General features: G+C 72.0%; 48 protein-coding genes and 1 pseudogene (1 of these 49 cut by a window edge). 22 read left to right on the top strand and 27 right to left on the bottom strand.

Annotated elements, in window-relative coordinates; translation table 11 throughout:
* Window positions 1-72: 72 nt before the first annotated feature.
* Window positions 73-900 carry a TIGR02452 family protein gene (locus ACFY6U_RS24615; protein WP_390041457.1) on the bottom strand — a complete coding sequence of 276 codons (828 nt, stop codon included), beginning with the start codon at window positions 898-900 and terminating at the stop codon, window positions 73-75.
* Between the two features lie 300 nt (window positions 901-1,200).
* On the opposite strand from ACFY6U_RS24615, the gene egtA reads away from it, so the two are divergent.
* From egtA to egtD, 4 genes are read left to right on the top strand one after another with little or no spacing between them, the layout of a single operon-like run.
* Window positions 1,201-2,529, top strand: coding sequence for an ergothioneine biosynthesis glutamate--cysteine ligase EgtA (gene egtA, locus ACFY6U_RS24610; RefSeq protein WP_390041455.1), 1,329 nt, complete (start codon window positions 1,201-1,203; stop codon window positions 2,527-2,529).
* Complete coding sequence (gene egtB, locus ACFY6U_RS24605) at window positions 2,526-3,851, top strand: ergothioneine biosynthesis protein EgtB (protein WP_390041453.1); 1,326 nt, start codon at window positions 2,526-2,528, stop codon at window positions 3,849-3,851. Before egtA ends, egtB begins: the two co-directional genes overlap by 4 nt.
* The gene (gene egtC, locus ACFY6U_RS24600; protein ID WP_351500279.1) at window positions 3,851-4,642 is read left to right on the top strand and encodes an ergothioneine biosynthesis protein EgtC; all 792 of its coding nucleotides are present in this window, start codon (window positions 3,851-3,853) and stop codon (window positions 4,640-4,642) included. Before egtB ends, egtC begins: the two co-directional genes overlap by 1 nt.
* Window positions 4,639-5,601, top strand: a complete 963-nt coding sequence (gene egtD, locus ACFY6U_RS24595) for an L-histidine N(alpha)-methyltransferase (protein WP_390041451.1) — start codon at window positions 4,639-4,641, stop codon at window positions 5,599-5,601. The genes egtC and egtD overlap by 4 nt, the downstream gene beginning before the upstream one ends.
* A gap of 128 nt (window positions 5,602-5,729) precedes the next feature.
* On the opposite strand, the gene ACFY6U_RS24590 is transcribed toward egtD, so the two are convergent.
* On the bottom strand, window positions 5,730-6,992 hold the full coding sequence (locus ACFY6U_RS24590; protein WP_390041449.1) for an extracellular solute-binding protein: 1,263 nt from the start codon (window positions 6,990-6,992) through the stop codon (window positions 5,730-5,732).
* Between the two features lie 195 nt (window positions 6,993-7,187).
* On the opposite strand from ACFY6U_RS24590, the gene ACFY6U_RS24585 reads away from it, so the two are divergent.
* Window positions 7,188-7,403: a dodecin gene (locus ACFY6U_RS24585; RefSeq protein ID WP_293996087.1), complete on the top strand. Its 216-nt coding sequence runs from the start codon at window positions 7,188-7,190 to the stop codon at window positions 7,401-7,403.
* A 10-nt stretch (window positions 7,404-7,413) separates the two neighbouring features.
* On the opposite strand, the pseudogene ACFY6U_RS24580 reads toward ACFY6U_RS24585, so the two are convergent.
* Window positions 7,414-7,903 (bottom strand): annotated as a pseudogene (locus ACFY6U_RS24580) (hypothetical protein).
* Window positions 7,904-7,981: 78 nt separating this feature from the next.
* On the opposite strand from ACFY6U_RS24580, the gene ACFY6U_RS24575 reads away from it, so the two are divergent.
* Entirely contained in the window at window positions 7,982-8,980 is a 999-nt protein-coding gene (locus tag ACFY6U_RS24575; protein WP_390041447.1) for an LLM class flavin-dependent oxidoreductase, read from the top strand.
* 31 nt (window positions 8,981-9,011) lie between these two features.
* Here the strand turns inward: ACFY6U_RS24575 and ACFY6U_RS24570 are convergent, their stop codons facing one another.
* Window positions 9,012-11,483: an ATP-dependent Clp protease ATP-binding subunit gene (locus ACFY6U_RS24570; RefSeq protein ID WP_390041445.1), complete on the bottom strand. Its 2,472-nt coding sequence runs from the start codon at window positions 11,481-11,483 to the stop codon at window positions 9,012-9,014.
* 214 nt (window positions 11,484-11,697) lie between these two features.
* On the opposite strand from ACFY6U_RS24570, the gene ACFY6U_RS24565 reads away from it, so the two are divergent.
* The 3 genes from ACFY6U_RS24565 (at window position 11,698) to ACFY6U_RS24555 (ending at window position 15,735) form a co-directional block, all read left to right on the top strand.
* Window positions 11,698-11,889: an antitoxin gene (locus tag ACFY6U_RS24565; RefSeq protein WP_390041443.1), complete on the top strand. Its 192-nt coding sequence runs from the start codon at window positions 11,698-11,700 to the stop codon at window positions 11,887-11,889.
* A gap of 71 nt (window positions 11,890-11,960) precedes the next feature.
* Entirely contained in the window at window positions 11,961-14,297 is a 2,337-nt protein-coding gene (locus ACFY6U_RS24560; RefSeq protein ID WP_390041441.1) for an ATP-binding cassette domain-containing protein, read from the top strand.
* A gap of 43 nt (window positions 14,298-14,340) precedes the next feature.
* Complete coding sequence (locus tag ACFY6U_RS24555) at window positions 14,341-15,735, top strand: DUF3500 domain-containing protein (protein WP_390041439.1); 1,395 nt, start codon at window positions 14,341-14,343, stop codon at window positions 15,733-15,735.
* Here the strand turns inward: ACFY6U_RS24555 and ACFY6U_RS24550 are convergent.
* The 5 genes from ACFY6U_RS24550 to ACFY6U_RS24530 form a co-directional block, all read right to left on the bottom strand.
* Complete coding sequence (locus ACFY6U_RS24550; protein ID WP_390041437.1) at window positions 15,690-16,553, bottom strand: lysophospholipid acyltransferase family protein; 864 nt, start codon at window positions 16,551-16,553, stop codon at window positions 15,690-15,692. The two genes, ACFY6U_RS24555 and ACFY6U_RS24550, sit on opposite strands and share 46 nt — an antisense overlap.
* Window positions 16,553-17,326 carry a GNAT family N-acetyltransferase gene (locus ACFY6U_RS24545; RefSeq protein ID WP_390041435.1) on the bottom strand — a complete coding sequence of 258 codons (774 nt, stop codon included), beginning with the start codon at window positions 17,324-17,326 and terminating at the stop codon, window positions 16,553-16,555. The genes ACFY6U_RS24550 and ACFY6U_RS24545 overlap by 1 nt, the downstream gene beginning before the upstream one ends.
* A gap of 369 nt (window positions 17,327-17,695) precedes the next feature.
* The gene (locus ACFY6U_RS24540; protein ID WP_390041433.1) at window positions 17,696-18,445 is read right to left on the bottom strand and encodes a succinate dehydrogenase/fumarate reductase iron-sulfur subunit; all 750 of its coding nucleotides are present in this window, start codon (window positions 18,443-18,445) and stop codon (window positions 17,696-17,698) included.
* Window positions 18,442-20,391, bottom strand: a complete 1,950-nt coding sequence (locus ACFY6U_RS24535) for a fumarate reductase/succinate dehydrogenase flavoprotein subunit (protein WP_390041431.1) — start codon at window positions 20,389-20,391, stop codon at window positions 18,442-18,444. Before ACFY6U_RS24535 ends, ACFY6U_RS24540 begins: the two co-directional genes overlap by 4 nt.
* A 2-nt stretch (window positions 20,392-20,393) precedes the next feature.
* Window positions 20,394-21,065: a succinate dehydrogenase gene (locus tag ACFY6U_RS24530; protein ID WP_390041771.1), complete on the bottom strand. Its 672-nt coding sequence runs from the start codon at window positions 21,063-21,065 to the stop codon at window positions 20,394-20,396.
* Window positions 21,066-21,184: 119 nt separating this feature from the next.
* Here ACFY6U_RS24530 and ACFY6U_RS24525 point away from each other — a divergent pair, with 119 nt between their 5' ends.
* Window positions 21,185-22,069: a LysR family transcriptional regulator gene (locus tag ACFY6U_RS24525; RefSeq protein ID WP_390041429.1), complete on the top strand. Its 885-nt coding sequence runs from the start codon at window positions 21,185-21,187 to the stop codon at window positions 22,067-22,069.
* Window positions 22,070-22,162: 93 nt separating this feature from the next.
* Here the strand turns inward: ACFY6U_RS24525 and ACFY6U_RS24520 are convergent, their stop codons facing one another.
* The 3 genes from ACFY6U_RS24520 to ACFY6U_RS24510 form a co-directional block, all read right to left on the bottom strand.
* A complete protein-coding gene (locus ACFY6U_RS24520; protein ID WP_390041427.1) occupies window positions 22,163-24,307 on the bottom strand; it encodes a putative bifunctional diguanylate cyclase/phosphodiesterase in 2,145 nt (714 codons plus the stop codon).
* Window positions 24,304-25,116 (bottom strand): SAM-dependent methyltransferase, encoded by an 813-nt coding sequence (locus tag ACFY6U_RS24515; protein ID WP_351502003.1) that lies wholly within the window; start codon window positions 25,114-25,116, stop codon window positions 24,304-24,306. The genes ACFY6U_RS24520 and ACFY6U_RS24515 overlap by 4 nt, the downstream gene beginning before the upstream one ends.
* A 325-nt stretch (window positions 25,117-25,441) precedes the next feature.
* A complete protein-coding gene (locus ACFY6U_RS24510; protein ID WP_390041425.1) occupies window positions 25,442-26,407 on the bottom strand; it encodes an SCO0930 family lipoprotein in 966 nt (321 codons plus the stop codon).
* A 733-nt stretch (window positions 26,408-27,140) separates the two neighbouring features.
* On the opposite strand from ACFY6U_RS24510, the gene ACFY6U_RS24505 reads away from it, so the two are divergent.
* The 3 genes from ACFY6U_RS24505 to ACFY6U_RS24495 all read left to right on the top strand — a co-directional run bounded on the left by ACFY6U_RS24505 (window position 27,141) and on the right by ACFY6U_RS24495 (window position 28,982).
* Window positions 27,141-27,269, top strand: coding sequence for a hypothetical protein (locus tag ACFY6U_RS24505; protein WP_351715123.1), 129 nt, complete (start codon window positions 27,141-27,143; stop codon window positions 27,267-27,269).
* A gap of 31 nt (window positions 27,270-27,300) precedes the next feature.
* Window positions 27,301-28,065, top strand: coding sequence for a DUF4239 domain-containing protein (locus ACFY6U_RS24500; RefSeq protein WP_390041423.1), 765 nt, complete (start codon window positions 27,301-27,303; stop codon window positions 28,063-28,065).
* A gap of 191 nt (window positions 28,066-28,256) precedes the next feature.
* Complete coding sequence (locus ACFY6U_RS24495; RefSeq protein WP_390041421.1) at window positions 28,257-28,982, top strand: hypothetical protein; 726 nt, start codon at window positions 28,257-28,259, stop codon at window positions 28,980-28,982.
* A 65-nt stretch (window positions 28,983-29,047) separates the two neighbouring features.
* On the opposite strand, the gene ACFY6U_RS24490 is transcribed toward ACFY6U_RS24495, so the two are convergent.
* Window positions 29,048-29,875 (bottom strand): hypothetical protein, encoded by an 828-nt coding sequence (locus tag ACFY6U_RS24490; RefSeq protein ID WP_390041420.1) that lies wholly within the window; start codon window positions 29,873-29,875, stop codon window positions 29,048-29,050.
* Between the two features lie 335 nt (window positions 29,876-30,210).
* Here ACFY6U_RS24490 and ACFY6U_RS24485 point away from each other — a divergent pair, with 335 nt between their 5' ends.
* On the top strand, window positions 30,211-30,885 hold the full coding sequence (locus tag ACFY6U_RS24485) for a class F sortase (RefSeq protein WP_351501991.1): 675 nt from the start codon (window positions 30,211-30,213) through the stop codon (window positions 30,883-30,885).
* 28 nt (window positions 30,886-30,913) lie between these two features.
* Here the strand turns inward: ACFY6U_RS24485 and ACFY6U_RS24480 are convergent, their stop codons facing one another.
* Together ACFY6U_RS24480 and lysX are read right to left on the bottom strand one after the other, a co-directional pair.
* The gene (locus tag ACFY6U_RS24480; RefSeq protein WP_390041418.1) at window positions 30,914-31,747 is read right to left on the bottom strand and encodes a polysaccharide deacetylase family protein; all 834 of its coding nucleotides are present in this window, start codon (window positions 31,745-31,747) and stop codon (window positions 30,914-30,916) included.
* A gap of 116 nt (window positions 31,748-31,863) precedes the next feature.
* The gene (gene lysX / locus ACFY6U_RS24475) at window positions 31,864-35,136 is read right to left on the bottom strand and encodes a bifunctional lysylphosphatidylglycerol synthetase/lysine--tRNA ligase LysX (protein ID WP_390041416.1); all 3,273 of its coding nucleotides are present in this window, start codon (window positions 35,134-35,136) and stop codon (window positions 31,864-31,866) included.
* A gap of 273 nt (window positions 35,137-35,409) precedes the next feature.
* On the opposite strand from lysX, the gene ACFY6U_RS24470 reads away from it, so the two are divergent.
* On the top strand, window positions 35,410-35,865 hold the full coding sequence (locus tag ACFY6U_RS24470) for a universal stress protein (RefSeq protein WP_390041414.1): 456 nt from the start codon (window positions 35,410-35,412) through the stop codon (window positions 35,863-35,865).
* Here the strand turns inward: ACFY6U_RS24470 and ACFY6U_RS24465 are convergent.
* The gene (locus tag ACFY6U_RS24465) at window positions 35,801-37,048 is read right to left on the bottom strand and encodes an MFS transporter (RefSeq protein WP_390041412.1); all 1,248 of its coding nucleotides are present in this window, start codon (window positions 37,046-37,048) and stop codon (window positions 35,801-35,803) included. The two genes, ACFY6U_RS24470 and ACFY6U_RS24465, sit on opposite strands and share 65 nt — an antisense overlap.
* A gap of 102 nt (window positions 37,049-37,150) precedes the next feature.
* Between ACFY6U_RS24465 and ACFY6U_RS24460 the strand changes: the two genes are divergently transcribed.
* Window positions 37,151-38,101 (top strand): LysR family transcriptional regulator, encoded by a 951-nt coding sequence (locus ACFY6U_RS24460; protein WP_390041410.1) that lies wholly within the window; start codon window positions 37,151-37,153, stop codon window positions 38,099-38,101.
* 60 nt (window positions 38,102-38,161) lie between these two features.
* A complete protein-coding gene (locus tag ACFY6U_RS24455) occupies window positions 38,162-39,574 on the top strand; it encodes an amino acid permease (protein ID WP_390041408.1) in 1,413 nt (470 codons plus the stop codon).
* Here ACFY6U_RS24455 and ACFY6U_RS24450 read toward each other — a convergent pair.
* Entirely contained in the window at window positions 39,571-40,386 is an 816-nt protein-coding gene (locus ACFY6U_RS24450) for an alpha/beta fold hydrolase (protein WP_390041406.1), read from the bottom strand. The two genes, ACFY6U_RS24455 and ACFY6U_RS24450, sit on opposite strands and share 4 nt — an antisense overlap.
* 98 nt (window positions 40,387-40,484) lie before the next feature.
* On the opposite strand from ACFY6U_RS24450, the gene ACFY6U_RS24445 reads away from it, so the two are divergent.
* Complete coding sequence (locus ACFY6U_RS24445) at window positions 40,485-40,958, top strand: MarR family transcriptional regulator (protein ID WP_351493759.1); 474 nt, start codon at window positions 40,485-40,487, stop codon at window positions 40,956-40,958.
* A gap of 6 nt (window positions 40,959-40,964) precedes the next feature.
* On the opposite strand, the gene ACFY6U_RS24440 is transcribed toward ACFY6U_RS24445, so the two are convergent.
* On the bottom strand, window positions 40,965-42,113 hold the full coding sequence (locus ACFY6U_RS24440) for a CapA family protein (RefSeq protein WP_390041404.1): 1,149 nt from the start codon (window positions 42,111-42,113) through the stop codon (window positions 40,965-40,967).
* Between the two features lie 221 nt (window positions 42,114-42,334).
* Here ACFY6U_RS24440 and ACFY6U_RS24435 point away from each other — a divergent pair, with 221 nt between their 5' ends.
* From ACFY6U_RS24435 to ACFY6U_RS24425, 3 genes are all read left to right on the top strand, one after another.
* Window positions 42,335-42,883 (top strand): sigma-70 family RNA polymerase sigma factor, encoded by a 549-nt coding sequence (locus ACFY6U_RS24435; protein ID WP_390041402.1) that lies wholly within the window; start codon window positions 42,335-42,337, stop codon window positions 42,881-42,883.
* A gap of 144 nt (window positions 42,884-43,027) precedes the next feature.
* The gene (locus ACFY6U_RS24430; RefSeq protein WP_390041400.1) at window positions 43,028-43,543 is read left to right on the top strand and encodes a hypothetical protein; all 516 of its coding nucleotides are present in this window, start codon (window positions 43,028-43,030) and stop codon (window positions 43,541-43,543) included.
* A gap of 149 nt (window positions 43,544-43,692) precedes the next feature.
* Window positions 43,693-44,349 (top strand): zf-HC2 domain-containing protein, encoded by a 657-nt coding sequence (locus ACFY6U_RS24425; protein WP_390041398.1) that lies wholly within the window; start codon window positions 43,693-43,695, stop codon window positions 44,347-44,349.
* Window positions 44,350-44,356: 7 nt separating this feature from the next.
* On the opposite strand, the gene ACFY6U_RS24420 is transcribed toward ACFY6U_RS24425, so the two are convergent.
* Window positions 44,357-45,220 carry an Fpg/Nei family DNA glycosylase gene (locus tag ACFY6U_RS24420; protein WP_390041396.1) on the bottom strand — a complete coding sequence of 288 codons (864 nt, stop codon included), beginning with the start codon at window positions 45,218-45,220 and terminating at the stop codon, window positions 44,357-44,359.
* Between the two features lie 157 nt (window positions 45,221-45,377).
* Entirely contained in the window at window positions 45,378-47,477 is a 2,100-nt protein-coding gene (locus ACFY6U_RS24415) for a SpoIIE family protein phosphatase (protein ID WP_390041394.1), read from the bottom strand.
* Window positions 47,478-47,634: 157 nt separating this feature from the next.
* On the opposite strand from ACFY6U_RS24415, the gene ACFY6U_RS24410 reads away from it, so the two are divergent.
* A complete protein-coding gene (locus ACFY6U_RS24410) occupies window positions 47,635-49,056 on the top strand; it encodes a lipase maturation factor family protein (RefSeq protein WP_390041392.1) in 1,422 nt (473 codons plus the stop codon).
* Here ACFY6U_RS24410 and ACFY6U_RS24405 read toward each other — a convergent pair.
* The 7 genes in view from ACFY6U_RS24405 to ACFY6U_RS24375 are tightly spaced (at most 41 nt apart) and all read right to left on the bottom strand, a layout consistent with a single transcriptional unit that may run on beyond the window.
* The gene (locus tag ACFY6U_RS24405; RefSeq protein WP_390041390.1) at window positions 49,044-49,874 is read right to left on the bottom strand and encodes an amidohydrolase family protein; all 831 of its coding nucleotides are present in this window, start codon (window positions 49,872-49,874) and stop codon (window positions 49,044-49,046) included. The genes ACFY6U_RS24410 and ACFY6U_RS24405 overlap by 13 nt on opposite strands.
* Entirely contained in the window at window positions 49,871-50,185 is a 315-nt protein-coding gene (locus tag ACFY6U_RS24400) for an L-rhamnose mutarotase (RefSeq protein ID WP_351493777.1), read from the bottom strand. Before ACFY6U_RS24400 ends, ACFY6U_RS24405 begins: the two co-directional genes overlap by 4 nt.
* Window positions 50,182-51,168, bottom strand: coding sequence for an aldo/keto reductase (locus ACFY6U_RS24395; protein WP_390041388.1), 987 nt, complete (start codon window positions 51,166-51,168; stop codon window positions 50,182-50,184). The genes ACFY6U_RS24400 and ACFY6U_RS24395 overlap by 4 nt, the downstream gene beginning before the upstream one ends.
* Window positions 51,165-51,920 (bottom strand): SDR family NAD(P)-dependent oxidoreductase, encoded by a 756-nt coding sequence (locus ACFY6U_RS24390; protein WP_390041387.1) that lies wholly within the window; start codon window positions 51,918-51,920, stop codon window positions 51,165-51,167. The genes ACFY6U_RS24395 and ACFY6U_RS24390 overlap by 4 nt, the downstream gene beginning before the upstream one ends.
* Window positions 51,917-53,257, bottom strand: coding sequence for an L-fuconate dehydratase (locus ACFY6U_RS24385; RefSeq protein ID WP_390041385.1), 1,341 nt, complete (start codon window positions 53,255-53,257; stop codon window positions 51,917-51,919). The genes ACFY6U_RS24390 and ACFY6U_RS24385 overlap by 4 nt, the downstream gene beginning before the upstream one ends.
* 41 nt (window positions 53,258-53,298) lie before the next feature.
* Window positions 53,299-54,324 carry an ABC transporter permease gene (locus tag ACFY6U_RS24380; RefSeq protein ID WP_390041383.1) on the bottom strand — a complete coding sequence of 342 codons (1,026 nt, stop codon included), beginning with the start codon at window positions 54,322-54,324 and terminating at the stop codon, window positions 53,299-53,301.
* Window positions 54,317-55,583, bottom strand: partial view of a sugar ABC transporter ATP-binding protein gene (locus tag ACFY6U_RS24375; protein WP_390041381.1) — the 3' portion only. The gene runs 248 nt beyond the window's last position; only the last 1,267 of its 1,515 coding nucleotides appear in the window; its start codon lies off the right edge, out of view; it ends in the stop codon at window positions 54,317-54,319. Before ACFY6U_RS24375 ends, ACFY6U_RS24380 begins: the two co-directional genes overlap by 8 nt.

The raw sequence follows: 55,583 nt of genomic DNA, 5'->3' as shown, positions 1-55,583 counted from the left end.
CCAGCCTTCGGCCGGAGGTACCCCCAGCGCCCCTACGGGGCGCGGGACCGCAGCCGACTTCACCAGATCCGCTCAGACCCCAGCGGTCCGGAACGCCTCGGCGAAGGCACCCCGGACCACGGATCCCGGCGTGCGGTCCAGGACCCCGAACACCACGTGTGCGAAGGTCCCGGCGAACCGTCCGCCGGGGCCCAGCAGCCCCCGGAAGGCGCCCGCGACCTGTGCGGGGTCGTTCTGGAAGACCCCGCAGCCCCAGGCGCCGAGTACCAGTCGCCGGTAGCCGTGCGCGGCGGCCACCTCCAGCACCCGTCCGGCCCGTACGGCGAGGGCCCCCGGCAGTTCGCCGGTCCGCTCCGGAGCCGTACGGCGGATCACACCCGCGTTGGGGGCGGCGGCCGTGAGGAAGCCCGCCCGGTAGGGCTCGGCAAGCAGCGCGCCACGGTCGTCGCGGAAGACCGGGACGGCCGGGGAGTGGATCACGCGGTCCGTGTAGAAGGGGTCGCGGTGCGCGCGGTGGTGGTCGTAGTACGCGGCGGCCTCGCGGACGCACGTGTACAGCGCGGAGGCGCGGCACAGGGCCTCCTCCTGCGCCTGGGCGCCGTTGAGGTAGCCGCCGCCCGGATTGCGGGCCGAGGCGAAGTTGAGCACGGCCACCGGGCTGTCGGCGAGGCGGCGGGCGGCCTCCAGGCTGCTCTCGCCGGTGACCTCCAGGACGGCGTCCGATGCGGTCGGGAGGGGATCCGGGACCGGCACCGGTTCCGGGCCGTACAGCCGCGTCCCCGCCCGTGCGGCCGCGATGTCGGCGGCCAGCAGGACCTGACGGCCGTCGGGCGCGCGGTAGCTCCCCGCCGCCACGATCTCTTCGGTCTGCCGTGCGATGCCGCGCAGGCGCGCGCTCATGGCGCCACCCCCGTGGACGCCATGGCAGCGGCCCGCGCGGCCTCCCCCGTCGTGCTCATGCACGCATCCTGGGTGATCCTGGTGGTGCCGTGCAACGGAGTTTCCCTGGCCCGAAACGGCCGGAAACACGAAAGGAAGCAGTAACAAAGCGGCAGGGAAGCAGAGGTTACCGATCTAGAACGTCCCGATAGGTGCCCTTGTGCGAATCGAGGTGAAGGTCTTGGGTGGGACGGACGATGCCGCCCCGGGCGTATCCACGGCCGGGACGGTGGCATGGTGGAATCTCAGGAGGATCCCGACATGTCCGACTCGATATCCGACAGCGGTGACTGTACCGACGGGTCGGTGAAAACCGACTTCTCGGACGACCGCACGGCTGTCACCGAAGCCGAGGTGGAGGCCCTGGTCAAGGGCATCTGCTTCAAGACCGGCCCGCCCCGCACGCTCGGGGTCGAAGTGGAATGGCTGGTCCACGAGCTGCGCGGGCCGCAGCTCCCGGTGACATCCGAACGACTCGAAGCGGCCTACGCCGCACTGCGCACGGTGCCCCTGGGCTCGGCGCTCACCGTCGAACCCGGCGGCCAGCTGGAGCTCAGCTCGCCGCCCGCCGCCTCCCTCACGGAGTGCGTCGGCACCGTCTCCGCCGACCTGGACACCGTCCGCAAGGTCCTCGCCGAACAGGACCTCGGACTCGTGGGCGTCGGTCACGATCCCTGGCACACCCCCCGCCGCTTCCTGCGCGAGCCGCGCTACGACGCGATGGAGACGTGCCTGGACCGCACCGGCACCGCAGGGCGTCACATGATGTGCGCCTCGGCGTCCGTCCAGGTCTGCCTGGACGCCGGCCACGAGGAGCCCGGTCCGCTCGGGTACACCAGGCGCTGGTGGCTCGCCCACCAGCTCGGCCCGGTGCTGGTGGCCGCGTTCGCGAACTCCCCGCTGGTCGGGCACCGGCCCACCGGCTGGCTCTCCACCCGCCAGCTGCTGTGGATGGAGATCGGCGCGGGCCGCGCGGGCGGGCCCCCGCTGGACGGCGACCCGCGCACCGCCTGGGCCCGGCACGTCCTCGACGCACCGGTGATGTGCCTGCGGCGGGAGACGGGCCCCTGGGAGGTTCCCGAGGAACTGACCTTCCGGGCCTGGACCCGGTCCGGGACGCCCACCGGCGCGGATCTCGCGTACCACCTCACCACGCTGTTCCCGCCGGTCAGGCCGCGCGGTCATCTGGAGCTGCGGATGATCGACGCGCAGCCCGGCGACGACGGGTGGATCGTGCCGCTGGCGGTGACGGCGGCACTGTTCGAGGACCCGGAGGCCGCCGAGACCGCGTACCGGACGGTGAAACCGCTCGCCGAGCGGGCGGGGCCGCGGCCCGCCCCCAACAACCCGCTGTGGATCGACGCGGCCCGCACCGGGCTCCGCGACCCGGAGCTGCACGAGGCCGCCGTCGCCTGTTTCGCGGCGGCGCTGGAGGCCCTGCCGAGGATCGGCGCGAGCTCCGGGGTCATGGACGCGGTGGCGGCGTACCAGGACCGGTACGTGCTGCGGGGCCGCTGCCCGGCCGACGACCTGCTGGACCGACTGCGCGGCACGGCCGGTCGCGCCCAGGGGAAGGACATCAGCGCATGACCGAGACCGACGTCGACATCGATATCGAGACCCTGCGGGTGCGGGCACTGAAGTCCCTGACCACGGCCCGCGACCGCACCACGCTGCTGACCAGCTGCGTGGAGGGGCCCGACCTCACCGCCCAGCACTCCCCGCTGATGTCCCCGCTGGTCTGGGACCTCGCGCACATCGGCAACCAGGAGGAGCTCTGGCTGCTGCGCAACGTCGGCGGCCGGGAGGCGATGCGCCCGGAGATCGACAGCCTCTACGACGCCTTCGAACATCCGCGGTCCGAGCGGCCCTCGCTGCCGCTGCTGGCGCCCGCCGAGGCCCGGCAGTACGCGGCGGAGGTGCGCGGCCGGGCCCTGGACCTGCTGGAGGGCGCGGCGTTCAGCGGCACCCGGCTGACCGAGGCGGGCTTCGCCTTCGGGATGATCGCGCAGCACGAACAGCAGCACGACGAGACGATGCTGATCACCCATCAGCTCCGCACGGGCCCCCAGGCCCTGACCGCCCCGGACCCGGCTCCGGCGCCGCCGTTCACCGGCCCGGCCGAAGTCCTGGTCCCCGGCGGCCCGTTCACGATGGGCACCTCCACCGAGCCCTGGGCGCTGGACAACGAACGCCCCGCGCACCGGCGGGAGGTGGCGCCCTACTGGATCGACACCACCCCGGTGACCAACGGCCGGTACCTGGCGTTCATCGAGGACGGCGGCTACGAGGACGAGCGCTGGTGGACGCCCGAAGGCTGGGCGCACATCCGGCAGCACTCCATCTCCGCGCCGCAGTTCTGGCACCGGGAGGGCGGCCAGTGGCTGCGGCGCCGGTTCGGGGTCACGGAGGTCGTGCCGCCCGAGGAGCCGGTGCTGCACGTGTGCTGGTACGAGGCGGACGCCTACGCCCGCTGGGCCGGGCGCCGGCTGCCCACCGAGGCCGAGTGGGAGAAGGCCGCCCGGCACCACCCGGGCGAGAACCGGTCCCGGCGCTACCCGTGGGGCGACGCCGACCCGGCGCCGCACCACGCCAATCTCGGCCAGCGCCATCTGCGTCCGGCCCCGGCCGGCAGCTACCCGGAGGGCGAGTCCCCGCTCGGTGTACGGCAGTTGATCGGTGACGTGTGGGAGTGGACGTCCAGTGACTTCCTCCCCTATCCCGGCTTCAGCGCCTTCCCGTACAAGGAGTACTCGGAGGTGTTCTTCGGCCCCGAGTACAAGGTGCTGCGCGGCGGTTCGTTCGCCGTGGACCAGGTGGCCTGCCGGGGGACGTTCCGCAACTGGGACTACCCGATCCGGCGGCAGATCTTCTCCGGTTTCCGCACCGCGCGTTCGGCGGAGGCTGCCTGATGTGCCGTCACCTGGCCTGCCTCGGACCCGAGGAGCCGCTCGGCCGGCTCCTCGTGGAGCCCGAGCACTCCCTCTACCGGCAGTCGTGGGCACCCCGGCGGCAGCGGTACGGGACGGTCAACGCGGACGGCTTCGGGGTGGGCTGGTACGCCCCGGACGATCCGCAGCCGGCCCGCTACCGGCGGGCCGGGCCGATCTGGGCCGACCAGTCCTTCGCCGACCTGGCCCGGGTCGTGCGCACCGGCGCGCTGCTGGCCGCCGTCCGGGACGCCACCCTGGCGGGCGCGGACGCGGAGGCCGCGGCGGCGCCGTTCGCGGCGGGCCGCTGGCTGTTCAGCCACAACGGGGCGGTCCCCGGCTGGCCGCAGTCGCTGGCGCCGCTCGTCCCGCTGCTGCCCCCGGCCGACCTGCTGTCGATGGAGGCCCGCACCGACTCGGCGTTCGTCTGGGCGCTGGCCCTGCACCGGCTGCGGTCCGGTACGGAGCCGGGCCCGGCCCTTGCCGAAACGGTTCAGCAGGTGGCCGAGGCGGCGCCCGCGGCCCGGCTCAACCTCCTCCTCACCGACGGCGAGACCATCACCGCCACCGCGTGGGGCGACAGTCTCCACTACCTCGCGGAACCCGGCCTGCGCACCGTCGTCGCCTCCGAGCCGTACGACGACGACCCGCGCTGGCAGGAGGTCCCCGACCGCACGCTGCTCACCGCGAGCCGCGCGGGCGTCGTCCTCACGCCCGTCGACAACCCGGTCGAGGACCTGGCATCGGTACCACCTAAGGAGCCTTGTACGTGAGTCCCTTCCGTGTCACCCGCACCCTTCCCGAGGACGCGACGGACGCCGCGCTGCGCGCCGATGTCCTGACCGGCCTCACCGCCACGCCCAAGACGCTGCCGCCGAAGTGGTTCTACGACGCCCGGGGCAGCGAACTGTTCGACCAGATCACCGAGTTGCCCGAGTACTACCCGACCCGGGCCGAGCGGGAGATCCTGCGCGCCCGGTCCGGCGAGATCGCCGCCGCGAGCGGTGCCCGCACCCTGGTGGAGCTGGGCTCGGGCTCCTCCGAGAAGACCCGCCTGCTCATCGACGCGCTCACCGGCCTCGAGGTGTACGTCCCGGTCGACGTCAGCGAGAGTGCGCTCACGCAGGCCGGCGAGGCGCTCGGCACGGAGCGGCCGGGGCTGTCCGTGCACGCCCTGATCGCCGACTTCACCGGCCGGCTGGAGCTGCCCGAGACGCCGGGGCCCCGGCTGCTGGTGTTCCTCGGCGGCACGATCGGCAACCTGCTGCCCGCCGAGCGGGCGGTGTTCCTGGCCTCGGTGCGCCGGCGGCTCGCGCCCGGCGACGCGCTGCTGCTCGGCACCGACCTGGTCAAGGACGAGGGGGTGCTGGTCCGGGCGTACGACGACGCGGCCGGGGTGACGGCCGAGTTCAACAAGAACGTCCTCGCCGTCGTCGACCGGGAGCTGGACGCCGACTTCGACCCGGACGCGTTCGACCACGTCGCCCTGTGGGACGCGCGGAACGAGTGGATCGAGATGCGGCTGCGCTCCCGGGTGGCGCAGACCGTGAAGGTGCCCGCGCTCGATCTGGCCGTGGACTTCGCGGCGGGCGAGGAGCTGCGCACCGAGGTGTCGGCGAAGTTCCGGCGGGACGGCGTCACCGCCGAGCTGGCCGGTGCGGGGCTGGAGCTGACGCATTGGTGGACCGACGCGCAGGAGCGCTTCGCGCTGTCGCTGAGCGTGGCTCGCTGAGCGGTCCGCCCTGGCTCCGCTGGAAGTGCCGCGCCATGTCGTCGGTCGTCTGCGGCGCCGTCGTGGCTGGTCGCGCCCACGCGGCGGTGGCCGCACATGCAATGCGGCCCCGCGCCCCTTCGGGGCGCTCAGCCGAAGTCCGGTGCGAGTAGTTCGGTGATGCGTCGGGAGGCGCGGCGGGCCTCGGTCGCGGGGTCCGCCCCGTCGAGCACCTTGGTCATGTAGCCCTTGATCGGGTTGTCGGCCTCCACCGCGGGCCAGTCCGGGGTGTGGGGGGTCGCTCGCCCCCGTGCGGCACCCGCCGCCATGGCGGCGACCCCCTCCTCCCCGGCCACCGCGCCCGCCAGCGTGGTCTTGTTGGGCACGTAGTTCATGGTGCGGGCCAGGTCGGTGTCCCACTTGGCGCCGGTCAGCGCACCGACGACGGCCGTCGCGTCGTAGGGCCGGTCGGTGTTCTGCGGTACGACGAGGTCCGAGCCGCCGGTGAAGACGGCACCGGGGTGGGCCGCGGTGAGCCCCGGCACCGGGAAGTAGCCGATCTCGTCCTTCAGTTCGGGATTCTCCTGCGCGATGGACTGGGCGAGGCCGGGTACCGCGACGATCTGCGCGACCTGTCCGCCCGCGAACACCTGGGCCTGGGGCGGGTGTTCCTCGTCGGCGTCGACGGGCCCCCTGCCGAGGGCCTGGAGTCGCCGGTAGAAGTCCATCCCGCGCAGCGCGGCCGGGCTGTCGAGGGTGCCCTTCCACTCGGCGTCCGTCTCCCGGGCGAGGTCTCCGCCCTCGTCCCAGATGAACCCGGAGAGGGTGTACCAGTCCTGTCCGGCGAGGTAGATCCCCTGGTCGCCACCCGAGTTGAGCTTCTCGGTGTCGGCCAGCCACTGCTCGCGGGTCTTCGGCGGCGAGGTGATCCCCGCCTTCCGGAACAGGTCCTTGCGGTAGATGACGACCCGGTTGGCGGCGTACCAGGGAATGCCGTACTGGCGGGAGTCGTCCGAGCCGGGCTCGGCGAGGCCGGGCAGCCAGTGCTCCTTGCCCCAGTCGCGCATCGACTCCAGGGTGAGGTCGGTGAGCCGGCCGTCCTCGACGTACTCCGGGACCTGGGTGTTGCCGACCTCGATGACATCGGGCGCGTCGTCGGAATCGCTCTTCAGCGCGGCCTGCACCTTGTCCACGATGCCGGTCCAGTCCTGGATGCGGATGTCCAGGCGGATGTCCTTGTGGGTGCGCTCGAAGTCGGCGGTGAACCGGTGCAGGAAGTCCGCCGAGGCGCTGTTCCGCATCAGCCAGACCGTGACCGTGTGGCGCCCACCCCCTTCGCCCGGCAGGACTCCACAGGCGCTCAGCAGGGCGGCGGACACACAGGCGAGGGCGAGCGGGCGGCGATGTCTCACGGGGGTTCCTGTTCTGTCTGGCGGACAGGCGAAGAGGCCCGACGTGGGGGAACGAGCACCGGGGCTCGTACGGGTGTACGGGATTTTGGTATGGACCAATACGGAGGGTCAAGGGCTGTAGGCATTTCGGAACCGACGCCTCGCGCTCCGCTTCCGGATGCGGCACCGTGGAGTGACGACGAGAGGAGCTTCCCGATGACGAACCACACCTACCGGGTCACCGAGATCGTCGGCACCTCGCACGAGGGCATCGACCAGGCCATCCGCAACGGTGTCGCACGCGCCAACCAGACCCTGCGCAACCTGGACTGGTTCGAGGTCACGCAGGTCAGGGGCCAGATCGAGAACGGTCAGATCGAGCACTACCAGGTGGGCCTGAAGGTGGGCTTCCGCATCGACGAAGAGGGCTGACGCCGTACCGTCAGGTCCGCCCCTCCCCCTCCTGGGCCTGTTCCAGCGCGGCCGGGCGATCGGCCCAGCGGGCCCTTACGACGGTGAACCCGGCCCGTTCGGCGGCGTCGCACACCGGCTCGTCGTCATCGACCAGGAAGCGGACCGAACGCCCTTCCGCGAGCCGGCGCAGGATCTCCAGCTTGGGGTGCCGGGCGGGCCTGCGGTCGGCGTTGCGCCGCATGTGCACGCGCCCCTCCGGCAGCCCGTGGGCGGCGAGCCAGTCGAGCGTGTCACGCCGGCAGCTCGGGGCGCCCGATGAGATAGACGATCTCGCACTCCTCGGCGCTCGCCACGGCCAGCGCGATCCCCTCGGCGATCGGCGGGTCGTGCGGCGCGGCCGCGAAGAACGCGTCCCAGTCCCGGGGCCTGCTCTCCAGGAACCGCTGCCGGTGCGCGGTGTCGGCACGGGTGTTGTCGATGTCGAACACGGCGATCGGACGGCTGCTGCTCTCTGTCACGCGGCAACCCTGGAACGCGACTCGCCCGGCGGTTCGGCCCGGTGGGAATCCCGTGGCCGCGCGGCTGTTGAACCCTGTGTGAACGCAGCCATCGCCCGGACCCGGTTCTCCGTCCTCGACCGCTCCCGCACCCGGGAGGGGCACGCGCCCGGTGAGGCGCTGCGGGACACGGTGGCGCTGGCGCGGGAGGTGGAGGCGCTCGGGTACCACCGCTTCTGGGTGTCGGAGCACCACGGGGTGCCCGGGGTCGCCGGATCGGCACCGACCGTGCTGGCCGCCGCCGTGGCCGCCGCGACCCGGACCATCCGGGTCGGGACCGGCGGCGTCATGCTGCCCAACCACCAGCCGCTGGTCGTGGCCGAGCAGTTCGGCGTGCTGGAGTCGCTCCACCCGGGGCGGATCGACATGGGGCTCGGCCGGTCGGTGGGCTTCACCGACGGCGTGCGCAAAGCGCTGGGACGCGGCAAGGGCGACGCCGAGGACTTCGCGGCGCAGCTCGGCGAGCTGCTCGGCTGGTTCGAGGGGACCTCGCCGACCGGGGTGCGGGCCCGCCCGGCGGAGGGGCTGCGCGTGCCGCCGTTCGTGCTGGCGATGGGCGAGGGCGCGGACATCGCGGCCCGGGCCGGGCTGCCCATGGTCATCGGCGACCTCCGGGGCCGCGAGAAGATGCGGCGCGGGATCGACCGCTACCGCGACCGCTTCCGGCCCTCCCCGTGGGCGGCCGAGCCGTACGTCGTGATCTCCGGAACGGTCGCCGTCGCCGACACCCCCGAGGCGGCACACCGGCTGCTCGTCCCGGAGGCCTGGTCGATGGCGTACTCCCGCACCCACGGCGCGTTCCCGCCGCTGCCCCCGGCCGAGGCCGTCGAGGCCCGGACGATGACCGCGAAGGAACGCGGCTTCTACGAGTCCGGGCTCACCGGGCACATCGCCGGCACCGAGGACCGGGTCGCCCACGAGCTGGAGACGGTCCTGAAGGAAACCGGTGCCGACGAGGTGCTGGTCACCACGAGTACGTACGACCGCGCGGCACTGCTGGACTCGTACCGGCGGCTGGCCGGGATCGTCGCCTCCTGACCGGACCGGTCGGAACGTGGGCCCGGACCGGTCAGACCGTGGCCGGCTTGTCGGAGCGGATCACGATCTCGCCGTTCGCCGCGTCCACCACCGCCCGCTCGCCCGCCACGAGTTGGCCGGAGAGCAGCAGGTCGGCGAGGCGGTCGTCGACCTCGCGCTGGATGGTGCGGCGCAGCGGACGGGCGCCGAAGTCCGGCTCGTGGCCGAGGTTGGCGAGCAACACGGCCGCCGCGTCGGTGACTTCGAGGGTGACGTCCTGGGCGCGCAGCCGGCTCCGGGTGTGCTCCAGGAGCAGGTCGACGATCTCGCGCAGCTGGGTGCGGTCCAGGCCGCGGAAGACGATGATCTCGTCGATGCGGTTGAGGAACTCCGGACGGAAGTGCTGCTGGAGGGCCGGCATGACCGCCTCGCGGACCTTGCTGTAGTCCTCCGTGCCGGCGGCCAGGATGCGGTCGGCGCCGATGTTCGACGTCATGATGACGACGGTGTTCTTGAAGTCGACGGTTCGTCCTTGGGCGTCGGTGAGGCGGCCGTCGTCGAGGAGCTGGAGCAGGGTGTTGAAGACGTCCGGGTGCGCCTTCTCCACCTCGTCGAGGAGCAGCACGGCGTACGGCTGCCTGCGCACCGCCTCGGTGAGCTGGCCGGCCTCTTCGTGCCCGACGTATCCGGGCGGGGCGCCGACCAGCCGGGAGACCGTGTGGCGCTCCTGGAACTCGCTCATGTCGAGGCGGATCATGCGGGTCTCGTCGCCGAAGAGGGCGGCGGCCAGGACGCGGGCCAGTTCGGTCTTGCCGACGCCGGTCGGACCGAGGAAGAGGAAGCTGCCGACGGGGCGGTGGGGGTCGCTCATGCCGGCACGGGCGCGGCGGACCGCGCGGGCGACGGCGGTGATCGCCTCGTCCTGGCCGACGACCCGCTCGTGGAGGTGCTCCTCCAGCTTCATCAGCCGCTCCCGCTCCTCCTCGGTGAGCTGGGCGACCGGGATGCCGGTGGTGCGGGAGACGACCTCGGCGATGTCCTCGGCGGTGACCTTGGGCGCGTGTTCCTCGGCGGTGCCGGCCTGTTCCAGCTCGGCCTCGGTCGCCTTGATGCGGTCGCGGAGCTCCTTGGCCCGCTCGTACTCCTCGTCGGCGACGGCCTGGTCCTTCTCCCGGTTAAGGGCGGCGACCCGGTCCTCGATGTCCCGGGTGTCTGTGGGCGGGGTCTTGGAGCGCAGCCGTACCCGGGCCGCCGCCTGGTCCATCAGGTCGATGGCCTTGTCGGGCAGGAACCGGGAGGTGATGTACCGGTCGGACAGCTCTGCCGCCGCGACCACCGCCTCGTCGGTGATGCGGACCTGGTGGTGGGCCTCGTAGCGGTCGCGCAGGCCGCGCAGGATCTCGATGGTGTCGTCGACGGTGGGCTCGCCGACCAGGATGGGCGCGAACCGGCGTTCCAGGGCCGCGTCCTTCTCGATGTGCTTGCGGTACTCGTCGACGGTGGTCGCGCCGATGAGGTGCAGTTCACCGCGGGCGAGGGCGGGTTTGAGGATGTTGCCCGCGTCGAGGGATCCCTCCCCGCCGCCGCCCGCACCGACGACCGTGTGCAGCTCGTCCAGGAACAGCACGAGTTCGTTGCCGTGCTCGCGGACCTCGTCGAGCAGCTTCTTCAGCCGCTCCTCGAACTCGCCCCGGTACTTGGTGCCGGCCACCATCCCGGCCAGGTCCAGGGAGACCAGCCGCTTGCCCTCAAGGGTCTTGGGCACGTCCCCGGCGACGATCCGCTGCGCGATGCCCTCCACGATGGCGGTCTTGCCGACCCCCGGGTCACCGATCAGGACCGGGTTGTTCTTGCTGCGCCGGGAGAGCACCTCGATGGTCTGCTCGACCTCCTCGTCCCGCCCGATCACCGGGTCCAGGCGCCCGGCCCGGGCGTCCTCGGTGAGGTCACGGCCGTACTCGTCGATGGTCGGCGTGGTGCTGGGCTTCCTGCGCTCCGCCGCGCCCTCGGCCGGCATCCTGGTCGGCTCCCAGCCGCTGTCGCCGAGCGCCCGCCCGGCCGCCGACTCCGGGTTCGCGGCGAGTGCGCGCAGCAGGTGCTCGGGGCCGATGTAGGAGGCGCCCTCGGCGCGGGAGATCTGGTAGGCGTCGAGGAGGGCGCGTTTCGCGGCCGGGGTGAGGGCGGTGGGCTCGGTCCTCTCACCGCCGCCGTGCCCAGCGGTGAGCCGCTCCCGTAGCTGGTCGGGGTCGGCGCCCGCCTCGGTGAGCAGCCGCCGGGTGGAGTCGTGGGCGGTGGCGGCGGCCAGCAGATGCCGGGCGTCCAGTTCCTCGCTGCCCTCGACGGCCGCGAGGTCGCGGGCCTGCGCGACCAGTTCCCGGGCCCGTTCGGACAGCAGGCTGCCGATGTCGACGCGCTGCGGCCGGCGGGGCTGGGCACCCGCCCCCGAGCCGCCGAAGAAGCGGGACATCAGCTCGTCGAACTCCTCGAAGGGACTGCGTCCGAATCCGAAACCGGAAGTGCTCATGGGGCCGGGCCTTTCTGCGGACGGCTGTGCGGGGCGGCGCCGCGGGGCGGCTGCGCGAGAGCCTCTCCGGAAGGCTCTGCGATCGGCGGCAATCCGCGTCTTCCAAGCTCGCACAGGCGCGCCGGGCCCGCACGGGGACGGCCGCCGAGATGCGGACGGCGCCCGGGCCGGTGACGCTGGGGGTTGGAACCCGCAACCAGCGAGGAGGGCTGCCATGTCCATGCTGGACAAGCTCAAGGGGATGCTCAAGGGCCACGAGGACCAGGCCAAACAGGGCGTCCAAAAGGGCGGCGACATGATCGACCAGCGGACCGGGAACAAGTACCAGTCCCAGGTCGACATGGGCCAGAAGCAGGCCGACGACTACATCGAGCGGGAGCGGAGGCAGGGCGACCCTCCGCAGTAGAGAGCTGCCCGGGCTAGGATCGCGGGGTTTGTCCCTGCCCCGCGAGCCGCCCGTCACGGAGTGTCCGTCCGATGCACAGCCCCCACGACCCGTACGTCCGCGTGCGTGGCGCCCGTGAGCACAACCTCAAGGGCGTCGACGTGGACATCCCCCGGGACGTGCTGGCCGTCTTCACGGGCGTGTCCGGCTCGGGGAAGTCGTCCCTGGCGTTCGGCACGATCTACGCCGAGGCCCAGCGGCGCTACTTCGAGTCGGTCGCGCCGTACGCGCGCCGGCTGATCCACCAGGTCGGGGCGCCGAAGGTCGCCGGGATCAGCGGGCTGCCGCCGGCGGTCTCGCTGCAGCAGCGCCGCTCGGCCCCCACCTCCCGCTCCTCGGTCGGCACGGTCACCAACCTCTCCAACTCCCTGCGCATGCTGTTCTCGCGCGCCGGGGACTGTCCGCCGGGCGCCGAACGGCTCGATTCCGACGCGTTCTCCCCCAACACGGCGGCGGGCGCCTGCCCCGAGTGCCACGGACTGGGCCGGGTGCACCGGACGACCGAGGCGTCGCTCGTCCCCGACCCGTCGCTGTCCATCCGCGAGGGCGCGATCGCCGCCTGGCCGGGCGCCTGGCAGGGCAAGAACCTGCGGGACATCCTGGACGCGCTCGGCCACGACGTCGACCGGCCGTGGCGCGAACTGCCCGCCGAGCAGCGCGAGTGGATCCTCTTCACCGACGAGCAGCCGGTGGTCACCGTGCACCCGGTCCGGGACGCCGACCGCATCCAACGCCCGTACCAGGGCACGTACATGAGCGCCCGCCGGTACGTGCTGAAGACCTTCTCCGATTCCAAGAGCCCGACGCTGCGGGCGAGGGCGGAGCGGTTCCTGACCAGTGCGCCCTGTCCGGTGTGCGGCGGCAGCAGGCTGCGGCCGGAGGCCCTCGCCGTGACCTTCGCAGGCCGTACGATCGCGGACCTCGTCGCGCTGCCGCTGACGGAGCTGTCCCAGCTCCTCGGCGAGCAGGGCGGGTCGGAGACCGTGCGGGTCCTCACCGCGGACCTCACCTCCCGCATCGCCCCCGTCGTCGAGCTGGGCCTCGGCTATCTCAGCCTCGACCGGGCCACGCCCACCCTCTCCGCGGGCGAGCTCCAACGCCTGCGCCTGGCCACCCAGTTGCGCTCCGGGCTCTTCGGTGTCGTCTACGTCCTGGACGAGCCGTCGGCCGGGCTGCACCCGGCGGACACCGAGGCGCTGCTGGCGGTGCTGGAGCGGCTGAAGGCGGCCGGGAACTCGGTGTTCGTGGTGGAGCACCACCTCGACGTGGTGCGCGGCGCCGACTGGCTGGTGGACGTGGGTCCTCGGGCCGGCGAGCACGGCGGCGAGGTGCTGCACAGCGGACCGGTGGCGGAGCTGGCCGGGGTCGCGGAGTCTGCCACCGCCCGCTACCTGTTCGCGCGGGATCCCGTCCCGCCACGCCGGCCGCGGCCCGCCCAGGACTGGCTGACGGTCGGCCCGGTGACCCGGCACAACCTGCGCGCGGTCACCGCCGAGTTCCCGCTCGGTGTCCTCACCGCCGTCACCGGGGTGTCCGGCTCCGGCAAGTCGACGCTGATCGGCGAGATCACCGAGGAGCCGGCCGAGGTCGGCCGCCTGGTCTCCGTCGACCAGAAGCCGATCGGCCGCACCCCGCGGTCCAACCTGGCCACCTACACCGGCCTGTTCGACGTCGTACGGAAGGTGTTCGCGGGGACCGAGAAGGCACGGGAAAGTGGTTACGGCGTCGGGCGGTTCTCCTTCAACGTGGCCGGGGGCCGCTGCGAGACCTGTCAGGGCGAGGGGTTCGTCAGTGTGGAGCTGCTGTTCCTGCCGAGCACCTACGCGCCGTGCCCGGACTGCGACGGGGCGCGCTACAACCCCCCGACGCTCGAAGTGACGTACCGGGGGCGGAACATCGCCGAGGTGCTGGACCTGACCGTGGCGGGCGCGGCGGAGTTCTTCGCGGACACCCCCGCCGTCGCGCGCAGCCTGGCCACACTGCTCGACGTGGGCCTCGGCTATCTGCGACTCGGGCAGCCCGCAACGGAGTTGTCCGGCGGCGAGGCCCAGCGCATCAAGCTGGCCGGTGAGTTGCAGCACGGGCGGCGCGGCCACACGCTCTATCTGCTCGACGAGCCGACGACGGGACTGCATCCGGCCGATGTCGAGGTGCTGATGCGGCAGTTGCACGGGCTGGTCGACGCCGGGCACACGGTCGTGGTGGTCGAGCACGACATGACGGTGGTGGCGGACGCCGACTGGGTGATCGACCTGGGGCCGGGCGGCGGGGACCGGGGCGGGCGGATCGTCGCGGCGGGCCCGCCGGCCGAGGTCGCCCGGGCCGGGGGCAGCGTCACCGCGCCCTATCTGTCCCGTTGCCTGCCCTGAGGGTCTTCAGGAACGCTTCAGGTTGCCCCGGAACCTTGGGCGCATGCACGGACACCACCCCCGCACCCCCGAAGCCGAGCGCAGCCGCCGCTGGTTCATGAACAAGGCGCTGCTCGCCGGCGGTGTCGCCGCGCTGGCGACCATGACCGGCTGCTCCGACGGCTCGTCGAACGCGTCGAGTTCGCCCTCCGGAGGCCCGAACGGCGGCATGCCCTCGGGCGGCCCCGGCGGCATGGGCCCCGGCCAGACCGAGGTCAAGTACAAGGACTTCACGGGCCTCACCACGGACGGCAGGACCGTCGACGACCTGTACTCGATCCACTCCACCGGCGTCTCCACGGACAAGGTCGTCAAGGCTGCGCAGGCGTTCCTGGACGGTCTCAGCGCGAAGGAGCGCACGTCCTGCACCTTCGATGTGGCCGACGACGAGTGGCTGGCCTGGAGCAACGTCGACGGCTACGAGCGCAAGGGTGTCCGGATGGGCGACATCACGGACAGGAAGCGGGAGCTGGGCTACGCACTGCTCGGGGCCGCGCTGTCCGCGAAGGGTCTCACCCAGACCCGCAACATCATGAAGCTCAACCAGTTCCTCGGCGACTACAACGGCGGCAACCGGGAGACCCTCACCAAGGGCGCCTACTTCTTCACCTTCATGGGCACCCCGTCGACCGGCAAGCCGTGGGGCTTCCAGTTCGAGGGCCACCATGTCGCCATCAACTACTTCGTCCTCGGCGACCAGGTCGTGATGACGCCGACCTTCATGGGCTCCGAGCCGACCTCGGCCACCTACAAGGGCGAGAAGATCACCCTCTTCAAGCCGGAGACCAGGGCCGGTCTGGCCCTGCTGCGCTCCCTCACCTCGGGGCAGCGCGCCAAGGTGATCGACTCCAAGGTGAGCAAGTCCGGCACGGACATGAAGGCGGGCGCCGGCTCCGACAACCTCAAGCTCGCCTACCAGGGCCTGCCCGGCTACGAGCTCACCTCGGCACAGCAGGACAAGCTCCTCGACCTGGTCCGGGTGTACGTCGGCTACATGGACCACGGGCACGCGGGGGTGAAGATGAAGGAGGTCGAGAAGTACCTGGACAAGACCTACTTCTACTGGCTGGGCGAGACCAAGGACACCTCGGCCTTCTACTACCGGGTGCACAGCCCGGTCGTGCTCATCGAGTACGACGCCCAGTCCCCGCTCGCCTACGGCACGAAGACCGGCACCGGCGGCGGCCGGCCCTCAGGACAGCCCTCGGGCCGGCCCACCGGCCAGATGACCGGCCGGCCCACCGGCGGTATGCCCTCCGGCGGGCCGGGCGGCGGCGGTGGCATGGGCGGCCCGAACGGCACGCCGACGCAGCAGCACATCCACACCGTCATCCGCACGCCCAACGGCGGCGACTACGGTGTCGACCTGCTCAGGCTCCACTTGGAGACCGACCACTGAGAGGCCCGCTCGGGGCTCACCAGAGCCGCGTGCGTCCAGGCCGGCTCGTGGGTCACCGGCTGGGCGGCGCGGGCGAGGGTACGACGGTCCGGGTGGCTGCCGGCCGCTATCAGCGGCCGTACGTCCACCTCGGCCACCAGGCCGCGGGTCGACACCACTCGCCAGAGGGAGGCCAGCAGCGTGTCCGCGCCGACATAGGCGGGCACGGTGCTGGCCGCTCCCGCTTCCAGCCGGTAGTGCAGCCGCACCGGCTGCACGGGCGCGCCGGCGTCCAGCGCGGCCTGGAAGACGGCCCGCCGGAACCGCCCCTGGGCCCGGCCGCACCAGGTGCTGCCCTCCGGGAAGGCGACCACCGCGGCGCCCTCCCGCAGCGCCCCCGCTATCCGGCCGACCGTGTCCGGCAAAGCGCGCAGCCGGTCCCGGTCGATGAACAGCGCCCCGGCCCCGGCCACGAGGGCGCCGGCCACCGGCCATTCGCGGATCTCCTTCTTGGCGAGCATCCGCGCCGGCCGCACGGCGGCCAGCAGCGGGATGTCCATCCAGGAGATGTGGTTGGCGACGAGCAGCACCCCGCCGGTGCCCGGAGCGCTCCCGGTGATCCGGACCTGGACCCCGGCCGCCCGGACGAGCGTCCGGGAGAACCGCCGCACCCACTCGGTGGGTATCCGCCCGCCGAGCGGCAGCAGCGCTATGGCCACGAGCATCAGAGTCACGACCGCGGCGAACCGCAGCACGGCCCGCGGCAGGGTCGTGAGGGATCCCGCACGCTCCACGCACGCGCCCGGGGTGCAGGGCGCGCTGGGCAGCCAGACGCTCATCAGGCCGGGACGAGCGAGAGGAAGTGCCGCAGATAGCGCGCGTTGACGCGGCGCATCGACAGCAGCACGTACATGTCGGCGACCCCGAAGTCCGGGTCGTGCGCGGGCTCCCCGCACACCCAGGCGCCGAGGCGGAGGTAACCGCGCAGCAGGGCGGGCAGCTCGGTACGGCCTTCGGGGGCCGGCACGCCGGGAACCCAGGGGTTCAGCGGCCGCACCCGGAACTCCTCCGGCGCGAGGTGCTTGGCCTGGACCTTGTCCCAGGTGGCGGCGGCGAGGGCGCCGCCGTCGGCGAGCGGGACGGAGCAGCAGCCGGCCAGCCACTCGTGGCCGCGGTCGACCATGTACCGGGCTATGCCGGCCCAGATCAGGCCGATGACGGCACCGTCGCGGTGGGCGGGGTGCACGCAGGAGCGGCCGACCTCGACCAGGCCGGAGCGGATGGGGGCGAGCGTGCTCAGGTCGAACTCGCCCTCGGAGTACAGGCGGCCGGCGACCGCGGCGCGCTCCGGTGGCAGCAGCCGGTAGGTGCCGACGACCTCGCCGGTGAGGGCCTCGCGGATGAGGAGGTGGTCGCAGTACGCGTCGAAGGCGTCCACGTCCAGTCCCGGCTCCGGCCCGTCGAGCCGGGCGCCCATCTCTCCGGCGAACACCTGGTAGCGCAGCCGCTGTGCGGCCCGGACGTCGTCCTCGTCAAGGGCGAGCTGCACCAGGTAGCCGGAATCCCCGGCTGGGGCGGCGAGAGCGGGGGGTGAGGCGGGCATGGCGGTCATGGAGGTCTCCTGCGCCGAGCGGAAGCTGAGGAAATCTGCACCTGCTTTCTTCCGTGGCAGGCTGGACTCGGCGTGACATGTGCGGGACCCGTGGATGTGCGACTGCTGAATGCCGGGGGTCGGACCGTTTCCGGTCACTCACAGACGCCCGAGAGTAACCCTGCCGTGATCAAACGGCCGTAAAGAACGCGAGACGGGGCCGGAGAGCACCAACCCCGACCCCGCCCGTCCGCACCTCTCGGCGAACGTCTTTCACTTGTCAGCGCCCCGCACACCAGCGCCCCGTCAGGGGCGCGGGGCTGCATGTGCTATGCGACTGCCGCCGCGTGGGCGCGACCAGCCCCCACGGCGCCGCACCCCGCAACGGCGCTACCGCTTCCCGGCCTTGCGGGCAGCCCGCAGCCACTCCTTGTTCATGCTCGTGATGGACACCAGCGGAATCCCCTTCGGACAGGCCGTCGCGCACTCGCCCGTCAACGTGCACCCCCCGAACCCCTCCGCATCCATCTGCCCCACCATGTCCAGCACCCGCGTCTCCCGCTCGGGCGCCCCCTGCGGCAGCACGTTCAGGTGATTCACCTTGGCGGACGTGAACAGCATCGCCGCCCCGTTCGGGCAGGCCGCGACACACGCCCCGCACCCGATGCACTCCGCGTGCTCGAACGCGAAGTCGGCGTCGGCCTTCGGCACCGCCGTCGCGTGGGCCTCCGGCGCGGCCCCGGTCGGCGCGGTGATGTACCCGCCGGCCTGGATGATCCGGTCGAACGCCGACCGGTCCACCACCAGGTCCTTGATCACCGGGAACGCGGAGGCCCGCCACGGCTCGATGTCGATCGTGTCGCCGTCCTTGAAGGACCGCATGTGCAGCTGGCAGGTGGTGGTGCGCTCCGGTCCGTGCGCGTCCCCGTTGATCACCAGGGAGCACGCGCCGCAGATGCCCTCGCGGCAGTCGTGGTCGAAGGCGACCGGGTCCTCGCCGCGCAGGATGAGTTCCTCGTTGAGGGTGTCGAGCATCTCCAGGAAGGACATGTCGGAGGAGATGCCGTCCACCTCGTACGTGGACATCGCGCCGTCGGCGTCGGCGTTCTTCTGCCGCCAGACGCGCAGGGTGAGCTTCATGCGTAGCTCCGCTGGGTGGGGTGGACGTACTCGAAGACCAGGTCTTCCTTGTGCAGGACCGGGGCGTCCCCGGTGCCGGTGAACTCCCAGGCGGCCGCGTACGCGAACTCGTCGTCCTTGCGGGCGGCCTCGCCGTCGGGCGTCTGGGACTCCTCCCGGAAGTGGCCGCCGCAGGACTCGGCGCGGTGCAGCGCGTCGAGGCACATCAGCTCGGCGAGTTCCAGGTAGTCGACGATGCGGTTGGCCTTCTCCAGGGACTGGTTGAACTCCTCGCCGGTCCCCGGCACCTTGATCCGCCGCCAGAACTCCTCCCGGATCTGCGGGATCCGTTCGAGTGCCTTGCGCAGACCGGCGTCCGTGCGGGCCATGCCGCAGAACTCCCACATGAGTTCGCCGAGTTCGCGGTGGAAGGAGTCCGGCGTACGGTCGCCGTCGACCGACAGCAGCAGGTTCAGCCGGTCCTCGGTCTCGGCCAGCACCTCCTGGACGACGGGGTGCTGGGCCGTCACCGCCTCCTGGTGGGGGTTGCGGGCGAGGTAGTCGTTGATGGTGGCCGGGAGGACGAAGTAGCCGTCGGCCAGGCCCTGCATCAGCGCACTCGCGCCGAGCCGGTTGGCGCCGTGGTCGGAGAAGTTGGCCTCGCCGACCGCGAACAGGCCGGGGACGGTGGTCTGGAGGTCGTAGTCGACCCACAGGCCGCCCATCGTGTAGTGCACGGCGGGGTAGATCCGCATCGGCACCTCGTACGGGTCCTCGTCCGTGATCCGCTGGTACATGTCGAAGAGGTTGCCGTACTTCGCCTCGACGGCCTTCCGCCCCATCCGCCTGATCGCGTCGGCGAAGTCCAGATAGACACCCTGCCCGCCCGGGCCGACGCCCCGGCCCTCGTCGCAGACGTTCTTCGCGGCACGGGAGGCGATGTCGCGCGGGACCAGGTTGCCGAAGGACGGGTAGATGCGCTCCAGGTAGTAGTCGCGCTCGTCCTCGGGGATCCGGTTCGCGGGCCGGGTGTCGCCCTTGGCCTTGGGCACCCAGATCCGGCCGTCGTTGCGCAGCGACTCGCTCATCAGGGTCAGCTTGGACTGGTGGTCGCCGGTGCGCGGGATGCAGGTGGGGTGGATCTGCGTGAAACAGGGGTTGGCGAAGTAGGCGCCGCGCCGGTGCGCCCGCCAGATCGCGGTGGCGTTGGAGTTCATGGCGTTCGTCGACAGGTAGAAGACGTTGCCGTAGCCGCCGCTGGCGAGGACGACGGCGTCCGCGAAGTACGTGTCGATCCTGCCGGTGATCAGGTCCCGGGCCACGATCCCGCGCGCCCGGCCGTCGACGACGATCACGTCGAGCATCTCGGTGCGCGGGTGCATCTCCACGTTCCCGGCGGCGATCTGCCTGCTGAGCGCCTGGTAGGCGCCGAGCAGCAGCTGCTGGCCCGTCTGGCCGCGGGCGTAGAAGGTGCGGGACACCTGGACGCCGCCGAAGGACCGGGTGTCGAGCAGGCCGCCGTACTCACGCGCGAACGGCACGCCCTGCGCCACGCACTGGTCGATGATCTCGACGGAGATCTGTGCCAGGCGGTGGACGTTGGACTCGCGGGCCCGGAAGTCGCCGCCCTTGACGGTGTCGTAGAACAGCCGGTGGACGGAGTCGCCGTCGTTGCGGTAGTTCTTCGCCGCGTTGATACCGCCCTGCGCGGCGATGGAGTGGGCGCGGCGCGGCGAGTCCTGGTAGCAGAACTGGACGACGTGGTAGCCCTGTTCGGCGAGGGTGGCGCCGGCGGATCCGCCGGCCAGGCCGGTGCCGACGACGATCACCGTGTGCTTGCGCCGGTTGGCGGGGTTGACCAGCTTGGCCTCGAAACGGCGCCTGTCCCAGCGTTCGGCGACCGGGCCGGCGGGGGCCTTGCCGTCGGCGACCGCTTCACCGGTCGTGTAGTTCACGTATTCGGTCATGTTCAGCTCACCACTCCGGTCATGACACCCACGGGTACGGCGATGAAACCGGCCGTGAGCAGCAGCGCGAGGACGTTGGCCGTGGCCTTGAGGGCGCGGTCGCGGGTGCGGCTGCCGGCGCCGAGGGTCTGGGCGGCGCTCCAGAAGCCGTGCCGCACGTGCAGGCCGAGCGCGAGCATCGCGACGATGTAGATGACGTCGCCGTACCAGGTGGAGAAGGTGTCCACGACGTTCTGGTACGGATGGCCCTCCTGGAAGCCGCCGGAGTGCACGGTGCCGGTGGTCAGGTCGAGGATGTGCCAGACGATGAACAGGCCGAGGATGATCCCGCCCCAGCGCATCGTGCGGGTGGCGTAGCTGGCCCGGGGCCTGCCGTGCACGTACTTGGTGGGGCGGGCCTTGATGTCGCGGCGGCTGAGCTGGTAGGCGGAGGTGGCGTGGGCGACCACGGCGACGACCAGGACGATCCTGATGAGCCAGAGCGTCCACTCGTAGTGCATGAACGGTTCGCCGATGGTGCGCAGCCAGTGGGCGTAGTGGTTGAACTCGCCCGCCCCGAAGTAGATCTTCAGGTTCCCGATCATGTGGACGACCAGGTAGAGCAGCATGATCAGGCCGCTCACGGCCATCACCGTCTTCTTGCCGACGGAGCTGTCCCACATCGTGCGCGCCATGGACGGCCGTCGGTCCGTCCGCGTTGCCAGAGCCATGGGGACGACGCTAAGGCCGGATGACCCGATCGGTCCAAGACATGGCACGGCTGGATTCCATAGCTGGAAGCTATCGTGTCACCATGCAGTTCCAGCAGCTTCAGTACTTCGTCGCCGTGGCCGAGACCCGGCACTTCACCCGGGCCGCCGAGCTGGTCCATGTCGCCCAGCCGTCGCTGTCCCAGCAGATCAAGGCGCTGGAGCGGGAGCTCGGGGCGGATCTGTTCCTGCGGGCGCGCGGGAACATCACGCTGACTGACGCCGGCGAGGCGCTGCTGCCGCTGGCCCGGCGGATCCTCGCGGACGCGGACACCGCCCGGCACGAGGTGCAGGAGCTGGTGCAGCTGCGGAGCGGGCGGGTGCGGCTGGGGGCGACGCCGAGTCTGTGCACCGGGTTGCTGCCGGACGTGCTGCGGGCGTTCCACGACCGGTATCCGGGGATCCAGCTGCTGATCGAGGAGAGCGGGTCCCACGACCTGGTACGGGAGCTGGCGCGCGGGGCGCTGGACCTGGCGCTCATCGTGCTGCCGCTGCCGCCGGCGTCGCCCGCGCTGACGACCGTGGAGCTGCTGCGGGAGGACCTGGTGGTGGTGTCCTCGCCCGAGGCGACGGCGCCCGGGCGGGGGCGCGGTGGGGTGAGGATCTCCGACCTGGAGGGGGAGCGGCTGGTGATGTTCCGGCACGGGTACGACCTGCGGGAGCTGACCGTCGCGGCGTGCCGCTCCGCAGGGTTCGAGCCGGGGTTCGCCGTCGAGGGGGGTGAGATGGACGCGGTGCTGGGGTTTGTGCGGGCGGGGCTGGGGGTGGCCGTGGTGCCCCGGATGGTCGCCGCCCGGTCGGGGCGCGGGCTTCGGGTCACTCCGTTGGCTCGGCCGGGTCTGCACCGGACCATTGCGTTGGCGCACCGGAGTGACGTGGCGCCGCCTCGGGCCGCTCGGGAGCTCCAGAGGATGCTGTTGGAGCGGTGAGAGTGCCCGTCGGCGCCGTTCTGGTTGATCACCGGTGGGGGCGCAGGGTCGTGCGTGGATGGTCGCGCAGTTCCCCGCGCCCCTTTGGGGCGCTCAACCTGTGGCGTCTACCAGGGCCAGGTCGTGCAGGCGCTCCGGTGGGCCCGGGCGGGCGTAGTACCAGCCCTGGGCGGTGTCGCAGCCGAGTATGCGGAGTTGTTCGGCCTGGGCGCCGGTCTCCACGCCCTCCACCGTGACCGCCAGGTCCAGGCTGTGGGCGAGGGTGACGATGCCCTCCACGATCTTGAGGTCGACCGGGTCCGCCGGGAACTGCTGCATGCTCTGGGTGAAGGAGCGGTCCAGCTTGAGGATGCTCACGGGCAGGCGGCGCAGGTTCGCGAGGTTCGAGTAGCCGGTGCCGAAGTCGTCCAGGGCGATGTCCACGCCCATCTCGGCGAGGCGCCGCAGGGGTTTGAGGAGGTCGTCGTCGGCGCCGATGAGCGCGGACTCGGTGACCTCCAGGCAGAGGGCGTCCGGGGCCACCCCGGTCCGCTCCAGGATGTCCACCGTGTCCTGGACCAGGCCCGGGTGGGAGAGCTGGCACGGGGACAGGTTGACGTTGATCCGCAGCGGACCGGCGCTGTCGTGCTCGCCGTAGCGTTCTCGCCACTCGCGGGCCTGGCGGATCGACTCCTCCAGGACCCAGCGGCCCAACGGGACGATGAGCCCCGTGTGTTCGGCGAGCGGGATGAACCGGTCGGGGCCGAGGACCCCGTGCTGCGGATGCAGCCAGCGGACCAGGGCCTCGGCGCCGCGGACACTGCCGTCGCCGAGGTGGACCAGCGGCTGGTACTCGATGAAGAACTCGCCCCGGTCCAGGGCGGCCGGCAGCGCCGTGGTCAGGCCGTGCCGGGTGATCGCGCGGGCGTCCGCCTCCGGGTCGGCCAGTTCGAAGCGGTTGCCGCCCGCCGACTTGGCCCGGTACATCGTGATGTCGGCGCTGCGCAGCACCTCGGCCGGGGTGCGCTCGCCGGCCGGACCCTCCACGATGCCGATGGAGCCGCGGACCATGAGTTCACGGCCGTCGATGCTGATCGGGGTGACCAGGGCGTTCATGATGCGGTCGGCCAGGTCGTCGACCTCGCGCTGGGTGGCCGGCCCGGTGGTCAGGGCCACGAACTCGTCGCCGCCGAGCCGGGCGACCATCTCGCCGGGCGCCGTCGCGCAGGACTGCAGCCGGTCGGCGACCTCCACGAGCAGCCGGTCGCCGGCCGAGTGGCCGAGGCTGTCGTTGATGGTCTTGAAGCCGTCCAGGTCGAGGTAGCACAGGCCGAAGCGCTGGCCCTCGCCGGCCGCCAGGGCCTTCTCCAGGCGCTCGAAGAACAGCGTGCGGTTGGGCAGGCCGGTGAGCGCGTCGTGGGTGGCCTCGTAGCGCAGCCGGAGGTTGAGCAGGCGGCGCTCGGTGGTGTCCTCCATGAGGGCCAGCTGGTACTGCGGCTCGCCGTCCGCGTCCCGGAGCAGGGAGACGGTCAGGTTGGTCCACAGGACCGTTCCGTCGGAGCGGTTGAACGCCTTTTCGACGTGGTAGTGCTCGCGTTCGCCGCGCACCAGCTCCTCGTAGAGGCGCCAGGTCTGCGGCGCGTCCTCGGGATGCGCCCACTCCACGACCCTGCGGCCGCGCAGGGTCTGTTCGGAGCCGCCGAACATGCGCAGCAGCGCGCCGTTCACCTGGAGGACGTTGCCTTCGAGGTCGGCGATGCCGATTCCTATCGCCGCGCCCTCGAAGACGGCGCGGAAGCGGGCCTCGCTGGCGTGCAGCGCCTGCGCGACCACGCCCTGCGCGCGCAACGCGGCCTGGGCGATGGCCTCCTGCTCGGCCAGCGTGCGCTCACGCAGCGCCTGGGCGAACCCGGCGGCCATCGCGTGCTGGATCCGCGAGGACCGCATCCGCAGCTCGTCCTGGGGGCCGTCCTCGCCGCAGTACAGGACCAGGTACGCGTCGACGCAGTCGAGGGAGCGGGTCAGCGCCTCGGGGTCGGTGCAGTGCGCGTCGATCAGCGCGGCGCCCACCTGCCGGGCCTCGTCGGTGTCGAAGCCGTGCGCCAGCAGGATCTCGCTCAGGCGGCGGGCCAGCGGCAGGAGCAGCTCCTCGAACTCCCGGCGGGTCAGGGACGTCGAGGTGACCGGGAACACCGCCCGGCTCCAGATCGTCGCGAACCTGCGCAGTCTGTCCTCCGGGCCGCCCGGCTCCGCGGTCACGCCGCGATCCCCACGCCGGCGAATCCGGAGAAGGCATACGGATCCTCGTCCTCCGGCGCCGACTCCGGCCGCCAGCGCGGCATCGGCACCAGTCCGGGTTCCACCATGTCGTACCCCTCGAAGAACCGCGCGATCTCGTCGCGCGAGCGCATGATCAGCGGGTTGCGAATGTCCTTGTATACGTCCACCGCGCCCTCGGCCCGCTCGGCCGGCAACGGGATTCCCTCGTACGAGGCATGCGTGAGAACAAGCAGGCTGCCGGGCGCGAGTGCGTCGCGCAGCTGTGCCACTGCCCCGTACGGGTCGTCCGCGTCTTCCACGAAGTGCAGTATGGCAACGAGAAGCAGCGCCACTGGCCGATTCAGGTCGATCAGGTGCTCCACCTGAGGGCTGGACAGGATCTCCTGGGGCTTGCGGAGGTCGGCGGCGACCACGTCCGCGTCCTCGTTGCCCGCCAGCACGGCGTTGCTGTGCGCCACGGCCACCGGGTCGTGGTCGACGTACACCACGCGGGCGCCGGGGTGCGCCGCCTGCGCGACCTCGTGGACGTTGCCGAAGGTGGGGATGCCGGAACCGATGTCCAGGAACTGGTCGATGCCGGTGGCCACGGCGTGGCGGACGGCGCGGCGCATGAAGGCGCGGTTGGCCTGCATGATCTTCGGCAGGCCGGGCAGGTGGGTCATCGCCTTGCGGGCCGCTTCCCGGTCGACCTCGAAATTGTGCGAACCGCCCAGGTAGTAGTCGTAGATACGCGAAACGCTCGGCACCGAGATGTCGATGCTCCGTGGGGCCCAGGCGGGACGCTCCATGTGTCTCTCCAAGACTGAGACGATCCGGTGTTCGAGCTGAGGCTACTGATCGCCTGCGAACAGGGGTAGCCGAAACGGAAATTGACCATCCGTTCCCGGTCACCACCTGGGAATTCGGTGTTCGATTTGGGGCGCGTTCGGTTTGTTCGTCGGGTGCGGGTGATTCGTGGTTGCTCGCGCCCACGCGGCGGAGCCGCACATCGATACAGCCCCGCGCCCCTTCGGGAGCGCTTCACCTCTGGACGCCAAGAAGCCCGCCCCCTCCGTGCGGTGTGGAGGGGGCGGGCGGTCGTGCGCCGTTGTGTGTCGTCGTCCGGGACTCTCGCTAGCTCGGCGCGCCGACCAGCTTTCCTTCGGGCGAGACGGCGTACCAAGTGCCGCCGACGCCCTGGCCGTTGGTGTCCCCTGCCTTCGTGTCACCGGAGAAGGTGTAGATGGGCCAGCAGTTGACCGTCTGCTGCTTCTGGCCGTTGTCGGGCCGGGTGAAGCCCATCAGGCCCTTCTTCACGATGCCCTTGGTGTCGTCCGAGGAGACCTCGGCCACGGCCGGCCACTTGGTCAGGCAGTCGCCCGTGCAGTTCGAAACGACCTTGGGCCATGCCTTGTCCTTGATGAAGCGGTAGACGGTCATGCCGTTCTTGTCGACGACGATGTCGCCGAGCTTGGCGTCCTTGCGGACCGACAGACCGGGCAGGGCGGCCAGCGTGGCCTTCTTGCCGTCGGGGGCGGTGGCGAACCACTTGCCGCCCACGCCCTGGCCGTTGACGTCACCGGCGTTGACGTCCTTGGCGTAGCGGTACATCGGCCAGCCGGCGACGGTCAGCTGCTTGGTGCCGTCGGAGCGGGTGACCTCGCCGAGCAGCGACTTGTCGATGCCCTCACCGGCCGAGGCGTCGTCGGCGGGCACCGGCGGCCAGGTGGTGGCGCAGTCGCCGTCACAGTTCGACTTGGGGGGATTGGCGGTGTCCGCGTCGAAACGGTAGAGGGTGAGGCCGCTGCCGTCGGTCAGCACCTTGCCCAGGTCGGGGTTGGTGGCGACGGCCAGCTTGCCGGCGGGGGCGACCGCGGCCGGGGAGCCGGAGGCCTGGCTGCCGTCGGCACCGTAGCCGTTGCCCGCACCGGTGGAGGCGGAGGGGTTGGTGATGCTGCCGATGCCGGCCGGCGCCGTGGCGCCGACGTTCTGGGCCGCCGAGGACGGAGTGGTCGGGTTGCTCTGACCGCACGCCGTCGCGAACACCATCACCCCCGCGGCCGTGGCCACCATCGAGGCGCTCCTCCACGAGGTCTTCATCGTCAACTCCCCATAATCGCCTGGTTATTGCAGCGCCTCTGCGCCGCCGCACGACACCAGGTACGGATGCCGGGGGCCGAAGTGTTCAACGGGCGCACAAATTTCTTTCGGGACACCGTGGCCGCGGACCGCGTCCCGCACAGGCGTACGCTTCGAGCCATTCGCGGTGCGATGTGATTCAAACCGGTTTACGTCACATGTACCCCGTTCGGGCCAATCATCCGGTACTCCGGCGTGCGACGGCGCCCGACGCCTCATGATCTCCGTCGTGCATGCACCCGAAGCGACCAGACTCGCGCCCGTCCCAAGGGTGTTGGCCCTGCTGACGCTGACGTGGGCCCTGGCGGGCTGCCCGGTCGGCACGGCGTCGGCCGACGCCTGCGCCTCCGCCTCGACGGGCCCCGACGGCATCCACGCGGTGGCCGTCGCCGGGGACTCCTGGCCCAGTCCCCCGCCGTGTCCGGCGCCCACCCCGCCGCCCTGCCCCACGCCGTCCCCGACGCCCACGCCGACCCCCACCCCGCCCCCGAAGCCCCCACCGAAACCCACGCCGACGCCGAAGCCGCCGCGCACCACCCCGCCGGCACCGCGCCCGGCGCCACCGCCACCACCCCGGCGGGCGCCGGCCCCGAAGCCCACCCCCACCCCGCCACCGGCACCGCGGCCCGGGCCGAAGCCGACGCCGACCCCCACTCCGTCGCCGAAGCCCACCCCGCGGCCCTCGCCGACCCCGGTGACCTACCCGCCGTACCACGTCCAGTCGACCGGTGCGACGGCCCCGAACCGCACCTCCCCGGTCACCTACGTCCTGCTCATCGCCGTACCCGCGATCATCGCCGTCGCCGCGTTCCGCGCGCGCTGACGGCCGGCCCACTGATTCCTGGAGGCTTCCGTTGCCGGATTGGCTTGTTCTCGTCCTCGCGATGCTCGCGGCCGTCGCCGTGGTCGTCGTCATCACCCTCCTCCGCGACAAGAGGGCGGCGGAGGACGAGGATCCCTCCGAGACGCCGGACGTCATCGAGTACATGACCATGTGGATCGGCGTCATCTACGCCATCGTCCTCGGTCTGGCGGTGGCCGGGGTGTGGGAGGCCCGCAGCGCCGCCCAGGACCATGTGCAGGCGGAGGCCCAGACGCTGCACGAGATCTACGAACGGGTGCGGGTGTATCCGCCCGAGACGCGTGACCGGATCCGGGCGGACGTCGACGCCTACGTCGCCCAGGTCGTCGACAAGGAGTGGAAGGAGATGGCCGCCCACGGCCGGCTCTCCCAGCACGGCGCCGAGCTGCTCGCGCAGATCCGTCAGGACGTCACCGACTACGAGCCGAAGACCGACTTCCAGGCGCAGGCCTACCAGCCGCTGGTGGACCAGGTGGCCGCCCTCGACCAGGCGCGCAGCGCCCGGGCCGACTCGACCGGGGCGACCATGCCGAACGTGGTGTGGATCGGGCTGCTGACCGGAGCCGCGATCACCATCGGAATGGTCTTCGCACTGCAGATCAGGCGCACCCGGCGCGAGCTGATCCTCGCCGGCCTGTTCTCCGCGACCATCACCTTCATGCTGTTCCTGATCTGGGACTTCGACGAACCGTACAGCCGGGGCATCACGGCGACGGCACAGCCGTTCCTGAACCTCTTCCCGCACATCAGGGGTTAGGTGACGCCCCGGGGGACACCGCACCGTGCCACGCCGCCGGCGTCCCCCGGACGGCCCCGTTCTCTCCCCCGTTCGCCCTACAGCGTTCGCGCGCATGTGCGGAGGTTTCTAGCGTTCCGATCATCGAGGTGCATTCCCGGCACCGGCGGAACAGGTCCGCATGCCGCTCCTCGGGGACCGGAGGAACCACCATGCGCGCGATACGCGTTGCTTCGGCCGCACTGCTGGGCCTCGGCGCCCTCACCCTCTGCGCTCCGGTCATCCTCGCGAGCGACACCGGCGGCGGGGGCCGGGACGGTCGCCAGTCCTTCGGCTTCCGGGTCACGCCCACCACCGTCGCGGCGGGCGGCCGGGTCAGTCTGCACCTGGACCGCGGCAGCGGCTGCCGGGGCGCCGCGACGGTCACCTCGGGTCTCTTCGACACGGTCCGCATCCCGTCGGAACGGGACTCGGTGACGGCCACGGTCGACCGGACCGCGCAGTCGCAGGCGTCCTACCGGGTGACGATCGTCTGCGACGGCACGAGCGCCTCGACGGAGTTGGCCATCGCGAGCAGCACGTCGGCCGGACACGGTGACGGGCACCCGGACGGGACCAGTGCCGGCGACGGGCGCACCGACGCGCGCGGCGAGAGCGACAGCAGCGGCAACAACAACGGCAACAGCAACAACAGCAGCAGCACGGACAGTCGCGCCGACAGTGCTGCCGCCGGCGGCACGGACAGTGGTGGTTCGGACAGCCGCCAGGCGCTCAACCCGCAGCCCCTGCCGCCCGGGCGGGGTGTGCAGGCCGGTGAGGGCGGCAGCATCGACGGGTTCGACCTCGAGGAGATCGGCCTCGGCGCCGCGCTCGTCGTGGGGTCGGTCGGTTCGGCGTACCGGCGCTCTCGCAGGCACGCCGACGAGGACGGCGCCTGAACACCGTGCGGCCGGGCGGCCCGGTGCCCCGGTCCGCCGCGGGACCGGGACACAGGCCCGCCGGATCAGAGCCGCTTCTCGCTCCGGCGGCGCAGCCAGAATCCGCAGCCGGCGAGCACGGCCGCGCCCACCAGGCCGCCGCCGATCGCCATGTCCGCCGGGGTGGCCCCGCTGGAGACGCTGCCGCCGAACCCGCCGTGCACCCCGCCGAGCACGAAGAACGCGTCCCGCCGGAGCAGGGTGCGCCCGTCGCAACGCACGGTCAGGTCGTACGGGCCGGGGCTGGCGTTCCGGTCGATGGTGGCGACACCGCGGGCCATGTCGCCGCCGAACGGGAACAGCGATGTCGTACGAAAGGCGCGGGAGGTCATGACGCCGCTGCGGCAGTTGTTGACGGTGACGGTGATCCGCTGGCCGGTGGCGATCGACCGGGGCTGGACGTCGATGTCACGCCCGTCGTCACCCCGGCCGCCGAAGTTGTCGAAGCGCCCCTCGTCACCCCGGCCGCCGAAGTTGTCGAAGCGCCCGTCGCCACCCCGGCCGCCGAACTCGTCCCTGCCCCGTCCGCGGTTGTTGTTGAAACGCCCGTCGCCGAACCCGCCCACCCCGTATCCGGGGACCACGACGCCGGGGACCGCGACCCCGGGGACCACTCCGACACCACCGACACCACCGACACCGCCGATACCGACACCGCCGACACCGGCCCCGGGGGCGACGCCCACCCCGCCGACCCCGGTCCCGGGGGCTACGCCCGTTCCACCGACGACCGGGGCCTGGGTGTTGGGCGGGCCGCCGGGGTTGCCCAGGTCGTCGGCGACGGCCATGGGGGCGGCGGCGCCGAGAACGGCGACCACTGTGCACGCGGCCGCCAGCGCACGTGAGTTTCGCATCTCTTCCTCCGCGGAAGGCGCCCCGGGAACGGTCCCCGGTGGATCGGCGAGAAAGCACCTCCCGAATAGACCCTCAGATGCCCAGAACACGCCCGCATTTCGAGAATGGTCCGTCCTGGTGAGGGGACACGCCGAACGAAAAGCGCACAATCGGATATTGCCGCAGGTCACGGACCGTCAGAAAAAACCTGAGAACGGCAACTCGGATGGCGCACCGGAATACGCGCGGGCCACCCGTTCGCCCGTCGCCCCGTCGCCGCACGCGCGCGGGGGACTTAGCTTTTTCCCATGCGCGATAGGGACCCGAGGGCGGCCGCGTCGAGAGGGGATGGCGAATGTCTGCGTCCGAACTTTCCGAGGTGGCCGAAGAGGAGGAGCGGCGGAGGAAGCGTGCCCCCTGGGGCGTGATAGCGCTCGTTCTGCTGACCGGTCTGGCACTCATTCGGAACGGTTCGGGAGAGTTCGACGTCGGTCCTCCGCAGCCGGCCTCGGCCGCCGCCCCCGACAGCCGTACCACGGTTCCGGGGACCTTCGCCACGGCGCCCGCCGCGCTGCCGTTCGCCGCGGCGGACCGGATCAGGATCCCGGCGATCCGGGTCGACGCTCCGGTGATGCCGGTGGGTCTGGACACGGACGGCTGGATCGCGGCGCCGCCGCCGGACGACCCGAATCTGGCCGGATGGTTCACCGGGGGTGTCTCGCCCGGGGAGAAGGGCACGTCCGTCGTCGTGGGCCATGTCGACAACACGAAGGGCCCGGCGGTCTTCTACGGGCTCGGTTCCCTGAAGAAGGGCAACCGGATCGAGGTCGACCGGCAGGACGGCCGGACGGCGGTGTTCGAGATCTACGGAATCGAGGTCTTCGCGAAGGCCGGCTTCCCGGGCGACCGGGTCTACGGTTCCAAGGGCACACCGGAGTTGCGGGTCATCACCTGCGGCGGCGGTTTCTCGAAGCAGAACGGCTACGACGGGAACGTGGTGGTCTTCGCCCGCCTGGTCGAGGCCCGCTGAGGCCACCACCGGGCGGGCGCGGGCCCGTTCAGGTCCGGCGGCGCGGCACGGTCAGGCGGTAGCCGTTGTCCAGCAGATAGGGCAGGTACTCGCGCAGGGCCTTGACACTCTGGGAGCGGTCGCCCCCGGCGTCGTGGGAGAGGACCACGACACCGGGGGCGGCGCCGTTCTCGATCGTGTCGACGATGGTGCGGGTGCCCGGTTCGGTCCAGTCGGTGCTGTCGACGGTCCAGGCCATCGGCTCCATGCCCATCTCGGCGCCGAGTTGGAAGGCCGCACGGTTCCAGGCGCCGTAGGGGGCGCGGAACCACTGCGGGCGTTCGCCGTAGGTGTCCTCGACGGCGTCGCTGGTGCTCGTCATCTCGTCGCGGATCTCGCGGCGGTTCAGGGTGGTCAGCAGCGGATGCGTCCAGGTGTGGTTGCCCACGACGTGGCCCGCCTCGGCCATCCGCGCGACCAGCTCCCGGTTCACGACGATGCACTCCCCGCACAGGAAGAACATCGCCCGCACGTCGTACTTGGCGAGGGTGTCCAGGATGTGCGGGGTGTAGTTCGGGTTGGGGCCGTCGTCGAAGGTGAGCATCATGCGTCTGCCGCTTCGGGAGATCTCCGTGATGGGTTCCTTGCGGACCTTGAGCTTGCGCGGCGCGGTGGACGGCGGGCCGTACCCGGTGAGCGGCTGGAGCCGGAAGGCGGAGGACTTGAGCGCCGGGCGGGCCTGCGGTCCCGCAGCCGGGAAGGCCCCGCCGGCCGTGTCCTCGGCGCTGCCCGCCAGCACGATGCCCGCGGTTCCCGCGGCTCCCAGTGCGGCGCCGCCGGCGAGCAGCAGCCGGCGACGGGTGAACAACTGATCCTTCTGCATGACTCATGAGTCGCCCGGCAGGACTCCGGCGCAGCACATCAACACCGGTGCGGCGGTGGGAAAGCACCCGCACGGACCAGCAACAAAAGGTTTCGGTAAGAAAAGGCCAAAAAACATCAGCGGCGGCGGACGAGGGGGAAGGGGAGCGTCTCGCGGATGGTCAGGCCGGTGAGGAACATGACCAGCCGGTCGACGCCGATGCCGAGCCCGCCGGTGGGCGGCATCGCGTATTCGAGGGCGTCGAGGAAGTCCTCGTCGAGTTCCATCGCCTCGGGGTCGCCGCCGGCGGCGAGCAGCGACTGGGCGGTGAGCCGGCGGCGCTGTTCGAGGGGGTCGGTCAGTTCGGAGTAGGCGGTGCCGAGTTCGGTGCCGAAGGCGACCAGGTCCCAGCGCTCGGCGAGCCGGGGGTCGGTGCGGTGCTGCCGGGTGAGCGGGGAGACGTCGGTGGGGAAGTCCTTGTAGAAGGTGGGCAGCCTGGTGCGTTCCTCCACCAGGCGTTCGTACATCTCGAGGACCACGTCGCCGGGCCCGTCGTCGGCGGTGTACGGCACCCCGGTCCGGTCGCAGTGGCGGTGCAGCCGCAGCAGCTCGGTGCCGGGGCCGATCTCCTCGCCCAGCACCTCGGAGATCGCCCCGTACACGGTCCTGACCGGCCAGGTGCCCGAGATGTCGTACTCCCGTCCGTCCCTGCGGGCCACCGGCGAGCCGAAGGCGGCGGTCGCGGCGCCCTGGACCAGTGCGCGGGTGAGGTCGAGCATCACTTCGTAGTCGGCGTACGCCTGGTAGGCCTCCAGCATCGTGAACTCGGGGTTGTGCTTGTGGGAGACGCCCTCGTTGCGGAAGGTCCGGCCGAGTTCGAAGACTTTCTCCAGGCCGCCGACGCAGAGCCGTTTGAGGTAGAGCTCGGGGGCGATGCGCAGGTGGAGGTCGAGGTCGTAGGCGTTGATGTGGGTGGTGAAGGGGCGGGCGTTGGCGCCGCCGTGGATCTGCTGGAGCATCGGGGTCTCGACCTCCAGGTAGCCCCGGTCCAAGAGCCCCTGGCGCAGCGCCTGTACGACGGTGGAGCGGGTGCGCAGCACGGCGCGGGCGGCGGGGCTGGTGGCGAGGTCGAGGTAGCGGCGGCGGACCCTGGCCTCGGGGTCGGCGAGCCCGCGGTGTTTGTCGGGCAGCGGGCGCAGGCACTTGGCGGTGAGCTGCCAGTCGGTGACGAAGAGGGTCGGTTCGCCCTGGTCGCTGACGCCCATGCGGCCGGTGACGGTGATCTGGTCGCCGATGTCGGTGTCGTCGGTGAACCGGTCGAGCGCGGGTCCGGACCCGTCGCGGGTCAGGGCGAGTTGGCGGTCGCCTGACCAGTCGCGCAGCGTCACGAAGACGATGCCGCCGAAGTCGCGGACCAGCATGATCCGCCCGGCGACGGTGACCGTCTCCCCCTCGCGCACCCCGGCGAGGGCGCGGGGCGGTGCGCCGGCGGCCACCGGGTAGGGGTCGACGCCCGCCGCCCGCAACCGGTCCAGCTTGCGGCGCCGGACCCGGAACTGGTCCGGCAGGCCGGCGTCCGGCGCGCCGGGCCCGGTTCCGTCCCCTCCGTCGACACCGGGCACCGGCGCGGACTGCGGCGCCTCGACGGGCCGCGGTCCGGTCTGCGGGTGCCCCTTTCCCCAGAGTTTGCGCAGGGACGGTACGGAGACGAATCCTTCGGCGATTCCGGAGGCGAGGCCGACCCGGGCGAGGGATCCCGCCTCGCCGTAGCAGAGGAAGCGCGGGTACCACTCGGGGCGGTACTTGGCGTTGGAGCGGTACAGCGCCTCCAGCTGCCACCAGCGGGAGAAGAAGAGCAGCAGCCGGCGCCACAGCCGCAGCACGGGTCCGGCACCGATGCGGGCGCCTTCCTCGAAGACCGAGCGGAAGACGGCGAAGTTCAGCGAGACGCGGCGGACGCCCAGTTTGGGGGCGGCCTCGCACAGGTCGGCGACCATGAACTCCATGACCCCGTTGGGGGCGGTGCGGTCACGGCGCATCAGGTCGAGGGAGATGCCGTCGCCGCCCCAGGGCACGAAGGAGAGCAGGGCGAGCAGCCGGCCGTCCTCTGCGATGGCCTCGACGAGCAGGCAGTCGCCGTCGGCGGGGTCGCCGAGCCGGTCCAGGGCCATGGAGAAGCCCCGCTCGGTCTCGGTGTCGCGCCAGGCGTCGGCCTTGTCGACGACCTCCTCCATCTCCGTCTCGGTGAGGGTGGCGTGGCGGTGGATGCGGCAGGTCGCGCCGGTGCGCCGGACCCGGTTGACGGCCTGCCGGGTGACGCGCATCTCGCGGCCGCCCAGGTCGAAGTCGGCGACGTGCAGGATCGCCTCGTCGCCGAGTTGCAGGGCGCCGAGCCCGGCGCGGACGTAGGCCCTGGCGCCGTCCTCGGAGGCGCCCATCACCGCGGGCACCCAGGCGTGCCGGCGCGCCACGTCCAGCCAGGCGGCGATGGCGTGCGGCCAGGCCTCCGGGTCGCCGACGGGGTCGCCGCTGGCCAGGCAGACGCCGGCCTCGACCCGGTAGGTGACGGCGGCCTTGCCGCTGGGCGAGAAGACCACGGCCTTGTCCCGCCGGGTGGCGAAGTAGCCGAGGGAGTCCCGGTCGCCGTAGGCCCTGAGGAGGGCACGGATGCGGGCCTCCTCGTCGCCGTGCAGGGCCGCTTCCAGGCGCTGTGAACGGAACAGGGCGGCGGCGGCGTTGAGCAGGGCCAGGGCGCCGAAGAGGCCGAGGAGGAAGGAGACGAAGCGGGGCGGCCGGCCGGCGTAGGTGCGGACGGAGACGAGTCCGCCGCAGACCCGGTCGGCCGCCCAGGCCAGGTGCTGGCCGTGCGGGAGCGAGCCGGGGAAGAGCGAGACCAGGCCCCAGCCGGCCAGGATCGCCACCAGCAGGCCGATCAGCAGGACGGCGAGGGCGCGGCGCACGGCGGCTCTCCGGGAGGCGGCGTAGAACTCCCGGCGGGCCACGATCAGCAGGGCCAGGGCGAGTCCGCAGACCACCAGTGAGCTGAACGGGTACCAGCCGAAGCCGAAGGCGACGGTCAGGACGTCGGCCAGCACCAGCAGGCCGAGGTAGATCACCACCAGCCACCAGGCGACCTTCTTGCGGGCGGCGGTGGCGCCGCCGAGCAGGAACAGGAAGACCGCGTAGGCCAGGTTGGGGCTGACGGGCACCACGACGGCGTCGATGAAGTGCACGACGGGGTGGAGCAGCACGCGCAGCGGGGCGATGAAGGAGAGCAGGGCGCACAGCAGGGCGAGGGCGCCGAAGAACGTCCCGAAGGCCTCCGGCACCCACGTCAGCCGCCCGCCACGGGGCGGGCGTATCGGGCCCGCCGGCTCCCTGCCCGTGGCGGGCTCCACGGCGGCACTCATGTCTCCGACTGTAGGAAGGCCCAGCCCGACCCGCCCGTCGAGCGGGTGCGGGCCGGTGGGGGCTGGTCGCGCAGTTCCCCGCGCCCCTGAAAAGCCTGAAAAGCGGGGGGGCTGCACGGCGCCCCGTCAGGGGCGCTGGGGGCACCCCCGGCCGAAGGCCGGGGGAGGAACTGCGCGAGCAACCACCCACGGCCCGCACCCGTACGGCACACGGTGGACCCGGCGGGAGGCCCGGGCACTGACCGGACCTGTGGATTCCGATAGCCTCGGATCGTGGCGGAACAACACCAGTTCGAGCGGGGCACGGACGGCCCCAAGGTCATCGTGGTCGGTATCGACGGCTCGGACTCCTCGTGGCGCGCGACCTCCTACGCCGCGGGTCTGGCCCGGCGGCAGCACGCGCTGCTGGCCATCGTGTACGTCCAGCCGGTCCTGGCGGCCGGCGCGGCGCTCGGGGCGCCGGTGGCGGAGACCACCGACGAGATCGCGGAGGACCTGGTCGCGCAGATCCGGGACGCGACGGAGCGGCTCAAGGGGATATTCGAGGTGCGCTGGGAGTTCCACACCTTCCGCGGGGACGCCTACAGCGGCATGGTGAAGGCGGCCGACGAGCTGAAGGCCGACGCGGTCGTGGTGGGCGCCTCCGAGCAGGCCGGCCACCGGTTCATCGGCTCGGTCGCGATCCGCCTGGTGAAGGCGGGACGGTGGCCGGTGACGGTCGTACCGTAGCGGTCTCCCGCAGGAGCAGCAGCGGGGTCGCCAGGAGCAGGATCCCGGCGAGGGCGATCGCGGTGCGCGGGCCGGTGAGGCTCGCCAGCAGGCCCCACAGGGCGGTCATGGCGGCCGTGGTGGCCTTGCCGGTGACCGACCAGGCGGACAGGGTGCGGGCGACCCGGTCGTCCGGGGTGTGCTCCAGGCGGCGGGTGGCGTACACCGGGCTGTAGACGGCCGAGCTGGTGATCACCCCGAACTCCAGGGCCATCACCAGCAGCAGCCCGGGCAGCCCGGGCCCGACGAAGGCCAGCCCGAGCGGCCAGACGGCGCGCAGGGCGCTCGCGGCGCGCAGCACCCGCCACTGCCCGTACCTGGCGACCAGCGGCCGGGCGATCCGGGCGCCGAGGAGACCGCCCAGGCAGGGCACGGCGAAGGCGAGGCCGTACTGCCAGGGGGCGAAGCCGAGCGGGCCGAGCATGAGGACGGCCAGCGGTGGTGCGGCGACCATGATCAGGGCGTTGCCCGCGAGGCTGTTGAAGAAGAGGGGCCGCAGGGCCGGGCTGGTGAGGATGTGCCGCCAGCCGTCGAGCAGGTCGGCGGCGCGCAGGCGCTGCACGTCCCGGTGCGCGGGGCGTGGCTCGCCGCCGCCGACGGCCCGGATGCCGAGAGCCGACAGCAGGAAGCTGACCGCGTTCGCCGCGACGGTCGCCACCGGCCCGAACAGGCCGATCGCGGCGCCGCCGAGGGGCGGGCCGAGGACCAGCGCGGTCCAGTTGGCGGACTCGAACCGGGCGTTCGCGGTGAGCAGCCGGTCGGCCGGGACGAGGGACTTCAGGAAGGCGCCGGAGGCCGCGTTGAAGGTGATGTCGGCGGCCGCGACGACCACCGAGACCAGCAGCAGCTGGCCGAGGCCGAGGGCGCCGAGCGCGTAGGCCGCGGGGACGGTGAGCAGTGCGGCGAACCTGACGAGGTCCATCGCCATCATCACCGGCCGCTTGCGCCGGAACTCCACCCACGGCCCGAGCGGCACCGCGGCGACGGCGCCCACGGCCGGCCCGGTCGCGGCGAGCAGCGCCACCTCCGCGGAGTCCGCGTGCAACGCGATGACGGCGATCACCGAGAACACGTCGAAGGCGAGCCAGGTCCCGAGCGCACTCACCGAGTACGCGGCCCACAGCCACCCGAACCGCCGCCCCATGCACAACCTCCTGTTGACCCGGGACATGAAAACGCGCAGGTGGCCGTCGGATCAAACAACTTCCAGGTCTGCCGCCACAACCATCGGTTGTACGGTGTGGAGGTGGACCTCACCGCCGTGCGCACCTTCGTCGCCGTGGCCGACTCCGGGCAGTTCCAGGAGGCCGCGGCCGTGCTGGGGGTCACCCAGCAGGCCGTGTCCAAGCGGATCGCGGCGCTGGAGAAGGAGCTGGGCGTGCGGCTGTTCACCCGGACGGCCCGGGGCGCCGAGCCGACCGTCGACGGCCGGGCCTTCCTGCCGCCCGCCCGCGAGCTGCTGCTGGCGGAGGAGCGGGCGGCCGCCTCGGTACGGCGGGGCCGGCGCCCCCTGCGGGTGGACGTGGTCGGCGCCCGGCTCGCCCCGGCGGCGCTGCTGCGCGCCTTCCACGAGGCGCACCCCGGCCTCGCCCTGGACGTCGTCACCCTCTTCGACGTGGAGTCGGCCCTCACCGCCCTGCGCTCCGGTGCGATCGACGCGTCCTTCCGGGCGGTCGCCATGCCGGGCCGTCCGGTGCCGAGGGGCATCGAGGCGGCCCGGGTGTACGACGAGCCCGTCCAGCTCCTCACCGGCCCGGAACACGCCCTGGCCGGCCGCGCCTCGGTCGCGCCGGCGGAGCTCGCCGGGCACCGGATCTGGATCCCGGGGATCGTGGAGGGCACCGAGTGGGCCGCGTACTACGCCTCGCTCGCCGCCGAGTTCGGACTCGCCATCGACTCCTCCGGCCCCAACTTCTCCGGGGCGCTGCAGGACGCGCTCGCGGGCTCCGGCACCCTGGCGACCCTCGTCAGCGAGCAGACCCGGCTGGTCTGGCCGGACAGCCACGACCTGCGCCGGATCCCGCTCGTCGATCCGACCCCCCTCTATCCCCACTCGCTGCTCTGGGCCACCGCCAACCCGCACCCGGCGCTCCCCGCCCTGCGCAGCCATCTCGTCGAGGCCCGCCCGCCGCGCACCGCCGCCCGGACCTGGACGCCCGGCTGGGCCGAGAGCGTGCGTGGCGTCTTCCGTCCTTGACGCCCCTGCGCCATCATGATCGGCCGTCAGCCGTTCGCGATCGGCGAAGAGGTGAGGCACATGGCCAAGCTCCGTATGGGTGAAGGCATTCTCCGTCGCAAACCCATCGAACACATCGAGGAGACGGAGGTCACCGAGGGCGCCCGGCTCGACAGATCGCTCGGTCTGGTGCAGCTCACCGCGATCGGCGTGGGCGGCATCATCGGCGCGGGCATCTTCACCCTGGCCGGCACGGTCGCCAACGAGACGGCCGGGCCCGCCGTCCTGGTCTCGTTCCTCATCGCCGGTGTGGCGAGCGCCTGCGCCGCGCTGTCGTACGCCGAGTTCGCCGGGCTGATCCCGAAGGCGGGGTCGGCCTACACGTACGGCTATGCGGTGCTCGGCGAGTTCGCCGGCTGGTTCATCGGCTGGGACCTGCTGCTGGAGTACACGGCGATCGTGGCGGTGGTCGCGATCGGCATCTCGGGCTACTTCAGCTTCCTGGTCGAGGAGATGGGCGCGAACCTGCCGCACTGGATGCTCGGCGCGCCGGGCACGGGCGACGGCCACCGGGTCGACCTGTTCGCCGCCCTGCTCTGTCTCCTCATCGCCTACCTGCTCAACCTCGGCATCCGCAGCGCGGCCCGCTTCGAGACCTTCGTCGTGGTGCTCAAGGTCCTGGTGGTGCTGCTGGTGATCGCCGTCGGCGTGTTCCACATCGACGCGTCGAACTACCACCCCTTCTTCCCGTTCGGCATCAGCGGCGCGTTCACCGGCGCGGCGACCGTGTTCTTCGCGGTCTTCGGGTACGACGCGATGTCGACGGCGGCCGAGGAGTCGAAGGACGCCCAGCGGCACATGCCGAAGGCGATCATCTACTCGCTGGCGATCTCGATGGTGCTCTACGTGGCGGCCTGCCTGGTCCTCACGGGCATGCAGAACTACAAGGACATCGACCCGGAGAGCGGCTTCTCGACGGCGTTCAAGTCGGTGGGGCTGAGCGGCCTGGCGGACGTGATCGCGGTGGGCGCGATCATCGGCATCCTCACGGTGATGTTCACGTTCATGCTGGGCGTGACCCGGGTGTGGTTCTCGATGTCCCGGGACGGGCTGCTGCCGAGCTGGTTCGCGAAGACGCACCCGACGCGGCACGTCCCGACCCGGGTGACCTGGATCGTGGGGGCGGCCTCGGCGCTGCTCGCCGGGTTCGTGCCGATCGGCGAGGCGGCCGAACTCACCAACATCGGCATCCTGCTGGCGTTCGTGGTGGTGTGCACGGCGGTCGTCGTGCTGCGCTACCGGCAGCCGGAGCTGCCGCGCACCTTCCGTACGCCGTGGATGCCGTTCGTGCCGGCGCTGGGTGTCGTCTTCTCGATCTGGCTGATCACGTTCCTGAAGTGGCAGACCTGGGTGCGGTTCGCGGTCTGGTTCGTGATCGGGTGCGTGATCTACTTCGGCTACTCGTACAAGAGGTCGCGGCTGGCGGGGCGTTAGAGCGCGCGGAGGAAGCCGAGCAGGAGGGTGTTGAACTCCTCGGGCCGCTCCAGGTTCGGGTAGTGGTCCGTGCCCTCGACGATCTCGGCGCGGCCGTTCGGGACCTCGCGGGCGAGGCGCTCGGCGGCGGCGAGCAGGTCGGCGGGTTCCAGGCTGCCGTTGATCGTGAGCACCGGGACGTCGATCTTCGGCACCCGTGACCAGGAGTCGGTCACTCGCACCAGCCGGTCGGGCTCGTCGGGCGTGTGTTTCGAGATCGTGTGCAGCGCCAGCTCCCGCAGCCGGCGCGGGATCTCCGGGTCGACGGCGTCGAGAGTGCGGTGCTCGCCCGGTACGACCTTCACGAAGGCGTCGAGCCAGCCCTCGATGTCACCGGCCCCCAGGGTGCGGGCGTACTCGGCCTGGAGCTCCGTGTGCCAGGGGTCCGTGTACCGGAAGTCGCCCGTCACCGCCCCGCAGGTGACCACCGCGCGGACCAGCTCCGGATGTTCCAGCACGGTGTCGGTGGCGATCACCCCGCCCATGGAGACGCCGACGAGCACGGCGGGCCCGGCGTCGAGGTGACGCAGGAGTGCGGCGAGGTCGTCGGCCCAGCGGAACGGCTCGCTCGCGTTGGCGGAGAAGCCGTGCCCGCGCACGTCCGGGGCGATCACCCGGTACCCGGCGGCGAGCGCCGGGATCTGCCGGTGCCAGAAGCGGTGGTCGACGTATCCGGAGTGGAGCAGGACCACCGGGTCGCCGGAGCCGGTGTCGAGGTAGGCGAGGTCGCCGTCGGAGGACGGGAAGAGGCGGACGTCCGCAGCACCATTCATGACAACCAAGGTGTCATCTTCGGGAGAGTTTGACAACTGGGTTGTCATGATGGCTTTGACACCCCGGTTGCCATGACGGTGCGGTGCATGATGGCCGGGTGAACGACATCGACAAGCCCCTCGCCCCCGACGAGCTGGGCGACCGCATCACCGAGGTGTTCGATCTGATCGGGCCGCTCTACCGGCGCGCCTTCCGCAAGATCGAGCAGGGCGAGCAGATCGAGGGGGCCTCGGTCGGGGTGCGCTCGGTGCTGGACCTGCTGCGCCGGTACGAGCCCATGACGGTGCCCCAGATGGGCCGGATCATGGCGCTGAGCCGGCAGTTCGTGCAGCGCATGGTGAACGACGCGGTGGCGCGCGGCTGGGCGGAGGTCACCCCCAACCCGGCGCACCAGCGCTCCTCCCTGATCCGGCTCACGGCCGAGGGGCGGGCGACCATCACCGCGGTCCTCGCCCGCGAGCACGCCCTGAACCGACAGGTCGGCGGCGACCTGACCGACGCCGAGATCACGGCGTGCGTGCGGGTGCTGAAGCAGCTGCTGAGGACGTTCGACCACGTCGACGTCGAGTGACCGCCGCTACTCCCCCATGACCAGCCCGTCCTTGGCGGCGCCGCGGCTGAGCACGACGTCCCGGATGGCGTCCCGGGCGGCGGTGAAGTCGGCGCCCTGGTCGATGGCCGCGTTGAGGTCGACGACCCGGCCGGCGTCGACGTCGTACAGCTGGGGGATGAACTCGGCCTTGGCGACCTCCCAGCGGCCGCCCGGACCGGCGGGCGGGGTGAAGGTGAAGCGGGCGAGGGTGGACTGGTTGCCGCGCGGATCCTGGCGCCCCTGGCTGTTGTACATCTCGCCGGCCAGCTGGTCGCCGAGGCCGTAGACCACCCAGGTGCCGTTGACCTTCTCGTACGCCTGCGGGATGTGCGCGTGGGTGCCGAGGATCAGGTCGATGTCGGGGCGGCCGCCGGTGCGCGCGGCCGTGAGCCGTTTGGCGAGGTCGAGCTGCTGCTGGTCGGGGGCGTCCGTGCCTGCGGTGCCCCAGTGCACGGAGACCACGACCACGTCGGCGCCGGCCTGCCGGGCGGCGCGGGCGTCGGCGAGGATGCGGTTCTCGTCGAGGAGGCCGACCGCCCAGGGCTGGCCGGGCGGCAGGGAGTTGCCGTTGACGTCGTAGGTGTAGGAGAGCTGGGCCACCCGGGCGCGGCCCGCGTTCATCAGGGTGAGGGTGCCGGCCTCGGCCTGGGTGCGGGCGGTGCCGGAGTGCCTGAGGCCCACCCGGTCCAGGGCGTCGAGGGTGCGCTGGATGCCCGCGGCGCCGTCGTCGAGGGCACGGTCGGAGGCGGTGGAGCAGCCGTCGTAGCCGGTGGCGGAGAGGGCCTCGGCGAGCTGCGGCGGGGAGGTGAGGGCGGTGTGGCCGCCGTCCGTGCCGGTGACCGTCGCCAGGTGGCAGAGCGCCAGGTCGGCATGGGAGACGACGGGTTCGACGCCGGCGAGCATCGGGCGGAAGTCGTAGCCGTTGCCGCCCGCGTCGAAGTTCGCGTGGTCCGTCGCGGATTTCAGCGGCATGACGTCGCCGGAGGCGACGAGGGTGAAGCCGGTGGCGGGCACGGTGGGTGCCGGGTGCGGGGGCGGGGCGGCGCTTTCCTGCCGTACGTGGTTCTGGCATGCGGCCGCGGCGGCGAGCAGGGCGGTCAGGGCCAGGGCCGCCTGGCGTCTGCGATTGATCATCAGGAGTACCCCAGAGTCGCAAGCCTTGTCCGATTTACAGATCAATGGGTACGAAGGTGGAGGCGGCCGCAAACAACTCAGGCGCCCCGATTGACCCATCCGGGTCGGGTAAGGGGTGTGAGGGACCGTTCGTCGCACCGTTCACCGACGCGATCGACCGTCCGCCGCACATCCCTGTGCGCCCCCTGTCCCCCGGCCGGGGCCTGCGATGCCATACGGCCATGACGGCCGGAACCACCCTTCCCCACGGGACGACGACCGCCGAGCACGAGCTCGTCGCGCTCCAGCGCGAGCACGGCCGACCGCTCTTCGCGCTGCTGCTGCGGCTCAGCGACGGGGACCGGCAGCGGGCCGAGGACCTCGTCCAGGAGACCCTCGTACGGGCGTGGCAGCACCCCGAGGCGCTGCGCGCCGACGACTTCGACTCCGTGCTGCCCTGGCTGCTGACGGTCGGCAGGCGGCTCGCCATCGACGCGCGCCGGGCCCGGCAGGCGCGGCCCGCCGAGGTGCACGACGCCGCCCTGGAGAACGCCCGGGCCATCGGCGACCACGCCGAACGCGCCGCCGCGACGCTCGACGTCCGGGAGGCTGTGAAGACTCTCACCCCGGAGCACCGTGAAGTCCTGGTGCTGGTGTATTTCCACGGGGCGAGTGTGGCGGAGGCCGCGGAGACCCTGGGAATTCCACCCGGTACCGTGAAGTCGCGGGCATATTACGCATTGCGCGCCCTGCGCCGGGTTCTGCCCGGTTATGCACCCGGCCTGCGATGAAACCGCAAGCCAGGTCAAACCTCGGTAAAGCGCCTTGCTGAGGACCGTGTTTGAGCAATCAGCTGTCTTCATCCGTGTTCCGCACCGGGAGAGGGACGGACCCGGGGTCGGGGCCACGCGCGCACCGGAGGAAGGCAGGACGGGATGCTGCACAGAGGTCAAGAGAGCACGGACGGGGCCGGGAGCGGGGAACTGGCGGTCCCGATGGCCTGGTTGTACGCCGAGTACATCGCCGACGAGCTGCTGCGCACCGGCGATCTCATGCCACCGACGTCCTTCGAGTTCCGGGCCGGCCGCGACGCGCTGGCGCTGACCATCTTCCTCTCCGACACGGACGGCGAACTGTCGGGCATCCGGGTCGTGTCCCAGTTGGAGACCTGGCTTTCGCTGACGGCGTACGACCAGCCGTGGCAGGACTGGGTCGCGGAACGTATGGCAGTGGTGAACGCCGAGGCCGCCGAGTCGGGCGGGCCGTCACCGGACCTGGATCTGGCCGCCGCCGCCTGGCGCTGGCTGGAGGAGACCGAGCTGCTCGCGCCCGACCTGGACGCGGTTCCGGGCGGCGGTTCGGTGTTCTGCGAGGACGACGGTCCGAAGGTGTGGACCCCCGCCTGGCGGCTCGGTCTGCCGCTGGGGCACCTCGCCATCCATCTTTTTTGATTCAGGACCAATCCGCGGGCCCGGCCGCTCCGAATCCGTTGATTACGATTCTGTACGTGGCTTGAGTGAAACGGCTGCCGACTGCGTACGGGTGGGGGCAAGGAACAACGAGTAACCCCCACTCGCACCCATCGGCACAAGGATTCGGCATGAGGTCCCTGGAAAGGCATCGCGACGTCGGCGCGTACGCGCTCGGCGTGCTGGACGAGGCGGAGGCCTTCCGCTTCGAGGACCATCTCATGGAGTGCCCGAGCTGCACGGCACACGTGACCGAGTTCGGCCCCGCGGCACGGCAGTTGATGCTGTACCGCCGGGCCACGCCGCGCTTCGTGCACCCCATGGCCCAGCCCGGGCCCCGGCTGCTGGACCGGCTGCTCGCCGAGGTCGCGAACCGGCACCGGGCCAAGCGCCGCAAGCTGCTGTACGGTCTCGCCGCCTCGGTGGTGTTCGCGGTCGCCGGCCCCGGCATCGCGGCCTACGTCGGCCACGACGCGGCGCCGGCCGTGCAGGTCACCGCGGCCACCGACGCGCAGTCCGGCATCTGGGCGCAGGTGAGGTCGGAGGACACGGACTCGGGCAGCACGATCGAGCTGCAGGTGAAGGACCCGGACGGGCCGCGCTCCTGCCGCCTGGTCGCCGTCGGCGACGACGGTTCCGAGCAGATCGTCACCACCTGGGCGGAGCGGGACCACGACGGCCGGGTGAGCACCATGACGGGCGGATCCTCGATGCACCCCGACGAGATCGACCGCTACGAGGTGCGCAACGCGGACGGGCAGCGTCTGGTGACCCTGGACCCCCAGTGACCACCCGCTACCTGAGCAGCCGGGACATACGGCGGTCCGCGAGCAGCTTGCCGCCGGTCTGGCAGGTCGGGCAGTACTGCAGCGAGGAGTCGCTGAAGGAGACCTCGCGGACGGTGTCGCCGCAGACCGGGCAGGGCTCGCCGGTCCGGCCGTGGACCCGCAGACCGCTCTTCTTCTCGGCCTTGAGCCGCCCCGCCGCCAGGCCGTGGGAGCGCTCCACCGCCTCGGTGAGGGTGGCGCGCAGCGCCTCGTACAGCCGGTGCGTCTCCTCGGGTGTCAGGGACGCGGCCAGCTTGAAGGGGGACATCCTCGCCGCGTGCAGGATCTCGTCGCTGTAGGCGTTGCCCACCCCGGCGATCAGGCTCTGGTCGCGCAGGGCGCCCTTCAGCTGCCGTCGCTCGTCCGCCAGCAGGGCCGCCAGGCGGTCCTCGCCGAAGTCCGCGGCGAGCGGGTCGGGGCCCAGCCGGGCGATACCGGGGACGTCCTGCGGGTCGCGGACCACGTACACGGCCAGCTTCTTCTGGGTGCCGGCCTCGGTGAGGTCGAAACCCGCCCCCGTCTCCAGGGCCGCCCGCAGCGCCAGCGGGCCCTTCCCCGGGCGCGGCAGCCCGTCCGGCAGCCGGTCCTTCCACTGGAGCCAGCCCGCGCGGGCCAGATGGGTCACGAACCGCAGACCGCGGTCTCCCTCGATGTCCAGGAACTTGCCGTGCCGGTGCACGGCGACGACCTCGCTGCCCTCGAAGGCGCCGACCGGAGGGTCGTACGTCTTCAGGACGCTGATGGCGACCGGCAGCACGCGCACGACCTGGCGGCCGACCAGGTTCTCGGTCAGGAAGTCCCTGAGCGCTTCGACCTCGGGCAGTTCGGGCATGCGTCCAGGGTGCCACCCGGGGCCCGGACTCCGAGTGCCGCATCGGGTCGTCTCGCGGCTGCGGCGCCGTGGGGGCTGGTCGCGCAGTTCCTCCCCCAGCCTTCGGCCGGGGGTACCCCCAGCGCCCCCGAAGGGGCGCTGCCGCTCGGCCAGGTGATCAGGTCCCGTCGTCCTTCTCCGCCATGCGGAACTCGCACCACACCGCCTTGCCGCCGCCGCGGGCCTCCACGCCCCACACGTCGGCCAGCTGGTCGACGAGCAGCAGTCCCCGGCCGGAGACGCCGTCCTCGCCGGCCTCGCGGCGGCGCGGCAGGGCACTGGAGGAGTCCTCGACCTCGACGCGGAGCCGGCGGTCGCTGCCGCCGAGGACCCTGAGGGTGACGATCGCGGAGCCCTCGGTGTGCATCAGCGCGTTGGTGATCAGCTCGTCGGCGACCAGTTCGATCTCGTCGGCGCGGTCCCCGGCGCCCCAGGCGCGGACGGCGGCGCGGACCATGTGCCGGGCCAGGGCGAGCGCCTCGGGGTCGCCGGAGGCCACGTGCTGCTGGAGGCGGCCGACGGCCTGCACCGTGTCGGAGCCTCGGCGGCGCAGCAGGAGCAGGGCCACGTCGTCGTCACCGGCCCGCTCGTCGGCGACCTCGATCAGCCGGTCGGCGAGGTCGCGCACGTCCTCGGGCCCCTTGGCGACCTGCTCGATCAGGGCCCGCATGCCGTCCCCGAGGTCCTTGCCGGGCTGTTCGACGAGCCCGTCGGTGCACAGCAGCAGCGTCTCGCCGGGGTCGAGCTCCAGGGTGGACACCGGGTACTCCAGGCTGTGGAACTCGGCCGACAGGCCGAGCGGCAGCCCGCCCTCGACGGGGACCCGGCGGCAGCTGCTGTCGGCAGCGCGGACCAGGGGGTCGATGTGCCCGGCACGGACCACCTGGACGACGCCCGTGGCCAGGTCGGCCTCGGCGTACAGGCAGGTGGCGAAGCGGTCGGTGTCGAGCTCGTTCAGGAAGACGGAGGCGCGGGCCATCACGGTGGCCGGGGCGTGGCCCTCGGCGGCGTAGGCGCGCAGCACGATACGGAGCTGGCCCATGACGGCCGCCGCGTGCGTGTCGTGGCCCTGGACGTCGCCGATGACCGCGCCGACGCGGCCGCCGGGCAGCGGGATGAGGTCGTACCAGTCGCCGCCGATGTCCCGGCCCAGGGAGCCGCCGGCGGCCGCGGAACGGTAGCGGACGGCGACGTCGGCCCCGCGCACGCTCGGGATGGTGCGCGGCAGCATGGCCTGCTGGAGGCCCTGGGCGAGGTCTTTCTCCTGCTCGAAGAGCATGGCCCGCTGGAGGCTCTGCGCGATGCTGCTGCCGAGGGCGACCAGGACGGCGCGTTCCTCGGTGGAGAAGCCGAGCCGGTCGTTGTAGAGCAGGCCCATGGCGCCGATCGGGCGGGCCTGGGCGATCAGGGGCAGATAGGCGGCCGAGGTGATGTGCAGGTCGGTGATGTGCGGCCACAGGATCGGGTAGCCCTCGGCGAAATCCTCCGGTGACTCGATGAAGCACGGGCTGAGGGTCCGCACCACCTCGCCCATCGGGTACGGCTCGTCTATCCGGGTGATCCGGGTGCCGGGCACGAAGCTGCCGGCCGGCCCCTCGGCGACCAGCCGGATCCGGCCGGCCTCGACCAGGCCCATCACCAGGCTGGTGGCGCCCAGGTTGGGGATGCCGTGGGTGTCCTTGAGGACGTCGATGACCTCCTGGACGCTGCTGGCGTGCGCGAGCGCGGCGGTGACCGCCTGGACGACGCCGGTCTGCCGGCGCAGCGCCTGCCCCTGGGCGTCCCGCAGGTTGCGGGCCTCGCTGTCCTCCAGCTCCTGGGTGGCGTCCCGGACGATCCCGACGACCCGGCGCGGCCGGCCCGTCTCGTCGCGCCGGATGTAGCCCTGGGTGTGGGTCCAGCGCGGCGTGCCGTCGCGGCGCCGGATGCGGAAGTACGTCCCGTAGTTCTCGCTGCCGTCCTTGATGGCCCGGGACACCACCGCGTCCAGCCTGCTGGACTCGGCCGGGGGCACCCGCACGGCGAGGGACTCGGGGCGGCCGTCGTACTCCTCGGGGGTCAGGTCGAACACCTCGTACGCCTGGGTGTCCATGTGGAACAGGCCGGCGTCGAGGTCCCAGTCGAAGGTGCCCATGTGGTTGAGCGCCAGGATCGGGTGGTCCAGATGGGCGGGCCAGTCGTCCGGGAGTGACGGAGCGCTCGCTCCCCGGTCAGCCATGGGGCCACCATGCCAGGGGAACCCCTGACGGGCAATTCCTCCTTTATTGTCTGCTTCACTCGCTCGGGTTACGCAAGCGGGGAGGCGCGGTACACAGGGTGACAGGCCCCGGCCGGTCCCGGGGCCGCACACTGGAGAGAGGCAGGAGCGCACGGCCGTGGACTGGTTCACCGACCCCGGGTACTGGGTGAGCCGGCTGGTCTTCCAGCGGGCTCTGGCCGGCGTGTACCTCGTCGCGTTCCTGGCGGCGGCGCTGCAGTTCCGGGCCCTGCTGGGCGAGCGCGGGATGCTGCCGATCCCGGGGTACGTCGCCCGCGTCCCCTTCCGGCGGGCGCCCAGCCTGTTCCAGCTCCACTACTCGGACCGTTTCTTCGCGGGCTGCGCCTGGGCGGGCTGCGCGGTGTCGGCGGCGCTGCTGGCGGGCGCGGACGGCGAACTCCCGCTGTGGGCCGGGATGGTGCTGTGGCTGATCCCCTGGGCGCTGTACCTCTCGATCGTCAACGTCGGCCAGACCTGGTACGCGTTCGGCTGGGAGTCCCTGCTCCTGGAGACCGGCTTCCTGGCCGTCTTCCTGGGCAACGACGAGGTGGCCCCGCCGGTCGTCGTGCTCTTCCTGCTGCGCTGGATCCTGTTCCGGGTGGAGTTCGGGGCGGGGCTGATCAAGATGCGCGGGGACGCCTGCTGGCGCAAGCTGACCTGCCTGCACTACCACCACGAGACCCAGCCGATGCCAGGGCCGCTGAGCTGGTTCTTCCACCACCTGCCGGGGCCGGTGCACAAGGCGGAGGTGGCCGCGAACCACCTCACCCAGCTCGTCGTCCCCGTCCTGCTGTTCGCCCCGCAGCCGGTCTCGACGGCGGCCGCGTCCCTGATGATCCTCACCCAGCTGTGGCTGGTGGTCTCCGGCAACTTCTCCTGGCTGAACTGGATCACCATCGTGCTGGCCGTGTCCGCCCTCCGGCTGCCCACGGACCGCACCACCGCGCCGCCCACCCCGCTCTGGTACGAGGTGGTGGTCCTCGCCGTGGCCGCGCTGCTCGTCTTCCTGAGCTACCACCCGGTGGTGAACATGGTCTCCCGCCGCCAGGTCATGAACCGCTCCTTCGACCCGCTCCACCTGGTCAACACCTACGGCGCGTTCGGCAGCGTCAGCCGGATCCGCTACGAGGTGGTGGTCGAGGGCACGCTGGACGGCACCCCGCGCGAGGAATCGGACTGGCGGGAGTACGAGTTCAGGGGCAAGCCGGGCGATCCCCGGCACTGGCCGCGCCAGTTCGCGCCCTACCACCTCCGCCTGGACTGGCTGATGTGGTTCGCCGCCCTCTCCCCCGCGTACGCCGGGGACTGGTTCGGCGGTCTGGTGGAGCGCCTCCTGGAGAACGACCGCGACACGCTGCGGCTGCTGCGCCGCTCCCCCTTCCCGCCCGACCAGCCCCCGCGCTTCGTCCGCGCCCGCCTCTTCCGCTACCGCTACACCAGCTGGCGGGAGCTTCGGGAGACGGGCGCGTGCTGGGAACGGACGTATGTGCGGGAGTTCCTGCCGCCGACGCGGCTGGCCGGGGCCGCTCAGAGGCCGTAGACGCGGGTCGCGGTGGTCTCGAAGACGGCGGTGCGGTCGGCGGGGGCGATCACTTGCGTGGCCGCGTCGAAGACCTCGCCGTAGGTCCCGGCCAGGACGCACACCGGCCAGTCCGAGCCGAACATCAGGCGGTCGGGGCCGAAGGCGTCCAGCACCGTCTCGGCGTACGGGCGCAGGTCGTCGACGGTCCAGGAGGCGGGGTCGGCCTCCGTGACCATGCCGGAGAGCTTGCAGACGGTGTTGGGCAGGGCGGCGAGGGCGCGGACGGCGGTGGCCCAGGGTTCGAGGGTGCCGGACGCGATGGGGGGCTTGCCCAGGTGGTCGAGGACGAAGGTGAGCCGGGGATGGGACCCGGCGGCCTCGGCTGCGGCCGGGAGCTGGTGGGCCCGGACGACGAGGTCGTAGACCAGGCCCGCGTCCGCGACCGCGGTCAGGCCCCGGCTGACGTCCGGGCGCAGCAGCCACTCCGGGTCGGGTTCGCCCTGGACCTGGTGGCGGATGCCCTTCAGGTAGGTGCCGCCGGGGAGTGCGCGCAGGCGGGCGAGTTCCTCGGCGACGTCCGGGCGGGTCAGGTCGGTCCAGCCGACGACTCCGGCGATCAGGTCGTGGGCGGCGGCGAGGGCGAGGAACTCGGGGGTCTCCTCGGGGACGGTGACCGTCTGGACGAGGACGGTGCGGGTGACCCCGGCCGCCGCCGTCTCGGGCTGGAGGTCCTCGACGGTGAAGTTCCGTCTGAGCGGCTGGAGTCCGGGCCCGGTGATCCAGTCCTGGTCCCGTACCGAGAGGTCCCAGACGTGGTGGTGGGCGTCGACCGTCATGGCAGCTCCCACACGACGGGCAGGCCGGCCTCCGAGCCCGCCTCGGTGTAGTCGTGGACGACGTCGAGCAGCTCGGCCATCCGGGCCTGCCAGGCCACGTTGACCGGGAGTTTCTCCAGCTCGGCGAGGAGGCGGCCGTAGTCGGCGCAGTCCAGGACGTGGAAGAGGTCGGTGCCGCTGCGCCAGATGGTCCAGGAGGTGGCCCCGGCGGCGCGGATGGCGTCGGTGAGTTCGGCGGGGACCTCGCGGTGGGCGGCTTCGTACTCGGCGATGCGGTCCGCGCGGACCCTGGTGTGCAACGCCACTCTCATGACGGGTCCTCCGTGGGTACGGGGGCGTCGGCGGGGAGCAGGCCGGTGGCGTGCAGCTCCTGCCAGAAGGCGGCGGGGACATGCGTGGCGAACTGCTCCGCCCCGTCCGCGATCTCCGCCGCCGAGCGGGCCCCGACCAGGACGCTCGCCACGGCGGGGTGCGCCGCGCAGAAGGCGAGCGCGGCGGCGCGCAGGGTCGTCCCGTGCTCTTCCGCGAGCGCCTTGAGGCGCAGGGCGCGGGACAGCAGTTCGTTGGAGACCTGGGCGTAGTCGTAGGTGGCGTCGGGTTTCGGGTCGGCCAGCAGACCGGAGTTGAAGGCCCCGCCGATCACCACGGAGGTGCCGCGTTCGGCGGCGGCCGGGAGCAGGTCGGTGAGGGCGCTCTGGTCGAGGAGGGTGTAGCGGCCCGCGCACAGCACCACGTCGACGTCGGTGTCGCGGACGAACCGGGTGAGCATGGCCGTCTGGTTCATGCCGGCCCCGATCGCGCCCACGATCCCCTCGGCGCGGAGCTTCTCCAGGGCCGGGTAGCCCTCCCGGAAGGCCTGTTCGGCGTGGTCGTCGGGGTCGTGCAGGTAGACGACGTCGACCCGGTCGAGGCCGAGCCGCTCCAGGCTGGCCTCCAGGGTGCGGCGGATGCCGTCGGCGGAGAAGTCCCAGACCCGGCGCAGGGTGTCGGGCACGGCGAAACCGTGGGCGAGGTCGTCGCCGTCGCCGGGCCCCGGCTCCAGCCGGCGGCCGACCTTGGTGGAGAGGGTGTACGCGTCCCGGTCGTACTGTCGCAGGGCGTCGCCCAGCCGCCGCTCCGACAGCCCGAGGCCGTAGTGCGGGGCGGTGTCGAAGTAGCGGATGCCCCGCTGCCAGGCGGCGGTGACGGTGTCGTACGCCTGCTGGTCGGGGAGTTCGGTGTACAGGTTGCCGATCACGGCGGCGCCGAGGCCGAGCGGGGTGACCCGGACGCCGCTGCTGCCGAGGGTGTTCACTGGCCCACCGGCCGCAGCCTCAGGCCCTGCATGCCGCCGTCGACGGCGAGGGAGGTGCCGGTGGTGGCGCCGGAGAGGGGGCTCGCCAGGTAGGCGATGGCACCGGCGACCTCGGCGGCGGAGACCAGGCGCCCGGCGGGCTGGCGGGCCTCCAGGGCGGCGCGCTCGGCGGCCGGGTCGGGGGCGTTGTCCAGCAGGCGGCCGATCCACGGGGTGTCGGCCGTGCCGGGGTTGACGCAGTTGACGCGGACGCCCTCGCGGAGGTGGTCGGCGGCCATGGCGAGCGTCAGGGAGTACACGGCGCCCTTGGTGGCGCTGTACAGGGCGCGTTGCGGCAGGCCCGCGGTGGCGGCGATGGAGCAGGTGTTGACGATCGCCGCGTGCGCGGAGCGGCGCAGGTGCGGGAGGGCGGCGCGGGCGGCGCGGACCATGCCGAGGACGTTGACGTCGAAGACGCGGCGCCACTCGTCGTCGTCGTTGTCCTCGACCGTGCCCTGGGCGCCGATGCCGGCGTTGTTGACGAGGACGTCGAGGCCGCCCAGTGCTTCCGCGGCGCTCGCCACGGCCGTCCGCACGGAGGCGTCGTCGGTGACGTCGGCCCGGAAGCCGAGCAGCGGCTTGTCGACGGCGGACGGGTCGAGGTCGAGGACGGCGACCTGGGCGCCGCGCTCGGCGAGCAGCTCGGCGGTGGCCCGCCCGATCCCGGAGGCGCCGCCGGTGACCAGGGCCCTCAGGCCCTCGAAGTCGGTCATGCCGCCTGTCCCTTCTGCGTTTCGGGGTCGGCGGCCCAGAAGGTGCCGCCGGGGTAGGTGTACTCCGCGACGGACTCCGGCCTGATGGCGGCGGAGAAGCCCGGTGCGGTGGGTGCCACGTAATGACCTTCGTGGATGACCACCGGATCGAGGAAGTGGTCGTGCAGATGGTCGACGTACTCGATGACCCGGTCCTCGGTGGTGCCGGAGACGGCCACGTAGTCGAACATCGAGAGGTGCTGGACGAGTTCGCACAGCCCGACCCCGCCCGCGTGCGGGCAGACCGGGACGCCGAACTTGGCGGCGAGCAGCAGGATGGCGAGGTTCTCGTTGACGCCGGCGACCCGGGCCGCGTCGATCTGGACGACGTCGAGGGCGCCGGCCTGGAGCAGCTGCTTGAAGACGATCCGGTTCTGGACGTGTTCGCCGGTGGCGACCTTCACCGGGGCGACCGCCCGGCGGATCGCCGCGTGGCCGAGGATGTCGTCGGGGCTGGTGGGCTCCTCGATCCAGTACGGGTCGAACTCGGCGAGGGCCTGGGTCCAGCGGATCGCCTCGTCGACGTTCCAGCGCTGGTTGGCGTCGATGGCCATGCGGATGTCCGGGCCGACGACCTGGCGGGCGACCCGGCAGCGCCGGATGTCGTCCGCCAGGTCGGCACCGACCTTCAGCTTGATCTGCCGGAAGCCGTCGGCGACCGCCTGGGCGGCGAGCCGGGTGAGCTTCTCGTCGTCGTAGCCGAGCCAGCCCGCGGAGGTGGTGTAGGCGGGGAAGCCGCGCTCGAGGAGGCGGGTCCGCCGCTCCCCGGCGCCTTCCCGGCCCCGGTGGAGGATGGCCAGGGCCTCCTCCGGGGTGAGGGCGTCGGTGAGGTAGCGGAAGTCGATCTGGCGGACGATCCACTCGGGCTCGGCGTCGGCGAGCAGCTGCCACAACGGCTTCCCGGCACGCCGGGCGGCGAGGTCCCAGACGGCGTTGGTCACCGCGCCGATCGCCATGTGCATCACGCCCTTCTCGGGGCCGAGCCAGCGCAGCTGGCTGTCGCCGATCAGGTCCCGGTAGAGGGATCCGGGGTCGTCGCAGACCTCGTCGACCGGGCGGCCGAGCACGTGGTTCCGCAGCGCGTCGATCGCGGCGACCTGGACGTCGTTGCCCCGCCCGATGGTGAACGTGAACCCGTACCCCTCGTGCCCGTCGCCGGCGTCGGTGCGCAGCACGACATAGGCCGCCGAGTAGTCGGGGTCCGGGTTCATCGCGTCGGAGCCGTCGAGCTCGCGCGAGGTGGGGAAGCGGATGTCGTGGGTGTCGACCGCGGTGATGCGGGCGGGGCTCGGGGACACGGATTGCCTTTCCGTCGGTAGGAGTTCGGGACGCGGTTCGGTCAGTCCTGGGCCCGTCCCGTGGTGACACGGGCGATCATGAGGGCGACGAGGATGATGCCGCCGTAGATGGCCTGGATCCAGAACGACGGCACCTGCGCCAGGGTGAGCAGGTTCTGCACGACACCCAGAAGGAGTACGCCGGTCAGGGCGCCGAACATGGTGCCCTTGCCGCCGTCCAGGCTGATACCGCCGATCACCGCCGCGGCGAAGACCGTGAAGATCATGTTGTTGCCCTGGTTGGCGCTGATCGCGCCCACGTACCCGGTCTGCATGATCCCGCCGACGGAGGCGAGGACACCGGCCACCACGAACACCCCGAGCATCACCCGGTCGACGCGGATACCGGCGGCGCGGGCCGCGTCGGCGTTGCCGCCGATGGCGTACAGGGCGCGGCCGACGCGGTGGTACTTCAGCACGAGCCCGGTGACCGCGAAGGCGACCGCGGCCAGCCACACCGACATGGGGACGCTGAGGAAGGTGGAGGTGGCCAGGGTGAAGAAGCTGTCGGGCATCCCGAACAGCGTCTTGCCCTTGGTCGCGCCGACCAGCACGCCGCGCAGCACGATCAGCATCGCCAGCGTCACGATGAACGCGTTGAGCTTGAACTTGACGACCAGGATGCCGTTGAAGGCGCCGACGGCCGCGCCGACGACCAGGATCGCCACCATGGCGAGGGCGGCGGGGAACTCGGTGCCCCAGCCGGACTCGGCCGACGGCAGGACGAGGAGGGCGCCGACGGCGGGCGCGATGCCGACGACCGACTCCAGGGAGAGGTCGAACTTGCCGGTGATCAGGACCAGTGACTCGGCGAGCACCACCATCGCGAGGGCGGCGGAGGCGCCGAGGATGGAGATCAGGTTGCGCTCGGTGAGGAACGAGTCGTTGACCACCGCGCCGAGCACCATCAACAGCAACAGGGCCGGGACGAGAGCGAGTTCACGGGCCCGGCGCAGGATGACCGTGCGGGCCGCGCGCGGGTCCGGGGAGCGCACCGGGGTGAGCGGCGGGGCCTTGGTCTCAGCCATGGTCCACTCCTTCGGGCATGGAGTCCACTCCTTCTATGGAGGCGATCAGCTCGTGGTCGTGCCAGCCGGCCGGGTGTTCGGCGACGATCCGGCCGTGGAAGAGGACGAGGACGCGGTCGCAGCGGCGCAGGTCGTCGAGTTCGTCGGAGACGACCAGCACGGCGGTGCCGTCCTCACGGGCGCTGTCCACGCGGGCCAGCAGGGACTCCTTGGACTTCACGTCGACGCCCGCGGTGGGGTTGACCAGGACCAGCAGCCGGGGGTCGGAGGCGAGGGCGCGGGCCATGACGACCTTCTGCGCGTTGCCGCCGGACAGGTCGGAGACGGGCTGGTCGGGGCCCTCGGCGTGGATGTCGAGGCGCTCGATCAGTCCGGTGGCGAAGCCGCGTTTGCGGTCGGTGCCGACGAACCCGCCGCGGCCGAGCCAGTCGAGGACGGTCATGGTGGCGTTGTCACCGATGCTCATGCCGGCCACGAGTCCCTGGTCGTGCCGGTCGCGGGGCACGAAGCCGACGCCGGCCCCGAGCGCGGCCCGCACGTCACCGAACGGCAGCTGTTTCTCCTGCAGTTGTGCGCTCCCGCCGGTCGGGGTGCGCAACCCGGCGATGGTCTCGGCGAGTTCGATCTTGCCGCTGCCGCTGGTGCCGGCCAGGCCGACGACCTCGCCGCTGCGGACGGTGAGATCGATGCCGTCGTACGACTCCGACGTGAGCCCGCTGGTGCTGAGGACGACGGGCGCTCCGGCGGGCACCGCGTCCCGCGGCAGCTGTTCCTGCCCGGTCACCGCCTCCCCCGCCATCGCCTCCACCAGGGCGGCCCTGGGCAGGTCGGCGACGGGGGCGGTGATGATCCAGCGGGCGTCGCGGAGCACGGTGACGGTCTGGCAGACCTCGTACACCTCCTGGAGGTGGTGCGAGATGAACAGGAAGGTCACGCCCGAGTCCTGCAGCGCCCGCATCCGGCTGAACAGCCGCTCGATCTCACGGTTGTCGAGCTGCGCGGTCGGCTCGTCGAGGACGATGAACCGCGCGCCGAAGCTCAGCGCCCGTGCGATCTCCACCATCTGACGGTCCTCGACCTTGAGGTCGGCGGTGCGCGCCTCGGGGTCGACGTGCACGTCCCAGGTGTCGAGGAGCGCGGCCGCCTCGCTGCGCAGCCGGCGCCAGCTGATGAAGCCCCGGCGCAGGGGCTGCCGGTTGATGAAGAGGTTCTCGGCGACCGTCAGCTCCGGTACGACGGTCGGCTTCTGGTAGACGCAG

The sequence above is a fragment of the Streptomyces sp. NPDC013157 genome, from assembly GCF_042899865.1.
GTDB lineage: Bacteria > Actinomycetota > Actinomycetes > Streptomycetales > Streptomycetaceae > Streptomyces.
Note: the sequence above shows the minus strand (reverse complement) of the source record. Positions and strands in the feature narration are given on the sequence as shown.

Coding starts and splice junctions, on each gene's coding strand:
- egtC (WP_351500279.1), top strand. CDS start 3,851: ATGTGCCGTCACCTGGCCTGCCTCGGACCCGAGGAGCCGCTCGGCCGG.
- ACFY6U_RS24565 (WP_390041443.1), top strand. CDS start 11,698: ATGTCCATGCTGGACAAGCTCAAGGGGATGCTCAAGGGCCACGAGGAC.
- ACFY6U_RS24380 (WP_390041383.1), bottom strand. CDS start 54,324: ATGGCTGAGACCAAGGCCCCGCCGCTCACCCCGGTGCGCTCCCCGGAC.
- ACFY6U_RS24495 (WP_390041421.1), top strand. CDS start 28,257: ATGCGCGCGATACGCGTTGCTTCGGCCGCACTGCTGGGCCTCGGCGCC.
- ACFY6U_RS24415 (WP_390041394.1), bottom strand. CDS start 47,477: ATGGCTGACCGGGGAGCGAGCGCTCCGTCACTCCCGGACGACTGGCCC.
- ACFY6U_RS24510 (WP_390041425.1), bottom strand. CDS start 26,407: ATGAAGACCTCGTGGAGGAGCGCCTCGATGGTGGCCACGGCCGCGGGG.
- lysX (WP_390041416.1), bottom strand. CDS start 35,136: ATGAGTGCCGCCGTGGAGCCCGCCACGGGCAGGGAGCCGGCGGGCCCG.
- ACFY6U_RS24425 (WP_390041398.1), top strand. CDS start 43,693: ATGAGGTCCCTGGAAAGGCATCGCGACGTCGGCGCGTACGCGCTCGGC.
- ACFY6U_RS24485 (WP_351501991.1), top strand. CDS start 30,211: ATGTCTGCGTCCGAACTTTCCGAGGTGGCCGAAGAGGAGGAGCGGCGG.
- ACFY6U_RS24420 (WP_390041396.1), bottom strand. CDS start 45,220: ATGCCCGAACTGCCCGAGGTCGAAGCGCTCAGGGACTTCCTGACCGAG.
- ACFY6U_RS24450 (WP_390041406.1), bottom strand. CDS start 40,386: ATGAATGGTGCTGCGGACGTCCGCCTCTTCCCGTCCTCCGACGGCGAC.
- ACFY6U_RS24555 (WP_390041439.1), top strand. CDS start 14,341: ATGCACGGACACCACCCCCGCACCCCCGAAGCCGAGCGCAGCCGCCGC.
- ACFY6U_RS24515 (WP_351502003.1), bottom strand. CDS start 25,116: ATGGAGCGTCCCGCCTGGGCCCCACGGAGCATCGACATCTCGGTGCCG.
- ACFY6U_RS24430 (WP_390041400.1), top strand. CDS start 43,028: ATGCTGCACAGAGGTCAAGAGAGCACGGACGGGGCCGGGAGCGGGGAA.
- ACFY6U_RS24550 (WP_390041437.1), bottom strand. CDS start 16,553: ATGAGCGTCTGGCTGCCCAGCGCGCCCTGCACCCCGGGCGCGTGCGTG.
- ACFY6U_RS24405 (WP_390041390.1), bottom strand. CDS start 49,874: ATGACGGTCGACGCCCACCACCACGTCTGGGACCTCTCGGTACGGGAC.
- ACFY6U_RS24570 (WP_390041445.1), bottom strand. CDS start 11,483: ATGAGCACTTCCGGTTTCGGATTCGGACGCAGTCCCTTCGAGGAGTTC.
- egtB (WP_390041453.1), top strand. CDS start 2,526: ATGACCGAGACCGACGTCGACATCGATATCGAGACCCTGCGGGTGCGG.
- ACFY6U_RS24560 (WP_390041441.1), top strand. CDS start 11,961: ATGCACAGCCCCCACGACCCGTACGTCCGCGTGCGTGGCGCCCGTGAG.
- ACFY6U_RS24480 (WP_390041418.1), bottom strand. CDS start 31,747: ATGCAGAAGGATCAGTTGTTCACCCGTCGCCGGCTGCTGCTCGCCGGC.
- ACFY6U_RS24455 (WP_390041408.1), top strand. CDS start 38,162: ATGGCCAAGCTCCGTATGGGTGAAGGCATTCTCCGTCGCAAACCCATC.
- ACFY6U_RS24540 (WP_390041433.1), bottom strand. CDS start 18,445: ATGAAGCTCACCCTGCGCGTCTGGCGGCAGAAGAACGCCGACGCCGAC.
- ACFY6U_RS24490 (WP_390041420.1), bottom strand. CDS start 29,875: ATGCGAAACTCACGTGCGCTGGCGGCCGCGTGCACAGTGGTCGCCGTT.
- ACFY6U_RS24440 (WP_390041404.1), bottom strand. CDS start 42,113: ATGATCAATCGCAGACGCCAGGCGGCCCTGGCCCTGACCGCCCTGCTC.
- ACFY6U_RS24615 (WP_390041457.1), bottom strand. CDS start 900: ATGAGCGCGCGCCTGCGCGGCATCGCACGGCAGACCGAAGAGATCGTG.
- ACFY6U_RS24465 (WP_390041412.1), bottom strand. CDS start 37,048: ATGGGGCGGCGGTTCGGGTGGCTGTGGGCCGCGTACTCGGTGAGTGCG.
- ACFY6U_RS24545 (WP_390041435.1), bottom strand. CDS start 17,326: ATGACCGCCATGCCCGCCTCACCCCCCGCTCTCGCCGCCCCAGCCGGG.
- ACFY6U_RS24390 (WP_390041387.1), bottom strand. CDS start 51,920: ATGACCGACTTCGAGGGCCTGAGGGCCCTGGTCACCGGCGGCGCCTCC.
- ACFY6U_RS24525 (WP_390041429.1), top strand. CDS start 21,185: ATGCAGTTCCAGCAGCTTCAGTACTTCGTCGCCGTGGCCGAGACCCGG.
- ACFY6U_RS24530 (WP_390041771.1), bottom strand. CDS start 21,065: ATGGCGCGCACGATGTGGGACAGCTCCGTCGGCAAGAAGACGGTGATG.
- ACFY6U_RS24535 (WP_390041431.1), bottom strand. CDS start 20,391: ATGACCGAATACGTGAACTACACGACCGGTGAAGCGGTCGCCGACGGC.
- ACFY6U_RS24435 (WP_390041402.1), top strand. CDS start 42,335: ATGACGGCCGGAACCACCCTTCCCCACGGGACGACGACCGCCGAGCAC.
- ACFY6U_RS24400 (WP_351493777.1), bottom strand. CDS start 50,185: ATGAGAGTGGCGTTGCACACCAGGGTCCGCGCGGACCGCATCGCCGAG.
- ACFY6U_RS24585 (WP_293996087.1), top strand. CDS start 7,188: ATGACGAACCACACCTACCGGGTCACCGAGATCGTCGGCACCTCGCAC.
- egtA (WP_390041455.1), top strand. CDS start 1,201: ATGTCCGACTCGATATCCGACAGCGGTGACTGTACCGACGGGTCGGTG.